The sequence below is a fragment of the Brachybacterium sp. p3-SID1565 genome, assembly GCF_025143785.1.
Taxonomy (GTDB): Bacteria; Actinomycetota; Actinomycetes; order Actinomycetales; family Dermabacteraceae; genus Brachybacterium; species Brachybacterium epidermidis.
The window spans coordinates 1-41,631 of sequence record NZ_JAMBDS010000025.1; the positions used below are offsets into that span (position 1 = coordinate 1).

Annotated in this window: 36 protein-coding genes; 29 read left to right on the plus strand and 7 right to left on the minus strand. The window is 71.5% G+C overall.

What is annotated here, in order from left to right:
* Positions 1–97 precede the first annotated feature (97 nt).
* Complete coding sequence (locus tag M4D54_RS07575) at positions 98–934, plus strand: sulfite exporter TauE/SafE family protein (protein WP_259890871.1); 837 nt, start codon at positions 98–100, stop codon at positions 932–934.
* A 21-nt stretch (positions 935–955) separates the two neighbouring features.
* Here M4D54_RS07575 and M4D54_RS07580 read toward each other — a convergent pair whose 3' ends face one another.
* The 7 genes from M4D54_RS07580 to ald form a co-directional block, all read right to left on the minus strand.
* Positions 956–1,633, minus strand: a complete 678-nt coding sequence (locus M4D54_RS07580; RefSeq protein ID WP_193866299.1) for a GntR family transcriptional regulator — start codon at positions 1,631–1,633, stop codon at positions 956–958.
* On the minus strand, positions 1,626–3,233 hold the full coding sequence (locus M4D54_RS07585; protein WP_193866298.1) for an ABC transporter ATP-binding protein: 1,608 nt from the start codon (positions 3,231–3,233) through the stop codon (positions 1,626–1,628). Before M4D54_RS07585 ends, M4D54_RS07580 begins: the two co-directional genes overlap by 8 nt.
* Positions 3,234–3,274: 41 nt before the next feature.
* Positions 3,275–5,050: a gamma-glutamyltransferase family protein gene (locus tag M4D54_RS07590; protein WP_193866334.1), complete on the minus strand. Its 1,776-nt coding sequence runs from the start codon at positions 5,048–5,050 to the stop codon at positions 3,275–3,277.
* 66 nt (positions 5,051–5,116) lie between these two features.
* Complete coding sequence (locus tag M4D54_RS07595) at positions 5,117–6,001, minus strand: ABC transporter permease (RefSeq protein ID WP_193866297.1); 885 nt, start codon at positions 5,999–6,001, stop codon at positions 5,117–5,119.
* A complete protein-coding gene (locus M4D54_RS07600) occupies positions 5,998–6,954 on the minus strand; it encodes an ABC transporter permease (protein WP_193866296.1) in 957 nt (318 codons plus the stop codon). The genes M4D54_RS07595 and M4D54_RS07600 overlap by 4 nt, the downstream gene beginning before the upstream one ends.
* Positions 6,955–6,956: 2 nt before the next feature.
* Positions 6,957–8,579: an ABC transporter substrate-binding protein gene (locus tag M4D54_RS07605; protein ID WP_193866295.1), complete on the minus strand. Its 1,623-nt coding sequence runs from the start codon at positions 8,577–8,579 to the stop codon at positions 6,957–6,959.
* 171 nt (positions 8,580–8,750) lie between these two features.
* On the minus strand, positions 8,751–9,869 hold the full coding sequence (gene ald / locus M4D54_RS07610; protein ID WP_193866294.1) for an alanine dehydrogenase: 1,119 nt from the start codon (positions 9,867–9,869) through the stop codon (positions 8,751–8,753).
* 213 nt (positions 9,870–10,082) lie between these two features.
* On the opposite strand from ald, the gene M4D54_RS07615 reads away from it, so the two are divergent.
* From M4D54_RS07615 to pyk, 28 genes are all read left to right on the plus strand, one after another.
* Entirely contained in the window at positions 10,083–11,687 is a 1,605-nt protein-coding gene (locus tag M4D54_RS07615; RefSeq protein WP_193866293.1) for an ABC-F family ATP-binding cassette domain-containing protein, read from the plus strand.
* Positions 11,688–11,842: 155 nt separating this feature from the next.
* Positions 11,843–12,457: a helix-turn-helix domain-containing protein gene (locus tag M4D54_RS07620; RefSeq protein WP_193866292.1), complete on the plus strand. Its 615-nt coding sequence runs from the start codon at positions 11,843–11,845 to the stop codon at positions 12,455–12,457.
* Positions 12,458–12,585: 128 nt separating this feature from the next.
* Entirely contained in the window at positions 12,586–13,143 is a 558-nt protein-coding gene (gene efp / locus M4D54_RS07625) for an elongation factor P (protein ID WP_193866291.1), read from the plus strand.
* Between the two features lies 1 nt (position 13,144).
* A complete protein-coding gene (gene nusB / locus M4D54_RS07630; RefSeq protein WP_193866290.1) occupies positions 13,145–13,684 on the plus strand; it encodes a transcription antitermination factor NusB in 540 nt (179 codons plus the stop codon).
* An 84-nt stretch (positions 13,685–13,768) separates the two neighbouring features.
* The gene (gene pyrR / locus M4D54_RS07635) at positions 13,769–14,353 is read left to right on the plus strand and encodes a bifunctional pyr operon transcriptional regulator/uracil phosphoribosyltransferase PyrR (RefSeq protein ID WP_193866289.1); all 585 of its coding nucleotides are present in this window, start codon (positions 13,769–13,771) and stop codon (positions 14,351–14,353) included.
* Positions 14,350–15,306, plus strand: a complete 957-nt coding sequence (locus tag M4D54_RS07640) for an aspartate carbamoyltransferase catalytic subunit (RefSeq protein WP_193866288.1) — start codon at positions 14,350–14,352, stop codon at positions 15,304–15,306. Before pyrR ends, M4D54_RS07640 begins: the two co-directional genes overlap by 4 nt.
* Positions 15,303–16,625 carry a dihydroorotase gene (locus M4D54_RS07645; protein ID WP_193866287.1) on the plus strand — a complete coding sequence of 441 codons (1,323 nt, stop codon included), beginning with the start codon at positions 15,303–15,305 and terminating at the stop codon, positions 16,623–16,625. Before M4D54_RS07640 ends, M4D54_RS07645 begins: the two co-directional genes overlap by 4 nt.
* Positions 16,626–16,629: 4 nt before the next feature.
* On the plus strand, positions 16,630–17,127 hold the full coding sequence (locus M4D54_RS07650; RefSeq protein ID WP_193866286.1) for a hypothetical protein: 498 nt from the start codon (positions 16,630–16,632) through the stop codon (positions 17,125–17,127).
* Positions 17,124–18,296 (plus strand): glutamine-hydrolyzing carbamoyl-phosphate synthase small subunit, encoded by a 1,173-nt coding sequence (carA, locus tag M4D54_RS07655; protein ID WP_193866285.1) that lies wholly within the window; start codon positions 17,124–17,126, stop codon positions 18,294–18,296. Before M4D54_RS07650 ends, carA begins: the two co-directional genes overlap by 4 nt.
* Positions 18,296–21,649, plus strand: coding sequence for a carbamoyl-phosphate synthase large subunit (gene carB / locus M4D54_RS07660; RefSeq protein WP_193866284.1), 3,354 nt, complete (start codon positions 18,296–18,298; stop codon positions 21,647–21,649). The genes carA and carB overlap by 1 nt, the downstream gene beginning before the upstream one ends.
* Positions 21,637–22,527 carry an orotidine-5'-phosphate decarboxylase gene (gene pyrF, locus M4D54_RS07665; RefSeq protein ID WP_193866283.1) on the plus strand — a complete coding sequence of 297 codons (891 nt, stop codon included), beginning with the start codon at positions 21,637–21,639 and terminating at the stop codon, positions 22,525–22,527. Before carB ends, pyrF begins: the two co-directional genes overlap by 13 nt.
* Positions 22,528–22,635: 108 nt before the next feature.
* Positions 22,636–22,962 (plus strand): integration host factor, actinobacterial type, encoded by a 327-nt coding sequence (gene mihF, locus M4D54_RS07670; protein ID WP_193866282.1) that lies wholly within the window; start codon positions 22,636–22,638, stop codon positions 22,960–22,962.
* The gene (gmk, locus tag M4D54_RS07675; protein WP_193866281.1) at positions 22,959–23,555 is read left to right on the plus strand and encodes a guanylate kinase; all 597 of its coding nucleotides are present in this window, start codon (positions 22,959–22,961) and stop codon (positions 23,553–23,555) included. Before mihF ends, gmk begins: the two co-directional genes overlap by 4 nt.
* Before the next feature lie 80 nt (positions 23,556–23,635).
* Positions 23,636–23,998 carry a DNA-directed RNA polymerase subunit omega gene (gene rpoZ / locus M4D54_RS07680; protein WP_193866280.1) on the plus strand — a complete coding sequence of 121 codons (363 nt, stop codon included), beginning with the start codon at positions 23,636–23,638 and terminating at the stop codon, positions 23,996–23,998.
* A 22-nt stretch (positions 23,999–24,020) separates the two neighbouring features.
* Positions 24,021–25,277, plus strand: coding sequence for a bifunctional phosphopantothenoylcysteine decarboxylase/phosphopantothenate--cysteine ligase CoaBC (coaBC, locus tag M4D54_RS07685; protein ID WP_259890872.1), 1,257 nt, complete (start codon positions 24,021–24,023; stop codon positions 25,275–25,277).
* Positions 25,278–25,282: 5 nt separating this feature from the next.
* On the plus strand, positions 25,283–26,488 hold the full coding sequence (gene metK / locus M4D54_RS07690) for a methionine adenosyltransferase (RefSeq protein ID WP_193866279.1): 1,206 nt from the start codon (positions 25,283–25,285) through the stop codon (positions 26,486–26,488).
* The gene (gene hisI, locus M4D54_RS07695; RefSeq protein ID WP_193866278.1) at positions 26,485–26,874 is read left to right on the plus strand and encodes a phosphoribosyl-AMP cyclohydrolase; all 390 of its coding nucleotides are present in this window, start codon (positions 26,485–26,487) and stop codon (positions 26,872–26,874) included. The genes metK and hisI overlap by 4 nt, the downstream gene beginning before the upstream one ends.
* Positions 26,871–28,475: an anthranilate synthase component I gene (locus M4D54_RS07700; protein ID WP_193866277.1), complete on the plus strand. Its 1,605-nt coding sequence runs from the start codon at positions 26,871–26,873 to the stop codon at positions 28,473–28,475. Before hisI ends, M4D54_RS07700 begins: the two co-directional genes overlap by 4 nt.
* On the plus strand, positions 28,472–29,104 hold the full coding sequence (locus tag M4D54_RS07705; RefSeq protein WP_228019637.1) for a Trp biosynthesis-associated membrane protein: 633 nt from the start codon (positions 28,472–28,474) through the stop codon (positions 29,102–29,104). The genes M4D54_RS07700 and M4D54_RS07705 overlap by 4 nt, the downstream gene beginning before the upstream one ends.
* Before the next feature lie 31 nt (positions 29,105–29,135).
* The gene (locus tag M4D54_RS07710) at positions 29,136–29,375 is read left to right on the plus strand and encodes an HGxxPAAW family protein (protein ID WP_193866276.1); all 240 of its coding nucleotides are present in this window, start codon (positions 29,136–29,138) and stop codon (positions 29,373–29,375) included.
* Positions 29,372–29,836: a DUF2752 domain-containing protein gene (locus M4D54_RS07715; protein WP_259890873.1), complete on the plus strand. Its 465-nt coding sequence runs from the start codon at positions 29,372–29,374 to the stop codon at positions 29,834–29,836. The genes M4D54_RS07710 and M4D54_RS07715 overlap by 4 nt, the downstream gene beginning before the upstream one ends.
* Before the next feature lie 39 nt (positions 29,837–29,875).
* Positions 29,876–30,709, plus strand: a complete 834-nt coding sequence (trpC, locus tag M4D54_RS07720) for an indole-3-glycerol phosphate synthase TrpC (protein ID WP_193866274.1) — start codon at positions 29,876–29,878, stop codon at positions 30,707–30,709.
* Positions 30,706–32,103 carry a tryptophan synthase subunit beta gene (trpB, locus tag M4D54_RS07725; RefSeq protein WP_259890874.1) on the plus strand — a complete coding sequence of 466 codons (1,398 nt, stop codon included), beginning with the start codon at positions 30,706–30,708 and terminating at the stop codon, positions 32,101–32,103. The genes trpC and trpB overlap by 4 nt, the downstream gene beginning before the upstream one ends.
* Positions 32,100–32,939 (plus strand): tryptophan synthase subunit alpha, encoded by an 840-nt coding sequence (gene trpA / locus M4D54_RS07730; protein WP_193866273.1) that lies wholly within the window; start codon positions 32,100–32,102, stop codon positions 32,937–32,939. Before trpB ends, trpA begins: the two co-directional genes overlap by 4 nt.
* Positions 32,936–33,910, plus strand: a complete 975-nt coding sequence (gene lgt / locus M4D54_RS07735; protein WP_228019634.1) for a prolipoprotein diacylglyceryl transferase — start codon at positions 32,936–32,938, stop codon at positions 33,908–33,910. The genes trpA and lgt overlap by 4 nt, the downstream gene beginning before the upstream one ends.
* A gap of 111 nt (positions 33,911–34,021) precedes the next feature.
* Entirely contained in the window at positions 34,022–38,575 is a 4,554-nt protein-coding gene (gltB, locus tag M4D54_RS07740) for a glutamate synthase large subunit (protein WP_193866272.1), read from the plus strand.
* The gene (locus M4D54_RS07745; protein WP_259890876.1) at positions 38,568–40,055 is read left to right on the plus strand and encodes a glutamate synthase subunit beta; all 1,488 of its coding nucleotides are present in this window, start codon (positions 38,568–38,570) and stop codon (positions 40,053–40,055) included. The genes gltB and M4D54_RS07745 overlap by 8 nt, the downstream gene beginning before the upstream one ends.
* Before the next feature lie 99 nt (positions 40,056–40,154).
* Positions 40,155–41,627, plus strand: coding sequence for a pyruvate kinase (gene pyk, locus M4D54_RS07750; RefSeq protein WP_193866271.1), 1,473 nt, complete (start codon positions 40,155–40,157; stop codon positions 41,625–41,627).
* Positions 41,628–41,631 lie beyond the last annotated feature (4 nt).

Genomic DNA, 41,631 nt, shown 5'->3' on the forward strand with positions numbered 1-41,631 from the left:
AGGTGACCGGCGGCCTTGGGCGGCGGGGGGGCGCCCCCCCCCCCCCACCCCTCCCAGGTCTGTATACAATCCGGGGATCGACGTGGAGAGGTGACCTGTGGATCTGTGGAGCATCGCGCTGCTCGCGCTGATGGGCGTGCTGGCTGGCATCATCAATGCCGCGGTCGGCTCAGGCTCGCTCCTGACGCTGCCGGTACTGCTCGCCCTCGGGCTCCCGCCCGGTGAGGCGGTGCGCACGAACACGGTCGGCATGTCCTTCGCGACCATTGGATCGGTGCTCGGGTTCCGTCGGGAGATCGCGGCGGAGCGGGCGCACGTTGGACCGCTCACGCTGGTCACGGTGCTCTGCGCAATGGTCGGCTCGCTGCTGCTGCTCTTCTCTCCCTCCAGCGCGCTGGACGTGGTGGTGCCGGTCCTCATCGTGGTCGCGCTCGTGCTCGTCGTGCTGCAGCCGACGATCACCCGCCGCATGGCCGCCCGGCGGGCTCGCCGCGCGACGGATCCGCAGGTGTCGACGGCTCTGGCGCAGACGGGCGCAGATGCCGAGGGCCCTGTCGGAGCCGCCTACCGCCGACCCGAGGTGATCGCGCCGATGGGTCTTGCCGCGGTCTACGGCGGCTACTTCACGGCGGCCCAGGGCATTCTCTACACGGCGATCCTCGGCACGATGACCGGTCGCTCGCCCAAGGCGATCAACCCGGTGAAGAACCTCATGCAGCTGGTGGTGAACATCGCGGCCGCCGTCGTCTACATCAGCGCGTTCGTGCTGGTCGGGTCGACGATCGCTTGGTGGGGCGTGCTCACGCTGGCCGTCTCGGGCCTCATCGGGGGCTTCGCCGGCTCGCACATCGCCAAGCGGTTGCCCAACAGCGTGCTGCGCGCCGCGATCGTCGTCGTGGCCCTCGCAGCCCTCTTCCGGCAGCTCCTGGGCTGACCCTCCTGCGGCCCGGCTCGATCAGTCGGGGAGGTCCGCGAGTCCCGCGAGGAACGCATCGCGGCTGCGGACCAGGTGATCGCGCATCGCCTCGGCGGCCCCCTCGACGGCCCCGTCGGTCACCAGCTCGAAGATCCGCCGATGCTGCGTCCACGTGGACGAGCCGCGATTGGCGGTGTAGCCGCCGTGGGTGGCGTGCATCCACTCGATCCTGCCGCCGATCCGCTGCAGCAGATCAGACAGCACCGGGCGCTGCGCCAACAGGGCGATCCCCTGGTGGAAGTGCAGGTTCGCCGAGGCGATCTGCCGCGCATCGCGACGCTCGACCCCCTGCTCACCGTCGCACAGCGAGGACTCGACCTCCGCCAGCAGCGCGGCGGACCTCTCCCCGGGCTCGGTGTCGTCGCGAAATCGCTCGGCGGCGCTGCGCACCATGGCGACCTCGAGCACGATGCGCAGATCGAACAGTTCAGCGGCGTCGGCGTAGGGCGGACTGGCCACGCGCGAGCCGACGTTCGGCGTCGAGATCACGAAGCCCTCTCCGGTGAGGGTCTGCAGCGCCTCGCGCACCGGGATGCGGGAGACCCCGAACTCCTCAGCGAGGGCCACCTCCCGCAGCGGTGTCCCGGCGTCGAGCCGCGCCTCCATGATGCGCGAGCGCAGCTCATCGGTCACGCTGCGCGCAGCATGGTCAGACACTCATGAACTCCCTGCCCGGCACCGATTCGATCAGTCCCCGAGTGTAGTCATGCTGAGGGTTCGTGATGACGTCCCTGACCGGTCCGGTCTCGACGACGCTGCCGGACCGCATGACCACGACGTCCTCGGCGAGCTCCGAGACCACGGCGAGGTCGTGCGTGATGAACAGGCAACTGATGCCGAGCTCCCGGGTGAGTCCGCCGATCAGGGTGAGGATCTGATCCTGCACGAGCACGTCGAGGGCGGAGACCGCCTCGTCGCACACCAGCAGCTGCGGGCTCGAGGAGAGCGCACGGGCGATGGCGACGCGCTGGCGCTGTCCGCCGGAGAGCTGGCTCGGATGGGCGTGCGCCAGATGCGCGGGAAGGGCCACCTGTTCGAGCAGGGTGCGCACCCGCTCCCGCCGCTCACCTCGATCACCGATGCCGAAGACGTCGAGCGGCTCCCGGATGATCTGCTCCACGGTCCACATGGGGTTCAGCGAGGAGTAGGGGTCCTGGAAGACGGGCTGGGTGAAGCGCCGCAGCTGCTTCATCTCCCGGCGGGAGGCGTCCGTGACGGAGCGGCCGTCGAGCAGCACGTCGCCGCTCGTCGACGTCTCGAGCCCGAGCACGATCGAGGCGAGCGTCGACTTCCCGGAGCCGGACTCGCCGATGATCGCGGTTGTCACACCGCGGCGCGCGCGGAAGCTGATCCCGTCGACCGCCCGGACCTCGCCGCGGGCCGAGCCGCGCATGCGGAACACCTTGGTGAGGTCCTTCACCTCCAGCACGTATTCCGACTCGGCCACCGGCGGCGTCGAGGAGAGGTTCGTGAGCACGGGAGAGGCGTCGACGAGCTCGCGGGTGTACGGGTGCTCCGGGTGGCGCAGCACCTCGCCTGGCAGGCCGCGCTCGACCAGCTCGCCCTCGTGCATCACGGCGATGCCGTCGGTGCGGTCCGCCGCGACGCCCAGATCATGGGTGACGAACAGCAGTGACATGCCGCGCTGTTCGACCAGTCGCTCCAGGTGGTCGAGGATCTGCTTCTGCACCGTGACGTCGAGCGCGCTGGTGGGCTCGTCCGCGATGACGATGTCGGGATCGCCAGCGAGGGCGATCGCGATGAGGATCCTCTGCCGCATGCCGCCGGAGAACTCGTGCGGGTACTGGCGGGCGCGCCGCTCGGCCTCGGGGATCCCCGACTCGGTCATCAGGCGGATGACGTCGTCGTGGATGCTCTGCTTGTCGGTCTGCCCATAGGCGCGCAGGGCGTCGGCGATGTGGTCACCGACCCGCATCGTCGGGTTGAGGTTCGACATCGGATCCTGCGGCACGAGCGCGATGCGACGCCCCCGCAGCTGCCGCCATTCGGCAGCGGTGGCGCCGACGAGCTCCTGGCCGCGGTACCGGATCGAACCGCCGGTGATGCGGCCCTCGCCGGGCAGCAGGCCCAGCAGCGCGGCGATGGTCGTCGACTTGCCGGATCCGGAGCCGCCGACGATCGCCATCTTCTCGCCCGGGGCCAGCACGAAGCTGATGCCCTTCACCGTGGGCTCCGCGCTGCGGCCGTAGGTGATCTCGAGGTCGGTGACCTCCAGCACGTGCTCATCGGTGCTCATTGCGGATTCCTCCTCGCTGCCTGCGCTGTGGGTCATCGCCGTCACCGACCCACCGCGTAGCCCTGCTCGCCGCGCGGGTTCGCGGCGGCGCCGAGCAGACCGGTCGACGGATCCCGGGTGACGGCGGAGAGGCGTCCGAGCGCCCAGTCGCCGGCGCGGACGATCCGGTGTCCGCGCGCCTCGAGACCGGCGATGACCTCGTCGCCGATGCGGTCCTCGACCACGGACTCGCCGGGCGCCCAGGTGCGCGGCCAGAAGCTGTCGACCATCGAGGTGGTGTGCAGCATCGGCGCTTCGATCGCCTGCTGCGGGGTGTAGCCGCCGGCGAGCACGCGCAGCAGGAACAGCAGCTGCCACTGGTCCTGCTGGTCCCCGCCCGGCGTGCCCACCGCGATGACCGGCTCCCCGTCGCGCAGGACGAGCGTCGCGCTGAGCGTGGTGCGGGGCCGCGCCCCGGGCCGCAGGGCCGACGGCGAGGACTCCTCAAGCCACATCATCTGCAGACGAGTGCCCAGGCAGAAGCCGAGCTCGGGGATCGTCGGGGAGGACTGCAGCCAGCCGCCCGACGGGGTGGCGCTGATCAGGTTGCCCCAGCGGTCGACGACGTCGATGTGGCAGGTGTCGCCGGAGACTTCGCCGGTCTCGGGATCGGCCTTCTCCTCGCCCGCACCGACGCGCACGGTCGGCTCGCCGGCGGAGGCGTCGCCGGTGCCTCCGGCCTGCGCGTACTCCTCGCGGGTCTGCACGTGCGAGAGATCGCCCGGGCGCCCGTGGAGCGTGCCGGGGCGGAGCTTTGCGGACGCCGTCTCGGCGATGAGAGCGCGCCGCGAGGCGACGTACTCGTCGGTGAGCAGCGCGGAGACGTCGGCGTCGGCGCCGAAGAACGCGTCGCGGTCGGCGAGCGCGAGCTTCATCGTCTCCAGGACCAGGTGGGCCCCGCGCTCGGTCGACGGGTCCAGGTCGGCGTCGTCGAACCCGTCGAGGATCCGCAGCGCGATGAGCAGTACGGGGCCCTGCCCCCACGGTCCGGTCTTGGCGATCTCGGCGCCGCGGAAGGTCGCGACGGTCGGCTCCTCGTAGGCGGCCGCGGTCCCGGCGATGTCCTCCCGGGTGATCACCCCCGCGTAGTCACCGCCGTCCGCGTGGCGGTGCGGGGTGCGGACGAACGCGTCGATCGCCTCCGCGACCGGACCGGTGCGCCAGCGGTCCCGGGCGGCGGCGATGCCGGCGGCACGGTCCTCGACGGCGTTCGCGGCATCGACGAGGTCCTGCAGCACGTCGGCGTAACGCGGGTTGGTGATGAGGTCGCCCGCCTGCGGAGCCGCACCGTCCGTCAGCCACAGCTCGGCGGAGCTCGGCCAGTGGGCGAGGAAGAACTCCCGCATCGACGCGATCTGCGCGGCGACCCGCGGCAGGACGGGATGACCGTCGCGGGCGTACCGGATCGCCGGGGCGAGCACCTCCTCCAGGCGCAGCGTGCCGTAGTCCTGCAGCAGCATGAGCCATGCGTCCACGGCCGTCGGCACCGCGGCGGCGAGCGCTCCCGAGCCCGGTACGCGATCCAGACCGAGCTCGTCGCGGTACGTCCGGATGCTCGCCCCGGCGGGCGCGGGGCCCTGGCCCATGAGCACGCGGGGCCGGGAGTCGTCGGCGACAGCGGCGAACACGCCGGTCATGTCCCCGCCGGGGCCGTTGAGATGCGGCTCGACCACGTGCAACACGAACGCTCCGGCGACGGCCGCGTCGAAGGCGTTGCCGCCGCGCTCGAGCATGCCCTGCGCGGTGGCCGAGGCGATCCAGTGCGTGGAGCTGACCATGCCGAAGGTGCCGCGGAGGTCCGGGCGGTGCAGCGGCGACGGGGGTGCGGTGAAGGATGTCACGGGTCAGTGTCCCTTCGAGGAATTGGGATCGAGCGCATCGCGGAGCGCATCGCCGAAGAGGTTGAAGGCGAAGCACATGATGATGATCGTGAGGCCGGTGAGGACCGCCACCGACGGCGCGCGGTAGATGTACTGCTGCGCATCGGACAGCATGATGCCGAGACTCGGGTTGGGCGGCTGGATGCCCAGGCCCAGGAACGACAGCATCGACTCGCCGATGATCGCGGCGGGCAGGATCACGGTGGCCTGCACGATGATCGCGCTGAGCGTGTTGGGCAGGATGTGGCGGCCGAGGATGCGCCACAGCGGTGCGTCGGTGGCGACCGCCGCCTTGACGAAGGACTCCTGCTTGAGCCGCATCGTCTCGCCGCGGACTACGCGGAGGACGTTCGGGATGAACCCGATTCCCAGGGCGATCGCCGCGTTGGAGAGGCTCGCCCCGGAGATCGCCGCCAGACCGACGGCCAGAATGAGGAACGGGAAGGCGAGTGTCACGTCCACGAAGCGGGAGATCACCATGTCGGCGGGCCGCCAGTAGCCGGCGAGCAGCCCCAGCGGCGTGCCGACGGCGACGGCGAGACCCACGGCCAGCAGACCCACCAGCAGGGAGGCCCGCAGTCCGTAAAGCAGACGCGAGAGCACGTCACGTCCCAGGTCGTCGGTGCCCAGCCAGAATCCCTGGGTGAACAGCTGCTGGTACGGGTAGGAGAAGTTGGTCTCGGCGAAGCTGTACGGCGCCAGCAGCGGACCGACGGCCGCGGCGACGAGCACGAGCACGACGAGCACGGTGCCGGCCAGGCCCGCGGGTGTGCTCACGAGCCTCGTGAGGACACCGGAGCGGCGACGGACGGCGGTCCGCGGCTCGGTGACGGTGGCAGTCGTGGTCATGCGCGGGCACCGCCTGTTCGGATGCGGGGGTTGACGACGGAGTACAGGACGTCGACCAGGAAGTTGATGAGCACGTAGGAGAAGGTGACCACGAGCACCACGGCCTGGATCACGGGATAGTCGCGGGAGAACACGGCGTCCAGCGTCATGCGGCCGAGCCCCGGCAGGGCGAAGATCCGCTCGGTGACGACGGCGCCGGAGATGAGGCCGCCCAGCTGGAGGCCGACGATGGTGACCAGCACGATGAGGGAGTTGCGCAGCCCGTAGCGGAACAGCACGCGACGCGGGGCGATGCCGGTGGCGCGTGCGGTGCGGACGTAGTCAGTGCCCATGGTCTCGATGAGGCTCGCGCGGGTCTGGCGGGCGATCACGGCGGCGAGCCCGGTGCCGAGCACGAGCGCAGGCAGTGTCAGGTGGTAGATGCTGCGCACCGGGCTCTCGAAGAACGGGACGTACCCGGAGGCGGGGACGATGCCGAGCATGACCGCGAGGATGAGGATCCCGAGCAGGCCCAGCCAGAAGTTCGGTACGGACAGACCGAGCAGCACACCGGCGTTGGCGAGCAGCTCGTCGGGCTTGCCGCGTCGGCGCTCGGCGTACATGCCGAAGGTGATGCCGATGATGATCGCGACGATGATCGCGTAGACCGACAGCTGCAGGGTCACCGGGATCGCGGCGGCGAGCATCTGGGTGATCTCCTGGCCCGTCCGGGTCGACGTGCCGAGGTCGAAGGTCACGGTGTTGCGCAGGAACGCCAGGAACTGGACCAGCAGCGGTTGGTCGAGTCCGAGGTCGGCGCGGATGGCGGCGAGCTGCTCGGGCGTTGCCTCCTCCCCGGCCATGGCGCGGGCGGGGTCGCCCGGCAGCGCGCGCACGCCTAGGAAGATCACCGCGGCGGAGATCAGCAGCGTGATGAGCGATTCGACGGCGCGAACCGCGAGGAACCGGCCCATGATCAGGTCTCCTTCTCGTCGAGGAAGGCGGCGTGGGACAGGCGCACCACGCCGTCGGCGAAGGTCGCCACGCCCGTCACGTCGGAGCTGAGGGCGGTGAGGCTGCGCTGCCGGTACAGGTAGATCACGGCGTTGACCTCCTGCATGAGGGTCACCGCCTCGCCGTAGGTCGCGGCGCGGTCATCGATCGAGGTCTGCTCGGCGCCGCGGGCCAGCAGGTCGTCCATCTCCGGGGAGCTGTAGCCGGAGTAGTTGTTGGAGGCGTCCGTGGTCCAGAAGTTGTAGGCGTTCCCGTGCGGGTCGACGCGTCCGGACCAGCCCAGTTGCACCGCCTCGAAGTCCCCGCGGTCCTGCGCGTCGAGGATCGCGGTGTACTCGGTCGGCAGGAGGGCGAGGGCGAAGCCCGCTTGGGACAGCTGCGCCTGCATCGCCTGGGCGTAGCGCAGCGCGTCCTGGGAGTTCGAGACCTTCACCTGCAGCGGGTAGGGGATCGGAGCGCCCGCCTCGGCCAGCAGCGTTCTGGCGGCGTCGGGGTCGTACGCGGGCAGATGGTCCGATTCCGGGGTGGAGAACGGGGTGCCGGGGGCGATCGGAGAGCCGGCCGGGGTGTACCAGCCGTTGAACACCGTGTTGGTGAGCGCCTCGCGGTCCAGCGCGATCGACAGCGCCTGGCGCACGCGCGGATCCGTGGCGATCAGCGGCGGGTCGGTGGGGTTGCCGTCGGGGTCCGTGTCGCGCAGGTTGATCGTCAGCGCCTGGTACCCGAGCGAGCCGACCTGCAGCGTGGTGACCCCGCGGGCGGCTTCGAGGACCTCGATGTCCTGGGGGGAGATGCTGTCGGCGACGTGCACGTCACCGCTCTGGACGTTCGCGGCGCGGATGTTGGCATCGGTCATGATCCGGTAGATGATCCGGTCCAGGTGCACGTTGTCGGCGTCGTAGTACAGCGGGTCGCGCTCGAGCTCGATGGAGGTCTGCGGCACCCGTCCCACGAAGCGGAAGGCCCCGACGCCGACGGGATGATTGCCGACGTCGTCGCCCATCTCCTCCACGGCCTTCGGGGAGAGAATCATGCCGGCGCGGTCCGCCAGAGCAGCGGTGAACGGGGAGAACGGCGCGGAGAAGGTCACCTTGACGGTGTGCTCGTCCACGGCCTCGACCGTGTCCACCGGCCCGAGCTCGGACTTGCGCGAGGACGCCTCGTGCGTGAGGTGGCGGGTGAGCATCGCCGCGACGGCCGCGGCGTTGAACGGCTCGCCGTCGCTGAACACGGCATCGGTGCGCAGCGGGAAGGTCAGCGTCAGGCCGCCTTCCTCGATGGTGGGCAGCTCGGTGGCGAGCATCGGCACGATCTCGCCGTCGCTGTCGATGTCGTAGAGCTTCTCGCACATCGGCTGCATGACGTACCGGGTGTAGAGCGACGAGGAGGTCGTCGGATCCAGCCGGTCCGGCTCCGAGGAGAGCGCCATCACCAGATCGCCGCCCTCGCGCACGCCCGACGTCGGCTCGCCCGTGCCGACCACGTTGGGTCTGTCCGGCGGCGCCTCGAGCTCCTGCCTCGGCACGCAGCCGGCGGCGAGCAGGGCGGCGGTGCCCGCGGTGACGACGGTTCGCCTTCTCAGCATGGTGACTCCCTTCGGGGTCCGCCCGCAGAACCTGAGGACTCGTTGTATACAATCTGGATTCCCGGAGGTTAGGTGCTGCATGTGATCTGGGGAGCTGTGTGCCACATCGTGAGACGACGGGGGCCCGCCACCTCGCGGTGACGGGCCCCCGTGCAGATCAGGTGCGTTCGATCAGCTTTCCAGCACGTCTTCGAGCGGTGCGACCTCGATGTCGTGCGCCTCGCCGACGCCGTCGTGGTACAGCTTGCCGTTGTAGGTGTGCAGGCCCTTGGCCAGTGCCGAATCCTGTTTCAGGGCGTCCAGGCCCTGGCTGTTCGCCAGCTTCACCACGTACGGGATGGTGGCGTTGTTCAGCGCCTTGGTGGCGGTGTTCGGCACGGAGCCGGGCATGTTCGCCACGCAGTAGTACACGGCGTCGTGGACCTTGAAGGTGGGAGCGTCATGGGTGGTGGGCTTCGAGTTCTCGAAGCAACCGCCCTGGTCGATCGCGACGTCCACCAGCACGGCGCCCGGCTTCATCTGGGACACCATCTCGTCGGTCACGAGCTTGGGGGCCCTCTTCCCCGGGATCAGCACCGAACCGATCACGACGTCGGCACCGGTGACCAGCTCGGTGACGTCCAGCTTGCTGGAGTACCGGGTGAGGATGTCACCGTTGTGGACGGTGGAGATCTCGTTCAGCCTGGAGACGTTCACGTCCATCACCGTGACGTTGGCATGCAGGCCGCGCGCCATGATGGCCGCCTGCTCGCCCACCACGCCGCCACCGATCACGACGACCTTGGCCTCGTCGGTGCCGGGGACGCCGCCCATCAGCTTGCCGGAGCCGCCCAGAGGGCTCATCAGATGGTAGGCGGCCACCTGGGTGGCCAGACGGCCGGCGATCGCGCTCATCGGGGCCAACAGCGGCAGAGAACGGTTGGGAAGTTGGACGGTCTCGTAGGCCACGGAGGTGATCCTGCGCTCCATCAGGGCCTCGGCCAGCGGCTTGTTGGCCGCGAGGTGCAGGTACGTGAAGAGCAGCTGCCCCTCGCGCATGCGCTCGTACTCCTCCTCGAGCGGCTCCTTGACCTTGACGATCAGGTCGGCCTGCTCCCAGACCTTGTCTGCCGAATCGAGGATCGTGGCCCCGGCGGCGCGGTACTCGTCATCGGTGACGCCGGCACCCACGCCGGCGCCGGTCTCGACCACGACCTCGTGGCCGCGGTTCACCAGCTCGTACACACCGGCGGCAGCAAGGCCGACCCGGTTCTCGTTGTTCTTGACCTCGCGGGGAACGCCCACTCGCATCTCTCGTGCCTCCTTGCCTGGAAAGACGGTCGCTGGACACGGCCGTGCCGGATCAGCTTCTCACGAAAGCCCCCCTGGCGGCCCTGGCTGAGGGTCCGACGGGGAGAAGCCCGTCACAACCCGCGGGAGGCGTCCTGCCTGCGCCTACACTCGTACCCGGCCCTCCGGCCGCATCCCTGCCTGCCCCGGTGCCTGACGAAAGCGAGCCCCTAGGTGATCACCGTGCACGACCTCGCCGTCCGCGTCGGCGCCCGGCTGCTCATGAGCGAGGTGAGCTTCCAGGTGGTGGACGGTGACCGCGTGGGACTGGTGGGCAGGAACGGAGCCGGCAAGACCACGCTGACCAAGGTGCTCTCCGGCGCGATCCAGCCCACCGAGGGCACCGTCGAGGTGAGCGGGGAGCTGGGCTACCTGCCGCAGGACACCCACAGCGGCGACGACTCCGAGACGGTCATCTCCCGGATCCTGTCGGCCCGGGGCCTGGACGACGTGCTGCGCCGCCTGCGCCGCGCGGAGGAGGAGATGGCCGACATGAGCCTGTCCGAGGCCAGGCGCGAGAAGGCCATGAACCGCTACCCGCGTCTGGAGGCCGAGCTCGATGCCGTCGGCGGATACGCAGCCGAGGCCGAGGCCAAGCGCATGGCCGCCAACCTCGGGCTGCCCAATCGTCTGCTCGAGCAGGAGCTGGGCACCCTCTCCGGTGGCCAGCGGCGGCGCGTGGAGCTGGCCCGCATCCTGTTCTCGCAGGCCACCACCATGATCCTCGACGAGCCCACCAACCACCTCGATGCGGACTCGGTGGTGTGGCTGCGTGAGTACCTGATGAGCTATCGCGGCGGGCTGATCGTGATCAGTCATGACGTGCAGCTGGTGGAGCAGGTGGTGAACAAGGTCTTCTACCTCGACGCCAATCGCGCCGTGATCGATGTGTACAACATGGGCTGGAAGCAGTATCTGCGCCAGCGCGAGGACGACGAGAAGCGCCGCCGGCGGGAGCGGCTCAGCGCCGAGAAGAAGGCCTCCGCCCTCACCGCCCAGGCCGAGAAGATGCGTGCCAAGGCCACCAAGGCGGTGGCGGCCCAGAACATGCTGCGCCGTGCCGAGCGGATGCTGGAGAGCACCGAGGGGGAGCGGCAGAAGGACCGCGTGGCCTCCCTGCGCTTCCCCAAGCCCGCGCCGTCGGGGAAGACACCGCTGATGGCGGAGGGGCTCTCGAAGTCCTACGGCAGCCTGGAGATCTTCACCGACGTGGACCTGGCCATCGACCGCGGATCCCGCGTCGTGATCCTGGGGCTGAACGGGGCGGGCAAGACCACGCTGCTGCGGATCCTGGCCGGAGTGGACCAGCCGGACACCGGGAGCATCCTCCCTGGGCACGGCCTGCGCATCGGGTACTACGCCCAGGAGCACGAGACCCTGGACCTGGACCGTACCGTGCTGGAGAACATGATGAGCGCGGCCATCGAGCTGCCCGAGGTGGAGGCCCGCAAGATCCTGGGCTCCTTCCTGTTCTCCGGCGACGACGTGCACAAGCCCGCCCGGGTGCTCTCCGGCGGGGAGAAGACCCGCCTGGCCCTGGCCACCCTGGTGGTCTCCAGTGCGAACGTGCTGCTGCTGGACGAGCCCACCAACAACCTCGATCCCGCCAGCCGCGAGGAGATCCTCGGGGCCCTGGCAGCCTTCGAGGGGGCAGTGGTGCTGGTCTCGCACGATCCCGGCGCCGTCACAGCGCTCTCCCCGGAGCGCGTGCTGCTGATGCCCGACGCGGTCGAGGACCTGTGGAACGCGGAGTACGAGGAGCTCGTGCAGCTGGCCTGAGCCGGTTCCCCCTCCCCGAGCGGTGGGGGTGACCACCCCTGGATCGGGCGGGGGCCGGATGGGCCTCCCTGGTGGTCCACCCGGCGGCAATCAGTTCGTGAGAGCTGATTCGTGAAGTACAGCGCAATACAGCTGTGCAATGCTAGGGTGCGGGCATGCACGTGCTGCTGCTCGCCCCCTCCCGATCCGCCTCCCGGGCCGGCCGGTCCGATCCCGTCGCAGAGCTGGGCGAGGCCCTGGCCCCGCTGGGGCTGCGCCGTCCGCTCGAGCGCACGATGGGGGAGGAGGCCATCGTGGTGCTCGACCGCGCCGAGCAGGCCGTCGAGGCGATCTGCACCACCGCCGAGCTCGGGGGCTGGTGCGTCGGACTCGGCGTGGGCGGAGTCGACGCCCCGCTGCCGGCCGAGGTGCGAGCCCTGCGCGGGCCGGCCGTGGACGCCGCGCGCCAGGCGCTGCGGGCCGCCCGTGCCACGGCCCAGGTGCCGCTGTCCGTCCGCGCGGGCGATCCCCGTCACGCTGCCACCGCGGCCGATGCGGAGGCCGTGCTGCGCCTGATCGGATGGATGATCGCCACCCGCAGCACGGGCCAGTGGCGCGTGGTGCGGGCGCTGCGCGGGAATCCCCAGCTCACCCAGCGTGACCTGGCCGCCCTGCTCGGCATCACCCAGCAGACGGTCTCCCGCTCGCTGAAGACCAGTGGCTGGCGCGAGGAGAGTGCGGCGCACCCGCTGCTGGTGCGCCTGCTGGCCATGATCGATCTGACCTCATGACGGCGCGCTATCCTTAACCAGCGCTCGCGGCCCGCCCCGAGCAACCAGCGCTCGCGGCCCGCCCCGAGCGGTCCACCGAACCACGCCTGCCGGCCCTGCGGCCCGGGTGGGCAGCTACGAGGAGATCCATGGCGACGACGAACGACCTCAAGAACGGAATGGTCCTGAAGCTGGACAGCCAGCTGTGGAGCGTTGTCGAGTTCCAGCACGTCAAGCCCGGCAAGGGCCCGGCCTTCGTGCGCACCAAGCTCAAGAACGTCCTGTCCGGCAAGACCGTGGACAAGACCTTCAACGCGGGGGTGAAGGTGGAGACGGCGACGGTGGACCGTCGCGACATGCAGTACTCCTACCTAGATGGCGACATGTACGTGTTCATGGACACCTCCACCTGGGAGCAGACCAACGTCACCTCCGAGGTCGTCGGCGACGCCAAGGACTTCATGCTCGAGGGGCAGGACGTCATCGTCGCCTTCCACGAGGGCACCCCGCTGTACATCGAGCTGCCGGCCTCCGTGGTGCTCGAGATCACCTTCACCGAGCCGGGCCTGCAGGGCGACCGCTCCAGCGGCGGCACCAAGCCCGCCACCGTGGAGACCGGCCACGAGATCCAGGTCCCCCTGTTCCTGGAGCAGGGCACCAAGGTGAAGGTGGACACCCGCTCGGGCGACTACCTCGGGCGCGCCTGACGTGACCGACACCCCCGGCGCGGCCCGCAGGACCCAGAAGGACCCGGGCCTCCCCCTGCCCGGCAGGGAGGGGGAGGAGGTGGCCTTCGAGCGCACCGTTCCCGCCCGCACCGACCGCCTCACCGGCCGCAGTCGCGACCGCATCCGCGCGATCGACGTGCTCTACGAGGCCGATGCGCGCGGTCGCGCTGTGCGCGAGGTCCTCGAGGACCGCATCGCCCGCACCGCCGCGCAGTCGCCGCTGCCGCAGTGGTCCCGCGAACTGGTGTCGCTGTACGCCCAGCACGCCGAGGAGATCGACGAGCAGCTCGCCACCCATTCCCGGGACTGGCCCCTGCAGCGCATGCCCGCGGTGGATCGAGCGATCCTACGGCTGGGGGCGGCCGAGGTGGTGCACGGCCCCGAGGAGCCTGACACCCCGCGCGGCGTGATCGTGGGCGAGTACACGAAGATCGCCGAAGTGCTGTCCACGGAGGGCTCCCCCCGGTTCGTCAACGGCCTGCTGCAGCGCCTGCTGGACATGCGCAGCATGCTCGGCTGAGACCGCACTACACTGCGCACGAACCACCTGAACGCCACCACCACCCTTTAACAACGCGTCCTGTGAGGCGCCCAAGGGAGAGCAATGACCGACCAGTCATCGACTGACCATCGCAGTCGGGTGCTGGGCACGGAGGAGATCCGCCGTGCCCTGACCCGCATCGCCCACGAGATCCTCGAGAGCGGCCACGGCGCCGAGGACCTGGTGCTGCTGGGCATCCCGCACCGCGGCGTCCCCCTGGCCCGCCGTCTGGCGGAGAACATCGTCCGCGCCGAGGGCCTGGGCGGCGACATCGAGCAGCTCCACGGCTCGCTGGACATCACCCTGTACCGCGACGACCTGCGCAAGCACCCCACGCGGGCACCGAGCCCCACCCGCATCCCCCGCGAGGGAATCGACGGCCGCACCGTGGTGCTGGTCGACGACGTCCTCTACTCGGGCCGCACCGTGCGCGCCGCCCTGGACGCCCTCAGCGCCATCGGACGCCCCGCAGCGGTGCGCCTGGCGGTGCTGGTGGACCGCGGCCACCGCGAACTGCCCATCCGAGCCGACCACGTCGGCAAGAACCTCCCCACCTCGCGCTCCGAGCGGGTGTTCGTCCACCTCACCGAGACCGACGGCGAGGACTGCGTCGACATCGTGCGACCGGCGGGTGAGGACCAGGCATGAGGCACTTCATCTCCATCGCCGATCTGGACCGCACCGAGGCCGTCGCCCTGCTCGCCACCGCCGAGCACATGGCAGCCACCCAGTCCCGCTCGATCCGCAAGCTGCCCACCCTGGTGGGATCCACCGTGGTGAACCTCTTCTTCGAGGACTCCACGCGCACCCGCATCAGCTTCGAGGCCGCCGCCAAACGGCTCTCGGCCGACGTCATCAACTTCTCGGCCAAGGGATCCAGCCTGTCCAAGGGCGAGTCGCTCAAGGACACAGCTCTGACCCTGCAGGCCATGGGTGCCGACGCCGTCGTGGTGCGCTCGGCCTCCTCGGGTGCCGCGCACCAGCTCGCCCATGCCGGGTGGATCGACCAGCCGATCATCAATGCCGGTGACGGTGCCCACGAGCACCCCACCCAGGCCATGCTGGACGCCTTCACGCTGCGCCACCACCTGCGCCCCGGCGACCCGAACGGGGGGCTGGACGGCCTGCACGTGGTCATCGTGGGCGATGTGCTCCACTCCCGGGTGGCCCGCTCCAACATGCTCCTGCTGACCCTGCTGGGAGCGAGAGTCACCCTGGTCGCACCGCCCGCCCTGCTTCCCGTCGGCGCGCACGCCTGGCCCTGCGAGGTCCTCTACGACCTCGACGAGGCCCTCGCGGCAGGCCCGGACGCCGTGATGATGCTGCGGGTGCAGCGCGAGCGGATGGTGGGCGGGGGCTTCTTCCCCACCGAGGGCGAGTACAGCCGCCGCTACGGGCTCAGCACCCAGCGGGCCGCACGCCTGCCCGACCACGCCATCGTGCTGCATCCCGGCCCCATGAACCGCGGCTTCGAGATCGCCGGGGACGTCGCCGACTCCGACCGCAGCGTGATCGTCGAACAGGTCGCCTCCGGCGTGTTCGTCCGCATGGCCGTGCTCTACCACCTGCTCGCCACCGATGACCGGGAGGACGCCCGATGACCACGAACCTCACCCCACCGCCCCCGGCCCCCGTCCTGGTGCGCGGCGGCTCCCTGTACGGCGACGAGCGCACCGACGTGCTGCTGGTCGGCGGCCTGATCCAGGAGATCGGCCCTGATCTGACCGCACCCGAGGGCACCGAGATCATCGACGCGGAGGGCTGCGTGGTCCTGCCCGGCCTGGTGGATCTCCACACCCACCTGCGCGAGCCCGGCGGCGAGGAGTCCGAGACCGTCGAGACCGGTACCCGTGCCGCGGCCCGGGGCGGCTTCACCGCCGTCCACGCCATGGCCAACACCACGCCCGTGGCCGACACCGCCGGGGTCGTCGAGCAGGTGGCCCGCGCCGGTGACAGCGCCGGCTGGTGCACCGTGCGGCCTGTCGGCGCGGTCACCGTGGGCCTGGCGGGGGAGCGGCTGGCCGAGCTCGACGCGATGGCCAGCTCCCGCGCCCGGGTGCGGGTGTTCAGCGACGACGGCAAGTGCGTGCACGATCCCGTGCTGATGCGCCGTGCCCTGGAGTACGTGAAGGCCTTCGACGGGGTCATCGCCCAGCACGCCCAGGACCCCCGCCTGACCGAGGGCGCGCAGATGCACGAGGGGGTGGTCTCCGCCGAGCTGGGCCTGACCGGCTGGCCGGCCGTCGCCGAGGAGTCGATCATCGCCCGCGACGTGCTGCTCGCCCAGCATGTCGGCTCCCGCCTGCACGTGTGCCACCTGTCCACCGCAGGCAGCGTGGACATCGTGCGCTGGGCCAAGCAGCGAGGCGTCGCCGTGACCGCAGAGGTCACCCCGCACCATCTGCTGCTGACCGACGAGGAGGTGCGCGGCTTCGACGCCCGCTACAAGGTCAACCCGCCGCTGCGCACCCAGGCCGACGTCGACGCGGTGAGGCAGGGCCTGGCCGACGGCACCATCGACATCGTCGCCACCGACCACGCCCCCCACCTGCGCGACGCCAAGGACCGCGAGTGGGACCAGGCCGCGATGGGCATGACCGGCCTGGAGACCGCCCTGCCGATCGTGCAGCACACCATGGTCGGCACCGGCGCCCTGAGCTGGCGGGACGTGGCCCGGGTGCTCTCGGAGACCCCGGCGCTGATCGCCCGAGACGAGGACCACGGCCGGGCCCTCGAACCGGGATCGCCCGCCCACCTGCTGGTGTGGGACCCGCGCCCGCGCCGCGCCGTGGACGTCGCCGAGCACGCGTCCCGCAGCGCCAACAGTCCCTACATCGGCCTCGAGCTGCCGGGCATGAACCGTCTGACCGTCCACGCCGGTCGCGTGACCGTGCGCGACGGCGCACTCGTGGAGCGCTGAGCGGATGGATCAGCTCGTACCCGTCCTGATCCTGGCCGCGGTGTTCGCCGGCATCCTGGCGCTGATGCACCTGGGCTGGCGCGGCCGTGGCGTGCGGCAGTCCGCCCTTCCCGCCCCTGCCCCCGACGCGCCCGTCGAGCAGCTCGACCACGGCGTGGACGCGGGTCCCTTCGACGCCGTGTATGTGAGTACCGTGCTCGCGGACCGTCCCTTCGAGCGCGTGGTCGCCCACGGGCTGGGCACCCGCTCGCGGGCCCGGCTCACTCGTGGCACCGCCGGCACCTGGCGCATCGAGAGGGAGGGCGCCCCCTCCTTCACCATTCCCGGTGATGCGGTGACCGAGGTCGCCGCCGCCCCCGGCATGGCCGGGAAGGTGGTCGGCGGGGACGGGCTGCTGGTGATCCGCTGGCAGCACGGCCCGGACTCCACCGAGCTCGACACGGGCCTGCGACTGGCCCATCGCGCCGACCACGATCTGCTCCTGAGGAAGGACCCGTCATGACCTCCCGCACCGACTCCGCCGTACTGATCCTGGAGGACGGCACGGTGGTGCACGGCACCGCCTACGGCGCCCGCGGCGCTCGCCTGGGCGAAGTGGTGTTCTCCACCGGCATGACCGGGTACCAGGAGACCCTCACCGATCCCTCCTACGCCGGCCAGATCGTGGTGCAGACCGCTCCCCACATCGGCAACACCGGCGTCAACACCGCCGACATGGAGTCCCGCCGCGTGTGGGTGCGCGGCTACGCGGTGCGCGAGGCCAGCCGGACGGTCTCCAACTGGCGCAGCGAGCAGTCGCTGGAGGACTTCCTGGCCGCCGAGGACGTGGTGGGCATCGCTGGTATCGACACCCGCATGATCACCCGCATCCTGCGCGAGCAGGGCTCCATGCGGGGCGGCGTGTTCTCCGGCGACGCGCTCACCCGCAGCACCGAGGAGCTGCTGGCGGAGGTGCGCTCGGCGCCCGCCATGGCCGGCGCGGACTTCCTGGCGGAGGTGACCATCGCCCAGCCCGTGGTGCTGGAGCCCGAGGGCGAGGTGATCGGCACCGTGGCCGCCCTGGATCTCGGGATCAAGGGCGCCACCCCCCGCAGCATGCTCGAGCGAGGCTTGCGAGTGCACCTGCTGCCGGCCACCACCACCCTCGAGGAACTGCTGGCCACCGAGCCGGACGCCCTGTTCTGCTCCAACGGGCCCGGGGACCCGGCCGCCGCGGACCACCAGGTGGAACTGCTGCGGGGCGCCCTCGACGCGGGGCTGCCGTACTTCGGGATCTGCCTGGGCAACCAGCTGCTGGGCCGCGCGCTCGGCTTCGGCACCTACAAGCTGAAGTACGGCCACCGCGGCATCAACCAGCCCGTGCTGGACCGCGCCACCGGGAAGGTCGAGATCACCGCCCACAACCACGGCTTCGCCGTGGACGTGCCGCTGGAGGGCGAGCACACGGCCCCGCACGGCGGGGGCCGCTACGGACGGGTCGTGGTCTCCCACGTCGGCCTCAACGACGACGTGGTCGAGGGCATCCGATGCCTCGACATCCCCGCCTACTCCGTCCAGTACCACCCTGAGGCCGCGGCCGGCCCCCACGACGCCGCCTACCTCTTCGATCGTCTTGCCCAGCTGGTGCGCGAGCACCGCGCCGGCTCCGCCGCAGGGAACAAGGAGTCCTGATGCCCCGTCGTACCGATCTCTCCTCCGTCCTGGTGATCGGCTCCGGTCCCATCGTGATCGGGCAGGCCGCCGAGTTCGACTACTCCGGCACCCAGGCCTGCCGGGTGCTGCGCGAGGAGGGCCTGCGGGTCATCCTGGTCAACTCCAACCCGGCCACCATCATGACGGACCCGGACATCGCCGATGCCACCTACATCGAGCCGATCGATCCGGAGGTGATCCGCTCGATCATCGCCGAGGAGCGCCCCGACGCGATCCTGCCCACCCTGGGCGGGCAGACGGCGCTGAACGCCGCCGTGGCCCTCGCCGAGCAGGGCGTTCTGGAGGAGTTCGGCGTCGAGATGATCGGTGCCAGCCTCGAGGCGATCCAGCGGGCCGAGGACCGCAGCCGCTTCAAGGAGGTCGTGGAGCGCGTGGGCGGCGAATCCGCCCGCTCGGTGATCTGCCACTCCATGGACGAGTGCCTGGCAGCGGCGGAGGAGCTGGGCTACCCGATGGTGGTGCGCCCCAGCTTCACCATGGGCGGCCTGGGATCCGGGATGGCCTACGACGAGGACGACCTGCGCCACATCGCCGGCGCCGGTCTCCACTACTCGCCCACCACCGAGGTGCTGCTGGAGGAGTCCATCCTGGGGTGGAAGGAGTTCGAGCTGGAGCTGATGCGCGACCACCGCGACAACTGTGTGGTGGTGTGCTCCATCGAGAACGTGGACCCCGTCGGCGTGCACACCGGCGACTCGGTCACCGTCGCGCCGGCGCTCACGCTCACCGATGTCGAGCTGCAGCAGCTGCGCGACCTGGGCATCGGCATCATCCGCGAGGTCGGCGTGGACACCGGCGGCTGCAACGTGCAGTTCGCCGTGCACCCCGAGACCGGGCGCACCGTGGTCATCGAGATGAACCCGCGCGTCTCGCGCTCCTCGGCCCTGGCCTCGAAGGCCACCGGGTTCCCGATCGCGAAGATCGCCGCCCGCCTGGCCATCGGCTACAGCCTGGACGAGATCCGCAACGACATCACCGGCACCACCCCGGCCAGCTTCGAACCCACCCTCGACTACGTCGTGGTCAAGGTCCCCCGCTTCGCCTTCGAGAAGTTCCCGGCCGCGGACCCCACCCTGACCACCACCATGAAGAGCGTGGGGGAGGCCATGGCCCTGGGCCGCAGCTTCACCGAGGCGCTCGGCAAGGCCCAGCGCTCCCTGGACGTCACGGCGTCCCTGCCGGACTTCCGCGGGGAGGCGCCCACCGCCTCCGAGGTCGCCGCCCTGATCGAGCAGGTGCGCACCCCCACCGACACGCGACTGGTGACCATCGCGCGGGTGCTGCGCTCGGCGGCCGAGGGCATCGTGGACCCCGCCGAGACCATCGAGCGCCTGTACGAGGCCACCGCCATCGACCGCTGGTTCCTGGACCAGATGCTGCAGGTCGCCGAGATCGCCACCCGCATCCGCGAGGCCGAGGTGCTGGACGCGCCCCTGATCATGCTGGCCAAGCGCCACGGCCTGGCTGACGACCAGATCGGACAGCTGCGCCACGTCGACGGCGAGGTGATCAAGGGAGTGCGCGAGGCCCTGGGCATCAACCCCGTCTACAAGACGGTCGACACCTGCGCTGCCGAGTTCGCCTCCCGCACCCCGTACCACTACTCCACCTACGACCAGGAGACCGAGGTGGAGCCGCGCGAGCGCTCCGCCGTGCTGATCCTGGGCTCGGGACCCAACCGGATCGGGCAGGGCATCGAGTTCGACTACTCCTGCGTGCATGCCGCCCTCGCCCTGAGCCGCGCGGAGACGGAGGACGGCCTGGGGTACGAGACCGTCATGGTCAACTGCAACCCCGAGACCGTCTCCACCGACTACGACATCGCCGATCGCCTCTACTTCGAGCCCCTCACCTTCGAGGACGTGCTCGAGGTGTACGAGGCCGAGAAGGCCGCGGGACCCGTGGCCGGGGTGATCGTGCAGCTGGGCGGGCAGACCCCGCTGTCCCTGGCGCGGCGCCTGCAGGACGCCGGTCTGCCGATCCTGGGCACCGATCCTGCCGCGATCGACGCCGCCGAGGACCGCGGCGAGTTCGGTGCGGTGCTCGCGCGCGCCGGTCTGCCGGCCCCGCCCTACGGGACGGCCTGGGCGCTGGAGGACGCCCGCGAGGTGGCGGCCTCCGTGGGCTACCCGGTGCTGGTGCGGCCCAGCTACGTGCTGGGCGGGCGCGGCATGGAGATCGTGTACGACGAGGAGGGGCTGGTCGACTACGTGGCCCGGAACCTCCCCGACGGCGGCCGCGCCCAGGCGCCCATCCTCATCGATCGCTTCCTGGACACCGCGGTTGAGATCGACGTGGACGCCCTGTTCGACGGGGAGGACCTCTACGTCGGCGGGATCATGGAGCACATCGAGGAGGCCGGCATCCACTCGGGCGACTCGGCCTGCACCCTGCCGCCGGTCTCGCTGGGTGAGGAGGTCATCGAGCGCATTCGCACCTCAACCCGCGCGATCGCGGAGGGGGTGGGCGTGCGCGGCCTGCTGAACGTCCAGTACGCACTGTCGCAGGACGTCCTGTACGTGCTGGAGGCGAATCCGCGCGCTTCCCGCACCGTGCCCTTCGTCGCCAAGGCCACCGGAGTGGCGCTGGCCCAGGCCGCCGCGCTGGTCAAGATCGGCCGTTCGATCGCCCAGCTGCGGGAGCAGGGAGTGCTGCCCGCGCAGGGCGACGGCACGGACCTGCCGCTGGACGCACCGATCGCGGTCAAGGAGGCGGTGCTGCCCTTCAAGAGGTTCCGCACCGCTGATGGCCAGGCCGTGGACTCGCTGCTGGGGCCCGAGATGCGCTCCACCGGTGAGGTGATGGGACTGGACAGCACCTTCCCGCTGGCCTTTGCGAAGTCCCAGCTGGCGATCGCCGGACAGGGGCTGCCCTCCTCGGGTGCGGTGTTCGTCTCCGTTGCCGATCGCGACAAGCGCGGGGTGGTGCTGGCCGTCGCGCGACTGGCGGCGCTCGGATTCGAGGTGCTCACCACCGAGGGCACGGGCCGTACCCTGCGGCGCTCGGGGATCCCCTGCCGCATCCTGCGCAAGGCATCCCAGCCCGGGACGGAGCCCAGCGTGATCGATCTGATCGAGTCCGGGGAGGTCACACTGGTGGCCAACACGCCGTCGGGCACGGATGCCCGTGCCGACGGCTACGCCATCCGGGCCGCTGCCACCAGCATGGACATCCCGATCATCACCACGGTGCAGGAGTTCCAGGCCGCGGTGCAGGCGATCGAGGCGCTGCCCGCGGAGCCCTTCACCGTGACCAGCCTGCAGCAGCACACCGAGCGCCTCGAGGCCACCCGAGCCGGATGCGCGCAGTGAGCGCCCCGGCCTCCTCCGGCCCGACCTTCGGGCGGCGGCTGCAGCGCGCGGTCGCGGAGAGCGGACCGATCGTCGCCGGCATCGACCCGCACGCCGCGCTGCTGCGGGACTGGGGGCTCACCGACGATGCCGCGGGACTGCGGGAGTTCTCCCTGCGGACCCTGGACGCGGTGGCCGGGCGGGTCTGCGCCGTCAAGCCGCAGTCCGCGTTCTTCGAACGGCACGGATCCGCAGGCGTGGCGGTGCTCGAGGAGCTGCTCGCCCGGGCCCGCGAGCGCGGTGTGCTCACCGTGCTGGACGTCAAGCGGGGCGACATCGGCTCCACCATGGCGGCCTACGCCCAGGCGCACCTGCAGCCCGGGGCCGTGGCGGAGGCCGATGCGATCACCGTGAGCCCGTACCTGGGGGCCGGCTCCCTGGAACCTGCGGTCGAACTGGCGCGCGAGCACGGGAAGGGTCTGTTCGTCCTCGCCCTCACCTCGAACCCCGGAGCCGAGGCGGTGCAGCACGCACGCACGGCCGAGGGATCCCCGCTCGCCCGGGAGGTGGCACGATACGCCGAGGCGGCCGGGCGCGGGTCCGAGGACGCATGGGGGAGCGTGGGCCTGGTGGTGGGGGCCACCGTCAAAGACTCCTACCGCCGTCTCGGACTCGACCGCGCCGCCCCCACGGTGCCCCTGCTCGCTCCCGGGTTCGGAGCGCAGGGGGCGGGACCTACGCAGCTGCCGGAGGTGTTCGGACCGGCCGCCGCGCGAGTGCTGGTGTGCCTGTCGCGGGGCCTGCTGGCCGCCGGACCACTGCCCCAGGATCTGACGGATCGCGCCGAAGCGCTCAGAAAGATGTACGAAACGGGCAGGATCGACGCGCCCACCTGGTAAGAAGCGTGTCAGGTGTGCGCCCCGCCACCATGATGGGGTTACGCTCTACCCACGCCCGGCGCTCTGCCGGATCCGACTGCGAACGCAACAGAACAAGAGGTAAGAACCGTGGCTCTCCCTCCCCTCACCCCCGAGCAGCGGGCGGACGCCCTCAAGAAGGCCGCTGAGGCCCGTCGTGAGCGAGCGGCGATCAAGGCCCGCCTGAAGGACAGCGCCGGCCGTCGCGGCGAAGAGATCTCGAAGGTCCTCAAGGAGGCCGAGTCCAACGAGGTCATCGGCCGCCTGCGCGTCTCCGCCCTGCTGGAGGCCCTCCCGGGCGTCGGCAAGGTCAAGGCGCAGCAGATCATGGAGGAGATCGGCATCTCCCCATCCCGCAAGATCCGCGGCCTCGGCTCCCACCAGGCGGAGAAGCTCGTCGCGCACTTCTCCGAGTGACCTGCGCTCCGGGGGCCGGCCCCCGCGCGGTGCCGGCCCCGGTGACGGTCCTGGCAGGGCCCACCGCGGTGGGCAAGGGAACCGTCTCGGCCGCCATCCGCGCCCGCTATCCCCAGATCTGGCTCTCGGTCTCCGCCACCACCCGGCCTCCGCGGCCCGGTGAGAGGGACGGCGTCCACTACCGGTTCCTGAGCGAGGACGAGTTCACCGAGCTGGTGGAGTCCGGCCAGATGCTGGAATGGGCCGTGGTGCACGGCCGCCACCGCTACGGCACCCCCCGCGGGCCCGTCGAGCAGGCCGTCGCCGAGGGCCGTCCCGTCCTCCTGGAGATCGACCTCGCCGGTGCCCGGCAGATCCGCGAGACCCTGCCGGACTCCCGATTCGTGTTCCTGGCCCCACCGGACTGGGACACCCTCGTGCAGCGCCTCGTCGGCCGCGGCACCGAGAGCGAGGAGGAACGGGAGCGCCGTCTGGCCACCGCCCGGATCGAGCTCGCCGCCGAGGGGGAGTTCGACGTCACCGTCGTCAACGACACGGTGGACCGCGCCTCCGCCCAGCTGGCGGCGCTGATGGGCGTGGGCGACCTCACCTGACCCCTCCGCACAGCTCCTGGCCCCCTCGCGCCCCGGCGCGTATCCTGGAGTGTCGCACCCACCACTACGAAGGGACTTCCGTGGCTGGAACCGTCGCCCATCCCGAAGGCATCACGAACCCGCCGATCGACGGCCTGCTGGAGACCGTCGATTCCAAGTACGCCCTGGTCCTGTACGCCTCTCAGCGTGCCCGCCAGATCAACGCCTACTACTCGCAGCTCTCCGAGGGCCTGCTGGAGTTCGTAGGACCGCTGGTGGACGTCCACAACCAGGAGAAGTCGCTCTCCATCGCCCTGCGCGAGATCGACGAGGGCCTGCTCACCGTGCGTGAGGTCGACGAGGCCGAGGTGGCCGCCGCGCAGGCGGCCCAGGAGGACGGCCCCGCCCCCCTGGTGCTCGGTGACGACGCCCCCGAGGTCCCGCCCTCGGACTTCACCTTCTGATCCTCGCGAATCCAGCGATCCCATGAACAGCCTCGCCGGTGCCCGCGTCCTGGTGGGCGTGGGCGGCGGCATCGCCGCCTACAAGACCGCGCACCTGGTGCGCGGTCTTGTCGGTGAGGGAGCCGATGTCCAGGTCATCCCCACCGCCTCCTCCCTCCAGTTCGTGGGCACCGCCACCTGGGAGGCGCTCAGCCACCACGAGGTGCTCACCAGCGTGTTCGAGCGCGTCGAGGAGGTCGCTCACGTCCGGGTCGGCCAGCAGGCCGACCTGGTGGTGATCGCCCCCGCCACCGCGGACCTGCTCGCTCGCCTGCGCATGGGACGCGGCGACGACCTGCTGACCGCCTCCCTGCTGGTGACCCGGGCACCGGTGGTGGTCGCCCCGGCGATGCACACAGAGATGTGGGAGCACCCCGCCACCGTGGAGAACGTGGCGGTGCTGCGCGAGCGCGGTCTGGTCGTGCTGGAGCCCGCCGTGGGTCGCCTCACCGGACCGGACTCCGGCCCCGGTCGCCTGCCCGAGCCCGCCGCCATCCTGGACGCGGCGCGCGCGGCCATCGCCGCCCCGCGCACCGCCCTGGGTGCCGTGCACCGCGACCTGGAGGGCCGCCGCCTGCTGATCAGCGCCGGCGGCACAAGGGAGGAGCTGGACCCGGTCCGGTTCCTGGCCAACCACTCCTCGGGCCGTCAGGGCTGGGCCCTCGCACACGCCGCCCTGGTGCGCGGTGCGCGCGTCACCCTGGCGGCGGCGAACGTGCAGCTCGAGGACCCGCCGGGCGTCGACCGGCGCGACGTCGTCACCGCCGCCGAGCTCGCCTCGCTGATCGCCGAGCAGCGGGAGCACGTCGATGCCGTGGTGATGGCGGCCGCCGTGGCCGACTTCACCGCCGCGGAGCGCTCCGCCGACAAGATCAAGAAGAGCGAGGACCCCGCCGAGCAGGACGCCCCAGCGATCGCCCTGCGGCGCACCGAGGACATCCTGCGCAGCACGGTCACCTGGCGCGGCGAGGAGCCCCGCCCGGGGATCGTCGGGTTCGCCGCCGAGACCGGAGGCGCAGGTCACAGTGCCCTGGAGCTCGCCGCGCAGAAGGCCCGCCGCAAGGGCGCCGACCTGCTGGTGTTCAACGACGTCACCACCGGCGTGTTCGGCTCGGCGGACAACTCCGTGATGATCCTCGACTCCGAGGGCCGGCAGGTCGCCCGCTCCGAGGGCAGCAAGACGCAGGTCGCCCACGCCGTGCTCGATGAGCTCGTGCGTCGGCTCCCGGCCGTACCCTAGAGGCCATGACCTCCAGCGAGCTGCGCACCTTCACGTCCGAATCGGTCACCGAGGGCCACCCCGACAAGATCTGCGACCAGATCTCCGATTCCATCCTCGACGACATGCTGTCCCAGGACCGGGACGCCCGGGTCGCCGTGGAGACCATGGTCACCACGGGCCTGGTGCACGTCGCCGGGGAGGTGCGCACCCGCGGGTACAGCGATGTCGCGCGCATCGTGCGCGACGTGATCCGGGACATCGGCTACGACTCCTCCGAGAAGGGCTTCGACGCCGACTCCTGCGGCATCGAGGTGTCGATCGGCTCCCAGTCCGGCGACATCTCCGCCGGCGTGGAGACCTCCTTCGAGTCCCGCGGCGGCAGCTCCGAGGAGTACGCCCGGCTCGGTGCCGGGGACCAGGGCCTCATGTTCGGCTACGCGTGCGACGACACCCCCGAGCTGATGCCGCTTCCGATCCACGCCGCCCACACGCTGACCCGCAACCTCTCGCGCGCTCGGCGCGACGGCGTGCTGCCCTATCTGCGCCCGGACGGCAAGACCCAGGTCACCATCGGCTACGACGAGGACGACATCGCCCGCAGCGTGGAGGCCGTGGTGGTCTCCAGCCAGCACGCCGAGGAGATCGACCTCGACACCCAGCTGGCCCCGGCCCTGCGCAAGGTGGTCATCGCTCCCGTGCTCGAGGAGCTGGGTGAGCTCGGCCTGGACGTCTCCGACGTCACCTGCCACATCAACCCCTCGGGTCGCTTCGTGATCGGCGGACCCAAGGGTGACGCCGGTCTCACGGGCCGCAAGATCATCGTGGACACCTACGGCGGCATGGCCCGCCACGGCGGCGGCGCCTTCTCCGGCAAGGACCCCTCGAAGGTGGATCGCTCCGGTGCCTACGCGATGCGCTGGGTGGCCAAGAACATCGTCGCCGCGGGTCTCGCCAAGCGCTGCGAGGTCCAGGTCGCCTACGCGATCGGGGTGGCCGAGCCGATGGGCCTGTACGTGCAGACCTTCGGCACCGGTGTGCGACCGGACCACCAGATCGCCGCTGCCGTGCGCCGGGTGTTCGACCTGCGCCCGGCGGCCCTGATCGACGCCCTGGACCTGCTGCGCCCCATCTACCGCCTCACCTCGACAGGCGGGCACTTCGGCCGGGAGCTGCCGGAGTTCACCTGGGAGCGCACCGATCGGGCCGGGGAGCTGGAGCAGGCACTGTGACCGGGCCGAGGCCCGCGGGCTCCCTCGACCCCGAGATCGCTGCGCGGCTCACGAGGGATCGGGCCGGTCTGATCACCGCCGTGGTGCAGGACGCCACCGACCACCGCGTGCTGATGGTGGGCTGGATGGACGACGAGGCCCTGCACCGCACTCTGACCACCGGACGGGCCACCTACTGGTCCCGCTCCCGCGGGGAGTACTGGCGCAAGGGCGACACCAGCGGCCACGTCCAGTGGGTGCGCTCGGTCTCCCTCGACTGCGACGGCGACACCCTGCTGGTCCAGGTGGACCAGGTGGGCGCGGCCTGCCACCGCGGCACGCACACCTGCTTCGACGGCAACGACCTGCCCGCCCACGTCCTTCCCCTCTCGGAGCGCACCCCATGAGCACCACCCCCGCGTCCGCGCCCGTCCCCGACGCCCAGGCCTATCCCGAGCTGGTGCGTGGCCGGGAGGGCCATCTGCTGGGCCGCGTCCAACCGGACCGCGAGACCTTCCGCTCCCTGGCCGCCCAGCAGCGCATCGTGCCGGTCACCGTGCGCCTGCTGGCCGACGAGGACACCCCTGTCTCCCTCTACCGCCGCCTCACCGCCGGGACGGACGGCCGCGGCACCTTCCTGCTGGAGTCCGCAGGCCAGGCCGCCGCTGCCGAGGACTCCCGGTGGTCGATCATCGGCTCCCGCGCCCGCGCGGTGCTCACCGAGCAGGACGGCACCGCCCGGTGGATCGGGGACGCCCCGGTGGGCCTGGATGTGGGCACCACCCCGGTGGAGGCGCTGCGCGAGGTCGCGGCCGCCTTCCGGGCCGCCCGGGATCCCCAGCTGCCGCCCTTCACGGGGGGCCTGGTGGGATTCGTGGCCTACGACGCCGTGCGCTACTGGGAGAAGCTCGAGGGCTCCGCTCCCGACGAGATCGGACTGCCGGACCTCTCCCTGCTGCTCGCCCAGGACGTCGCCGTGCACGATGCCCGCGACAGCACCGTGCTGCTGGTGGCGAACGCGCTGAACCTCAACGGCACCCCCGACGGTGTGGACGCTGCCTACGACGACGCCCTCGAACGGCTGGAGGCGATGCGCTCGGCGCTGCGCCGGCCGCTGGACTCCGCCGCCACGGTCTACGAGACCGTCAGCGACATCGAGCCCAAGGCCCGCACCGCGCAGCTCGAGTACGAGGCCGCTGTGCGCGAGGCCGTCCAGGACATCATCGACGGCGAGATCTTCCAGGTGGTGCCCTCGAAGCGCTTCTCGTTGCCGGTGGCCGCGCACCCGTTGGACGTGTACCGGGTGCTGCGGCGGATGAACCCCAGCCCCTACATGTACCTGCTGCGCACCACCGACGCCGACGGCGAGCCGATCGATGTGGTCGGCGCGAGCCCGGAGTCCCTGGTGACCGTGCGCGGGGGCACCGCCACCACGCACCCGATCGCCGGCTCGCGCCCCCGCGGTGCGGACCCGGCCGAGGACCAGCACCTGGCCGAGCAGCTGCTGGCCGACCCCAAGGAGCGCTCCGAGCATCTGATGCTGGTCGACCTGGCCCGCAACGACCTGCAGAAGTTCTGCGACCCGGGCTCGGTGGTGGTGCGGAACTTCATGCACATCCAGCGCTACTCCCACATCCAGCACATCGTCTCCACCGTCACCGGTCGCATCCGCGAGGGTGCCACCGCCTACGACGCCCTGCGCGCCACCTTCCCGGCGGGCACACTCTCCGGAGCGCCCAAGCCCTCCGCGCTGCGGATCATCGACCGGCTCGAACCGGTGCGGCGCGGCATCTACGGCGGCACCGTCGGGTACATCGACTTCGCGGGCGACATGGACATGGCGATCGCGATCCGCACCGCCGTGCTCAAGGACGGCACCGCCCACGTGCAGTCCGGCGGGGGAGTGGTCGCCGACTCCGACCCCACCATGGAGCACCGCGAGAGCCAGTCCAAGGCCGCCGCCGCACTGCGCGCGGTGGCCTCCGCCGAGACCCTGCGGCCCGCATGAGCGGCGCCCCCGGCAGGACCCGTCTGACCCGACCCCTGGTGGTGCTGGTCGGGCTGGCCGCCTCCCTCGCACTGGCCGGCACCACGGCCCTGGAATGGATCCGCGCCACCGCCCCGGACCTCACCGGCACCGTGATCGACGTGTCGGTGACCGGTCAGGAAGCAGCGCCCGGCGTGCTCGCCCTGGCCCTGGTGGGCGTTGCGGCCTCCGTGGCCAGCGCGCTCTCCTCGCGCTGGCTGCGCTGGGTGACCGGGTCGGTGCTGCTGGCCGCCGGGGCCGGGGCCGCCGTGCTGGCGCTCGGCACCTCCCTGGACCCGGAGGCCGCATCCAGGGCCGGGGTCGCCCGGGCCACCGGGGTGCTCGGTGGGGAGGTCCACGCCACCGCAGGCAGCTGGCCGCTGCTGGCGCTGGTGCCGGCCGTGCTGGTGGCCGCGGCCGGGGTTGCCGTGCTGACGGTGGGAGGTCGCTGGAGCAGCGGCAGCCGGTACCGCAGCGCGGCGGTCAAGGCACCGACCGGTCCTGCGGCACTGCCGCAGGAGGATCCGGCCGCCGCTTGGGACGCGCTCACCCGTGGCGAGGACCCCACCGCGGGCGACGACGAGCCTTCGCGCCCCGACGTGGCAGAATGAGACCGACCCTGCCCTGACCCGGAGAAGGACCATGCCGAAGACTTACGCCGTGCCGCCGCCCCCGCCCCTCAACGAGGGCAAGACCGTGGCCGCCTGGACCCTCAACATGGGGGTGGTCCTGGGCGCCGTCCTGGTGGCCTTCGGGATGGTGCGGAGCCAGCCCACGCTCTGGATCGCCGGTATCGTGGTGATCCTCCTGGCCATCGTCGTGGGAGTCGGCCTGTCCTTCGTCGGGCTGGGCCAGAAGTCCACTAAGACCGAGGACCGGTGACCACCGCGGTGCGGACCGACCGCCCCCGGAGGGGGCCCGTCGGTGCCGCCCGCGGACCGCGCCGTGCCGTGCTGCCCGCGGCTCTCGTCCTGGGCGGTATCGGCACCGCACTGATCGTGCAGATGGTCTTCGACCCTTTCCGCACCGACATCCCCCTGTGCGTGGTGTACCACCTCACCGGCCTGCACTGCCCCGGCTGCGGTGCGATCCGCTCCGTGCACGCCCTGCTGGACGGGGACCTGGCCCTCGCCCTGCGCAACAACGCGCTGATCATCGGGGCTCTGCCCCTGCTCGCCCTCGTGCTGGTCCGATGGGCGCTGCGACGGATGCGGGGGCTGTCCACACCGGGGCCCTCCACGTGGATGCTCGTCACCTGCGTGGCGCTGGCAGTCCTCTTCGCGGTGGCGCGCAACCTGCCGGCGTTCTGGTTCCTGGCCCCCGTCTCGTTCGTCGGCGCCTGAGCCCGCCCGGCCCGCCCCCGATCCCTGAGGAGCCTCTCCGTGACCCGTACCGGAACCGTTCTCGACGACATCATCGTGGGAGTCCGCGAGGACCTTGAGCAGCGCCGCCGCACCGTCGGCAGCGCCGAGCTCGAGAGCCTCGTGCGCGAGAGGGGGCCGGCGCTGGATGCCGCTGCGTCGCTGCGAGGCGACGGCTCCACCCTGGGTCTGATCGCCGAGGTGAAGAGGGCCAGCCCGTCGAAGGGCGCGCTCGCCAGCATTCCCGCCCCGGCGGAGCTCGCCGCGATCTACGAGGCCGGCGGTGCCGGGGCGATCAGTGTGCTCACCGAGCAGCGCCGCTTCCGAGGCTCCCTCGCGGATCTCGACGCCGTGCGCGCCCGGGTGGACGTGCCACTGCTGCGCAAGGACTTCGTGGTCGACCCGTACCAGATCCTCGAGGCCCGAGCCCACGGGGCGGACCTGATCCTGCTGATCGTCGCTGCCCTGGACGACGCCCAGCTGCGTGACCTGAACGCCCTGACCGCCGAGCTGGGGATGCAGGCCCTGGTCGAGACGCACACCGCCGCCGAGCTGGAACGTGCGCTCGCGATCGATCCCGCCATCGTCGGGGTCAACGCACGCGATCTGAAGACCCTCGACGTGGACCTCGCCCGCGCCGCCGCCCTGCTCGGGCAGATTCCCCCGCAGATCCTGGCGATCGGCGAGTCCGCCGTCGCCGACGTGGCGGACGTCGAGGCCTACGCCCGCGCCGGAGCCGATGCCGTGCTGGTGGGCGAGGCCCTGGTGACCTCGGGCGAGACCCTCTCCACTGTCCAGACCTTCCGCGACGTCGCGCGCCGCGGCCGCCCCGCCCCCGAAGGAGGCACCCAGTGACCGTGCCCGACCTGTCCCGCCCCAGCGGTGACCTGCGCTCCCAGACCGGCCCCTACTTCGGCAGCTTCGGAGGGCGGTTCCTGCCCGAGGCCCTGGTTCCTGCTCTGGACGAGCTGTCCGAGGTGTACGAGAAGGCGGTCGTGGACCCGGAGTTCATCGCCGAGCTGCAGCGTCTGGCCGAGGAGTACACAGGCCGGCCGTCCCTGCTCAGCGAGGCCCCCCGCTTCTCGAAGCTCGCCGGGGGCGCGCGCATCCTGCTCAAGCGTGAGGACCTCAACCACACCGGCTCCCACAAGATCAACAACGTCCTGGGCCAGGCACTGCTCACCGTGCGCATGGGCAAGAAGCGAGTGATCGCGGAGACCGGCGCCGGCCAGCACGGCGTGGCCACCGCCACCGCCGCCGCCCTGTTCGGACTTGAGTGCACGATCTACATGGGGGAGGAGGACACCCGCCGTCAGGCGCTCAACGTGGCCCGCATGCGCCTGCTCGGTGCCGAGGTGGTCCCCGTCACCCACGGGTCGCGCACCCTCAAGGACGCCATCAACGAGGCCTTCCGCGACTGGGTCACCAACGTGGAGTCCTCCAACTACATCTTCGGCACCGTGGCGGGCCCCCACCCGTTCCCCACCCTGGTGCGGGACCTGCAGCGCATCATCGGCGAGGAGGCGCGCGCCCAGGTGCTCGACCGCACCGGTCGGCTCCCCGACGCGGTGGTGGCCTGCGTGGGCGGCGGCTCCAACGCGATGGGCATCTTCCACGCCTTCCTCGACGACACCGAGGAGGGCGGCACCGTGCGGCTGATCGGCTGCGAGGCCGCCGGCGACGGTGCGGACACGCCCCGGCACGCCGCCACCGTGAACCGCGGCACCCCCGGCGTGCTCCACGGCGCCCGCTCGTTCGTGCTGCAGGACGAGGACGGCCAGACCATCGAGTCGCACTCGATCTCCGCCGGCCTCGACTACCCGGGCATCGGCCCCGAGCATGCGTGGCTGGCCGAGATCGGCCGCGCCGAGTACGTGCCCATCAGCGACGCCGAGGCCATGGACGCCTTCGCGCTGCTGTCGATGACAGAGGGGATCATGCCCGCGATCGAGTCCGCCCATGCCCTGGCCGGGGCCCTCCGCCTCGGCAAGGAGCTGGGGGAGGGGGCCGTGATCCTGGTGAACGTCTCCGGGCGCGGCGACAAGGACGTCCACACCGCCTCGGAGTGGTTCGGGCTGCTCGACGGCGATCCCGCCGATGGCAGCGACGACGGCACGGAGCCGGCAGGCGCCGACGCCACCGGCACCGACGGGGCCCCCCGCCACGGCCGGGCCGACCTCGCGCCGCTGCTGGAGCTGGCGCGCACCACGATGGACGCCGCGACCGCGGGCACCGAGGAGGACGCATGAGCGAGCGACTGCGAGCAGCACAGGTCCTGGACCGCACCCGCGCCGAGGACCGCGCCGCCCTGATCGGCTACCTCCCGGTGGGGTACGCCGACCTGGCCGGCTCGATCGACGCCGCCCGCACCCTGATCGACCACGGTGCCGACATGATCGAACTGGGCCTGCCCTACTCCGACCCGGTCATGGACGGGCCCGTGATCCAGCGCGCCGCCACCTCCGCCCTCGCCGGCGGCATCCGCAACCGCGACGTGATCACGGCGGTGGAGCAGCTCTCCGGCCGCGGAGCGGCCATCCTGGTGATGAGCTACTGGAACCCGGTCCTGGCCTACGGCGTGGACCCCTTCGCGCGCGACCTCGCCGCCGCCGGTGGGGCGGGCCTGATCACCCCCGACCTGATCCCCGACGAGGCCGGCGAATGGCTGGAGGCCTCCGAGGCCCACGGGCTGGACAGGGTGTTCCTGGTGGCGCCCAGCTCCCCGCCGGACCGCCTCCAGCACGTGGTCGCGCACACCACCGGCTTCGTCTACGCGGCCAGCACCATGGGGGTCACCGGCACCCGTGCCTCCGTCTCCGCCGCCACCGAGGGCCTGGTCGAGCGCACCCGCGCGGCCGGTGCCGCGAACGTGTGCGTCGGCCTCGGGGTCTCCACCGGCGCCCAGGCCGCAGAGGTGGGCGCCTACGCCGACGGCGTGATCGTGGGCTCCGCCTTCGTGCGCACCCTGCTGCAGGCCCAGGACGAGGGCTGCGGCGGGGACCTCCGTGCCCTGGCGGACGTCGCCGACGACCTCCGTTCCGGCGTCGAACGCGCGCGTCGCGCCCCCGGCGGTGCGCGCGCATGACCCTCGCCCTGATCCCCAGCCCCCCGGTCTCCGCCTTCTCGCTGGGACCATTGACGCTGCACCTGTACGCGGTGTGCATCCTGGCCGGGATCGCGGTGGCCCAGTGGTGGGCCACCAAGCGCTGGGAGAAGCGCGGCGGCTCCGGCGACGATCTGTTCGACATCGTGTTCGTCGCCGTGTTCGCCGGGATCATCGGCGCCCGCGTCTGGCACGTGCTGACCTCCCCCGCCCCCTTCTTCGGTCCCGGGGGTGACCCGGTCTCCGCCCTGTACATCTGGCAGGGCGGACTGGCGATCTACGGCGCCGTCGCGGGCGGGGCGCTGGCCGTGTACGTCATGTCCCGCATCAAGGGCGTCTCCTTCGCCGCCCTGGCGGACACCATCGCCCCGACCCTGATGGCCGCCCAGGCCATCGGGAGGCTGGGCAACTGGTTCAACCAGGAGCTGTACGGCCCGCCCACGGACCTGCCCTGGGGATGGGACGTCACCTGCCTGACCAACGGCACCCGCATCGGCGGCTGCGAGCCCGGCACCTACCACCCCACCTTCCTGTACGAGCAGCTGTGGCTGCTGGCCGGGATGGCTGTGCTGCTGTTCCTGTCCTATCGCTTCCAGCTCGCCGGCGGTCGCGTGTTCTGGGCCTACGTGGCGATCTACTCCACGGGCCGCGCCTGGATCGACTCGATCCGCAGTGAGCCCGTGCTGATGGTGGGCCCCCTGCGCATCCACACCCTGGTGGCGATCGTGATGGCCGTGGTGGCGATCGCCGTGTTCGTGCACCTCACCAGGCGCAGGCATCAGCGCGGGGGAGAAGTGGTCTCGGCGGACGGCTCCTACGACTGGCCGGATCCCGCCGTCGCCGGTGCAGGCCACCGCCGCGGGGGCACCGCATCGGGACCGGCTCCGGGAACGAGCACCGAGCAGGCCGGCGAGGGCGGCGAGCAGCCGGAGCCGACGCCCCGGCGGCGATGATCGCCGTGACCTTCCTGTGACACGGGTGTCCGCATCCCGGAAGCCTGTGCGCGCCTCGATGGCCCGCGCGCATATCCTCTCCCGGTTCCCCACACCCCAGGAGGGATGCGCATGCGACCACTGTCCGCCCGCTTCTCGGCGGTCCCTCCGGCACAGGGGCTGTACCGTCCCCAGGACGAGAAGGACGCCTGCGGCGCCGCCCTGGTCGCCACCCTGCGCGGCACCGCCGGGCACGACATCGTCGCCCTGGCGCTGACCGCACTGGAGAACCTCGACCACCGCGGGGCGGTCGGTGCCGAGGAGACCACGGGTGACGGGGCCGGCATCCTCACCCTGATGCCCGACCGCTTCCTGCGGGCGGTGCTGGACGTCGAGCTGCCCGCTGCCGGGGCCTACGCGGCCGGCTGCCTGTACCTCTCCCGCGATCAGGGCGAGCGCGAGGCCCAGCTGCGGTCCGTGGAGCAGATCGCAGCATCCGAGGGGCTCACGGTGCTGGCCCGCCGTGAGGTCCCCGTCGTCACCGGGCTGGTGGGGCCCTCGGCGGAGCGCACCCGCCCTCACATCGAGCAGCTGGTCCTGGTGGATGCGGAGGCCCGCCGCAGCGGACTGGCGCTCGAGCGGGCCGCCTTCGCGGTGCGCCGCCGCGTGGAGCACGGGACCGACGCCTACTTCCCCTCGCTGTCCACCCGCACCATGGTCTACAAGGGGATGCTCACCACCGCCCAGCTGGAGGCGTTCTACCCGGACCTGGGCGACGACCGGTTCGAGAGCGAGCTGGCGATCGTCCACTCCCGCTTCTCCACCAACACCTTCCCGTCCTGGCCGCTGGCCCAGCCGTTCCGGATGCTCGCCCACAACGGCGAGATCAACACCGTGGTGGGCAACCGCAACCGCCTGCGGGCCGCGGAGGGACGCATGGCCACCGACGCCTTCGGCGAGGACTTCGAGCGCCTGCTCCCGGTGAACACGCCCGGGGCCTCCGACTCCGCCAGCCTCGACGAGGCCCTCGAGCTGCTCCAGCTGTCCGGCCGCTCCCTGCCTCACGCCCTCATGATGCTGGTCCCGCAACCGTGGGAGAACGACCCGGCCATGGACGCGGACCTGCGCGCCTTCTACGAGTACCACGCCTGCCTCCAGGAGCCGTGGGACGGCCCCGCCGCGCTGCTGGCCACCGACGGCACCCTGGCCTGCGCCACCCTGGACCGCAACGGGCTGCGACCGCTGCGCTGGTGGCTCGGCGAGGACGGCCTGGTGGTGCTGGGCTCCGAGGCGGGGATGATCCCGATGGAGCCCGAGCAGGTGGCCGCCCGCGGCCGTGTGGCGCCCGGTGACATGTTCTGCCTGGACCTGGTGCAGCGACGCATCGTCCCGGCCCAGGAGGTGCGCGACTCCGTCGTGGGCCAGCAGCCGTGGGGACGCTGGCTGTCCGAGCAGAAGGTCCACGTGGACCAGCTGCCCCAGCGGGAGCACGTCGCGCACTCCCCGGCCTCCGTCACCCGCAGGCAGCAGACCTTCGGCTACACCGAGGAGGAGCTGCGGATCCTGATCGCGCCGATGGCCGCCAAGGGTGTGGAGCCGATCGGCGCCATGGGCACCGACACCCCGATCGCGGTGCTCTCGGATCGCCCTCGCCTGCTGTTCGACTACTTCACGCAGCAGTTCGCCCAGGTCACCAACCCTCCGCTGGACTCGATCCGGGAGGAGATCGTCACCAGCCTGCGGGTGAGCATCGGGGAGTCCCGCAACCTGCTGGACGCCACCCCGGCCCACGCCCGGCAGCTCGCCCTGGACTTCCCGATCATCGACAACGACCAGCTGGCCCGCATCCTCGCCGTCTCGGCCTCGCCCCGCACCGCGGACCTGCACGCGGTGCGGCTCAAGGGCCTGTACCCGGTGGACGAGGGAGCGCAGGGACTGGAGCGGCGACTGGCCGAGATCTGCCAGGAGGCAACGGACGCGATCGACGAGGGCGCCACCTTCCTGGTGCTGTCCGACCGCGACTCCAACGCCCGCCTCGCACCCATCCCCAGCCTGCTGCTCACCAGCGCCGTCCAGCACCACCTGATCCGCACCGGGCGACGCACCCGTGCCGCGCTGCTGGTCGAGGCGGGTGACGTGCGCGAGGTGCACCATGCCGCCCTGCTGATCGGGTACGGGGCCAGCGCTGTGAACCCGTACCTGGCGATGGAGAGCGCCGAGGACCTGGTGCGGCGCGACGTCGTCGGCGGGGTCAGCGGACCCGAGGCCGTCGCCAACCTGATCACGGCCCTCGGCAAGGGTGTGCTGAAGATCATGTCCAAGATGGGCATCTCCACGGTGGCCTCCTACCGCGGGGCGCAGCTGTTCGAGGCCGTGGGGCTGTCCGCCCAGCTAATCGAGGAGTACTTCCCTGGCACCACCAGCCGCATCGACGGCATCGGCCTGGACGTCATCGCCGAGGAGAACGCCGCCCGGCACCGCCGTGCGCACCCCGAGGAGGGCACCCGCCCCCCGCACCGCCGCCTCGAGGTGGGAGGGGAGTACCAGTGGCGGCGGGAGGGGGAGCCGCACCTTTTCACGCCGGAGACGGTCTTCCGCCTCCAGCACTCCACGCGCACCCGGCAGTACGAGGAGTTCCGCCGCTACACCGACCTGGTGGACGACCGCTCCGAGCACCTGATGACGCTGCGCGGGCTGCTTCGCCTGCGCACCGACGCCGTCTCGGCGGTGCCCCTGGACGAGGTGGAGCCCGTCCACTCGATCGTTCGGCGCTTCATGACCGGGGCCATGAGCTACGGGTCCATCTCCCAGGAGGCCCACGAGACCCTGGCGGTGGCGATGAACCGCTTGGGCGGCATGTCCAACTCCGGGGAGGGCGGGGAGGATCCCGAGCGCCTCCACGACCCCGAGCGCTCCAGCGCCATCAAGCAGATCGCCTCCGGGCGCTTCGGCGTGACCAGCGAGTACCTCACCTTCGCGCGCGACATCCAGATCAAGATGGCCCAGGGCGCCAAGCCCGGTGAGGGCGGCCAGCTGCCCGGCCCCAAGGTGTACCCGTGGATCGCCCGTACCCGGCACTCCACGCCCGGCATCGGCCTCATCTCCCCGCCGCCGCACCACGACATCTACTCGATCGAGGACCTCGCCCAGCTGATCCACGACGCCAAGTGCGCGAACCCCGCTGCCCGCATCCACGTCAAGCTGGTCTCCCGCTTCGGGGTGGGGACCGTCGCCACCGGGGTCTCCAAGGCCCACGCCGACGTGGTGCTGATCTCCGGGCACGACGGAGGCACCGGCGCCAGCCCGCTGAACTCCCTCAAGCACGCCGGCACCCCCTGGGAGCTGGGCCTGGCCGAGGCGCAGCAGACCCTGCTGCTGAACGGCCTGCGCGACCGCATCACCGTGCAGGTGGACGGACAGATGAAGACGGGCCGCGACGTGGTCGTGGCAGCGCTGCTGGGTGCGGAGGAGTTCGGCTTCGCCACCGCCCCGCTGGTGGTCTCGGGCTGCATCATGATGCGGGTGTGCCACCTGGACACCTGTCCCGTGGGCGTGGCCACGCAGAACCCGGAGCTGCGGGAGCGGTACACCGGCACCCCGGAGTTCGTGATCACCTTCTTCGAGTTCATCGCCGAGCAGGTGCGCGAGCACCTGGCGTACCTGGGACTGCGCTCGATCGACGAGGCCGTGGGACGCATCGACCTGCTGGACGTGGACGACGCCCTGCGCCACTACAAGCAGCAGGGCCTCGACCTCTCGCCCGTGCTGGCGGCCCCGCGGATCCACGAGGGCGACCACGTGCGCCGACGCCGCGCCCAGCAGCACGGACTGGAGACCGCTGCCGACCGTCCCTGGATCCAGCAGGCCGCTCCGGCCCTGGACCGGGGGGAGCCCGTCGTCATCCGCGACACCGTCCGCAACACGCAGCGCACCGTCGGCACCCTGCTGGGCCATGAGGTGACCCGGCGGTACCGGGGTGCCGGTCTGCCCGACGACACCATCCGGCTCGAGCTGGAGGGAACCGGAGGCCAGTCCTTCGGGGCGTTCCTGCCGGCGGGCGTGAGCATCGAGCTGCGCGGGGACGCCAACGACTACGTCGGCAAGGGGCTCTCCGGAGGCGTGATCGCCGTGGGACTCGGCCCGGATGCCTCGCCGGGGCCCATGACCATCGCGGGCAACACCTGCGCCTACGGCGCCACCAGCGGGCGGATGTTCCTGGCCGGTGAGGCGGGGGAGAGGTTCGGGGTGCGCAACTCCGGGGCCACCCTGGTGGTGGAGGGCATCGGCGACCACGGCTGCGAGTACATGACCGGTGGTGCGGTGCTGGTGCTGGGCACCACCGGGCGCAACCTCGGTGCCGGGATGAGCGGCGGCACCCTGTTCGTCCTGGACCTCGACCCCGCCCGCCTGAACCCGTCCGACGCCGCGACCTTCGAGATCACGCCGCTGCGCGAGGAGCACCGCGGCTTCGTGCTGGAGGCCCTGCGCGAGCACGCCCGCCGCACCGGATCCGTGCTGGCCGCGGCCCTGCTGGAGGCCCCGGAGGAGACCCTCGCGCGGATCACGCAGATCGCACCGCGCGAGTTCCTCCGGGTGACCGCCCTGCGCGACCGTGCGGTCGAGGACGGCATCGACCCCGACTCCCACGAGGTGTGGAACACGATCCTGGAGGGCTCCCATGGCTGATCCGCGCGGCTTCCTCAAGCACCGCGACCGCGAACTGCCCCCGCGCCGGCCCGTGCCGGTGCGGCTGATGGACTGGCGCGAGGTCTACGAGATCCGGGAGAAGGAGGGGCCCGAGGGCCTGAGCCGGGTCTCCCGGCAGGCGGGCCGCTGCATGGACTGCGGCATCCCCTTCTGCCACCAGGGCTGCCCGCTGGGCAACCTGATCCCGGAGTGGAACGAGCTGGTGTACCGGGACGACTGGCGCGAGGCCGCCGAGCGCCTCCACGCCACCAACAACTTCCCCGAGTTCACCGGGCGAGCCTGCCCCGCCCCCTGCGAGTCCAGCTGCGTGCTCGGCATCAACCAACCCCCGGTGACGATCAAGAACATCGAGGTCTCCATCATCGACCGGGCCTTCGAGGAGGGATGGGTGCAGCCCGTGGAGCCCACCCGCCAGACGGGCCGCACCGTCGCCGTGGTGGGCTCCGGGCCCGCGGGCCTGGCCGCCGCGCAGCAGCTCACCCGCGCCGGGCACACCGTGGTGGTGCTGGAGAAGGACGACCGCATCGGCGGACTGCTCCGCTACGGCATCCCCGAGTTCAAGCTCGAGAAGCGCCACGTGGATCGGCGGCTTCAGCAAATGCGTGCCGAGGGGACCCGCTTCCGCACCGGTGTCGAGGTGGGGGCAGACGGCCCGGACGCTCTGTCCGTGCAGGAGCTGCGCTCCCGCTTCGACGCGGTGGTGCTCGCGATCGGTGCCCAGACCCCCCGGGACCTCCCGGTCGAGGGTCGTGAGGCCACCGGCATCCACCCGGCCATGGAGTACCTCACCCAGGCCAATCGGGCCGTGGAGGGCGACTGGGTGGCCGACCCGATCTCCGCCGAGGGCAAGGACGTGGTGATCATCGGCGGTGGCGACACCGGTGCGGACTGCCTGGGCACCGCGCTGCGCCAGGGTGCCCGTTCCGTGACCACCCTGGCGATCGGCCAGCAGCCCCCGGCCGAGCGCGATGCCGGGCACCCCTGGCCCACCCACCCCCTGCTGTTCGAGGTCAGCAGCGCCCACGAGGAGGGCGGGGACCGATCGTTCCTGGCCTCGACCACCGGGTTCGTGGCCGATGCCGAGGGAGCGGTGCGGGGGATCCGGGTGGCTCGCACCCGCATCCAGGACGGCCGCCGGGTGCCCACCCCGGGCACCGAGCACGAGCTGCCGGCCCAGCTGGTGCTGATCGCGATGGGCTTCACCGGCCCCGGCGGCGAGGCGCTGACCGAGGCGCTCGGGGTGACCCGGCACCGCCGCGGCACCATCGAGCACGCCGCGACCTGGGAGACCAGTGCGCCCGGCGTGTTCACCGCGGGAGACTGCGCCCGCGGGCAGAGCCTCATCGTGTGGGCCATCGCGGAGGGACGCGCGGCCGCCGCCGCGGTCGACGCGCACCTGATGGGCAGCAGTGCGCTCCCGGTCCCGGTACATCCGTCGGCCTCGCCCATTACACTGTGAACGGATCCCGGTGATGCGACCCCCTGTTCTCAGGAGCACCTACGGGCGTTCCCGAGCCCCAGGGCGCGCACCCGTACACGCTTCTACAGATGGGTTGACATGCGTAAAGCCAAGATCGTCTGCACACTTGGTCCGGCGACCAACACCTACGAGCAGATCCGGACGCTGATCGAGGCGGGGATGAACGTCGCCCGGATGAACCTCAGCCACGGTACCTACGACGATCACGAGCAGGTCTACGCGAACATCCGTCGCGCCGCCAAGGACCTCGACAGCAACGTGGCCGTGCTGGTGGACCTGCAGGGCCCCAAGATCCGCCTGGGCAAGTTCGAGAACGGCCCCCACCAGCTCGAGGTGGGAGAGACCTTCGTGATCACCACGGAGGACATCGTCGGCACGAAGGAGCGCGTCTCCACCACCTTCAAGGGCCTGCCCGGCGACTGCCGCCCCGGCGACGTGCTGCTGATCGACGACGGCAAGGTCACCGTCCGCGTCACGGACGTCTCCGACACCGACGTCACCACCGTCGTGGAGGTCCCCGGCCCGGTCTCCAACAACAAGGGCATCAACCTGCCCGGCGTCGCCGTGTCCGTCCCCGCCATGAGCGAGAAGGACATCGCCGATCTGCGCTGGGGCCTCAGCCTGGGCGCCGACATGATCGCCCTGTCCTTCGTGCGCGATGCCCACGACATGGACGACGTGCTGCGCATCATGCAGGAGGAGGGCCGCCGCGTCCCCGTCATCGCCAAGATCGAGAAGCCGCAGGCGGTGCGGGCGCTGCGCTCCATCGTCGGCGCCTTCGACGGCATCATGGTGGCCCGCGGCGACCTCGGCGTGGAGCTGCCGCTCGAGCAGGTGCCGCTGGTGCAGAAGCGCGCCATCGAGCTGGCCCGCCGCAACGCCAAGCCCGTGATCGTCGCCACCCAGGTGCTGGAGTCGATGATCACCAATCCGCGGCCCACCCGCGCGGAAGCCTCGGACTGCGCCAACGCGATCCTCGACGGGGCCGACGCCGTCATGCTCTCCGGTGAGACCAGCGTGGGCGCCTACCCCTTCGAGGCCGTGCGGACCATGGCCCGCATCATCACCAACACCGAGCAGAACGGCGCCGACCGCATCATGCCGCTGGGCACCATCCCGCACACCCGCGGCGGTGCCATCACCCGCGCTGCCGCGGAGATCGGCGATCAGCTCTCCGCCCAGTACCTGGTGACCTTCACCGAGTCCGGGGACACCGCCCGCCGTCTGGCGCGCCTGCGTCCCACGATCCCTCTGCTGGCCATGACGCCCTACGAGGAGGTCGCCCATCAGCTCGCCCTGACCTGGGGCGTCGAGGCGCACCTGGTGCCCATGCAGAAGGACAGCGACGCCATGGTGGGCGTGGTCGACGAGCTGCTGCGCGAGCAGAAGGGCCTGCAGAACAACGACCTGGTGGTGGTGGCCGCCGGTTCGCCCCCCGGCGTGCACGGCTCCACCAACTCGCTGCGCGTGCACCGCATCGGTGACCTCTCCGGCAGTGAGTCCGCCCGCATCGAGGCGGATCGCATCGCCGCCGGGCCCGAGCAGGCCTGAGACG

Bases quoted from the DNA above. Each gene is read 5' to 3' on its own strand.
- coaBC (WP_259890872.1), top strand. From the start codon at position 24,021: ATGAACAGCCTCGCCGGTGCCCGCGTCCTGGTGGGCGTGGGCGGCGGC.
- carA (WP_193866285.1), top strand. From the start codon at position 17,124: ATGACCTCCCGCACCGACTCCGCCGTACTGATCCTGGAGGACGGCACG.
- M4D54_RS07705 (WP_228019637.1), top strand. From the start codon at position 28,472: ATGAGCGGCGCCCCCGGCAGGACCCGTCTGACCCGACCCCTGGTGGTG.
- M4D54_RS07710 (WP_193866276.1), top strand. From the start codon at position 29,136: ATGCCGAAGACTTACGCCGTGCCGCCGCCCCCGCCCCTCAACGAGGGC.
- M4D54_RS07640 (WP_193866288.1), top strand. From the start codon at position 14,350: ATGAGGCACTTCATCTCCATCGCCGATCTGGACCGCACCGAGGCCGTC.
- M4D54_RS07590 (WP_193866334.1), bottom strand. From the start codon at position 5,050: ATGGTCAGCTCCACGCACTGGATCGCCTCGGCCACCGCGCAGGGCATG.
- pyrF (WP_193866283.1), top strand. From the start codon at position 21,637: ATGCGCGCAGTGAGCGCCCCGGCCTCCTCCGGCCCGACCTTCGGGCGG.
- M4D54_RS07620 (WP_193866292.1), top strand. From the start codon at position 11,843: ATGCACGTGCTGCTGCTCGCCCCCTCCCGATCCGCCTCCCGGGCCGGC.
- M4D54_RS07595 (WP_193866297.1), bottom strand. From the start codon at position 6,001: ATGACCACGACTGCCACCGTCACCGAGCCGCGGACCGCCGTCCGTCGC.
- pyk (WP_193866271.1), top strand. From the start codon at position 40,155: ATGCGTAAAGCCAAGATCGTCTGCACACTTGGTCCGGCGACCAACACC.
- M4D54_RS07650 (WP_193866286.1), top strand. From the start codon at position 16,630: ATGGATCAGCTCGTACCCGTCCTGATCCTGGCCGCGGTGTTCGCCGGC.
- M4D54_RS07700 (WP_193866277.1), top strand. From the start codon at position 26,871: ATGAGCACCACCCCCGCGTCCGCGCCCGTCCCCGACGCCCAGGCCTAT.
- M4D54_RS07745 (WP_259890876.1), top strand. From the start codon at position 38,568: ATGGCTGATCCGCGCGGCTTCCTCAAGCACCGCGACCGCGAACTGCCC.
- M4D54_RS07605 (WP_193866295.1), bottom strand. From the start codon at position 8,579: ATGCTGAGAAGGCGAACCGTCGTCACCGCGGGCACCGCCGCCCTGCTC.
- M4D54_RS07645 (WP_193866287.1), top strand. From the start codon at position 15,303: ATGACCACGAACCTCACCCCACCGCCCCCGGCCCCCGTCCTGGTGCGC.
- carB (WP_193866284.1), top strand. From the start codon at position 18,296: ATGCCCCGTCGTACCGATCTCTCCTCCGTCCTGGTGATCGGCTCCGGT.
- gltB (WP_193866272.1), top strand. From the start codon at position 34,022: ATGCGACCACTGTCCGCCCGCTTCTCGGCGGTCCCTCCGGCACAGGGG.
- pyrR (WP_193866289.1), top strand. From the start codon at position 13,769: ATGACCGACCAGTCATCGACTGACCATCGCAGTCGGGTGCTGGGCACG.
- metK (WP_193866279.1), top strand. From the start codon at position 25,283: ATGACCTCCAGCGAGCTGCGCACCTTCACGTCCGAATCGGTCACCGAG.
- lgt (WP_228019634.1), top strand. From the start codon at position 32,936: ATGACCCTCGCCCTGATCCCCAGCCCCCCGGTCTCCGCCTTCTCGCTG.
- M4D54_RS07585 (WP_193866298.1), bottom strand. From the start codon at position 3,233: ATGAGCACCGATGAGCACGTGCTGGAGGTCACCGACCTCGAGATCACC.
- efp (WP_193866291.1), top strand. From the start codon at position 12,586: ATGGCGACGACGAACGACCTCAAGAACGGAATGGTCCTGAAGCTGGAC.
- trpA (WP_193866273.1), top strand. From the start codon at position 32,100: ATGAGCGAGCGACTGCGAGCAGCACAGGTCCTGGACCGCACCCGCGCC.
- M4D54_RS07600 (WP_193866296.1), bottom strand. From the start codon at position 6,954: ATGGGCCGGTTCCTCGCGGTTCGCGCCGTCGAATCGCTCATCACGCTG.
- ald (WP_193866294.1), bottom strand. From the start codon at position 9,869: ATGCGAGTGGGCGTTCCCCGCGAGGTCAAGAACAACGAGAACCGGGTC.